Source organism: Mesorhizobium montanum, from assembly GCF_033977145.1.
Classification (GTDB): Bacteria; Pseudomonadota; Alphaproteobacteria; order Rhizobiales; family Rhizobiaceae; genus Mesorhizobium; species Mesorhizobium montanum.
Genome location: NZ_JAVIJF010000020.1, coordinates 1 through 56,412, shown reverse-complemented (window position 1 = coordinate 56,412; position 56,412 = coordinate 1). Strand labels below are relative to the sequence as shown.

General features: G+C 62.5%; 55 protein-coding genes and 1 pseudogene (1 of these 56 only partly in view). 32 read left to right on the top strand and 24 right to left on the bottom strand.

Annotated features, from left to right (window positions below; all coding sequences use genetic code 11):
* The 11 genes and pseudogenes from RFM68_RS24975 to RFM68_RS24930 all read left to right on the top strand — a co-directional run.
* Window positions 1-354, top strand: partial view of a hypothetical protein gene (locus RFM68_RS24975; RefSeq protein WP_320235701.1) — the 3' portion only. The gene continues 18 nt to the left of window position 1, outside the view; only the last 354 of its 372 coding nucleotides appear in the window; the start codon falls outside the window, past its left edge; the stop codon is at window positions 352-354.
* A gap of 10 nt (window positions 355-364) precedes the next feature.
* Window positions 365-721, top strand: coding sequence for a helix-turn-helix transcriptional regulator (locus RFM68_RS24970; protein WP_320235700.1), 357 nt, complete (start codon window positions 365-367; stop codon window positions 719-721).
* Window positions 714-1,733: an ImmA/IrrE family metallo-endopeptidase gene (locus tag RFM68_RS24965; protein WP_320235699.1), complete on the top strand. Its 1,020-nt coding sequence runs from the start codon at window positions 714-716 to the stop codon at window positions 1,731-1,733. Before RFM68_RS24970 ends, RFM68_RS24965 begins: the two co-directional genes overlap by 8 nt.
* On the top strand, window positions 1,730-2,368 hold the full coding sequence (locus tag RFM68_RS24960) for a C1 family peptidase (protein ID WP_320235698.1): 639 nt from the start codon (window positions 1,730-1,732) through the stop codon (window positions 2,366-2,368). The genes RFM68_RS24965 and RFM68_RS24960 overlap by 4 nt, the downstream gene beginning before the upstream one ends.
* A gap of 9 nt (window positions 2,369-2,377) precedes the next feature.
* Window positions 2,378-3,193 carry a thymidylate synthase family protein gene (locus tag RFM68_RS24955; protein ID WP_320235697.1) on the top strand — a complete coding sequence of 272 codons (816 nt, stop codon included), beginning with the start codon at window positions 2,378-2,380 and terminating at the stop codon, window positions 3,191-3,193.
* A 190-nt stretch (window positions 3,194-3,383) separates the two neighbouring features.
* Entirely contained in the window at window positions 3,384-4,391 is a 1,008-nt protein-coding gene (locus tag RFM68_RS24950) for a nucleotide kinase domain-containing protein (RefSeq protein WP_320235696.1), read from the top strand.
* A 16-nt stretch (window positions 4,392-4,407) separates the two neighbouring features.
* Window positions 4,408-4,926, top strand: coding sequence for a holo-ACP synthase (locus tag RFM68_RS33665; RefSeq protein WP_430694924.1), 519 nt, complete (start codon window positions 4,408-4,410; stop codon window positions 4,924-4,926).
* A 44-nt stretch (window positions 4,927-4,970) separates the two neighbouring features.
* Window positions 4,971-5,078 (top strand): annotated as a pseudogene (locus RFM68_RS24945) (ATP-binding protein); the annotation flags it as partial.
* Window positions 5,079-5,087: 9 nt separating this feature from the next.
* Entirely contained in the window at window positions 5,088-5,225 is a 138-nt protein-coding gene (locus RFM68_RS24940) for a hypothetical protein (RefSeq protein ID WP_320235695.1), read from the top strand.
* A 144-nt stretch (window positions 5,226-5,369) separates the two neighbouring features.
* A complete protein-coding gene (locus RFM68_RS24935; protein ID WP_320235694.1) occupies window positions 5,370-5,684 on the top strand; it encodes a Wadjet anti-phage system protein JetD domain-containing protein in 315 nt (104 codons plus the stop codon).
* Between the two features lie 263 nt (window positions 5,685-5,947).
* A complete protein-coding gene (locus RFM68_RS24930) occupies window positions 5,948-6,307 on the top strand; it encodes a helix-turn-helix transcriptional regulator (protein WP_430694923.1) in 360 nt (119 codons plus the stop codon).
* Here RFM68_RS24930 and RFM68_RS24925 read toward each other — a convergent pair.
* From RFM68_RS24925 to RFM68_RS24915, 3 genes are all read right to left on the bottom strand, one after another.
* Entirely contained in the window at window positions 6,288-7,541 is a 1,254-nt protein-coding gene (locus RFM68_RS24925) for a tyrosine-type recombinase/integrase (protein ID WP_320235693.1), read from the bottom strand. The genes RFM68_RS24930 and RFM68_RS24925 overlap by 20 nt on opposite strands.
* A 317-nt stretch (window positions 7,542-7,858) precedes the next feature.
* A complete protein-coding gene (gene guaA / locus RFM68_RS24920; RefSeq protein WP_320235692.1) occupies window positions 7,859-9,436 on the bottom strand; it encodes a glutamine-hydrolyzing GMP synthase in 1,578 nt (525 codons plus the stop codon).
* 56 nt (window positions 9,437-9,492) lie between these two features.
* Window positions 9,493-9,975 carry a MarR family winged helix-turn-helix transcriptional regulator gene (locus RFM68_RS24915; RefSeq protein WP_320235691.1) on the bottom strand — a complete coding sequence of 161 codons (483 nt, stop codon included), beginning with the start codon at window positions 9,973-9,975 and terminating at the stop codon, window positions 9,493-9,495.
* A gap of 85 nt (window positions 9,976-10,060) precedes the next feature.
* Between RFM68_RS24915 and RFM68_RS24910 the strand changes: the two genes are divergently transcribed.
* Complete coding sequence (locus RFM68_RS24910; protein WP_320235690.1) at window positions 10,061-10,378, top strand: hypothetical protein; 318 nt, start codon at window positions 10,061-10,063, stop codon at window positions 10,376-10,378.
* 12 nt (window positions 10,379-10,390) lie between these two features.
* Here the strand turns inward: RFM68_RS24910 and RFM68_RS24905 are convergent, their stop codons facing one another.
* From RFM68_RS24905 to RFM68_RS24895, 3 genes are all read right to left on the bottom strand, one after another.
* Window positions 10,391-11,029, bottom strand: a complete 639-nt coding sequence (locus tag RFM68_RS24905; RefSeq protein WP_320235689.1) for a 5'-methylthioadenosine/S-adenosylhomocysteine nucleosidase — start codon at window positions 11,027-11,029, stop codon at window positions 10,391-10,393.
* A gap of 141 nt (window positions 11,030-11,170) precedes the next feature.
* Window positions 11,171-11,632 carry a PaaI family thioesterase gene (locus tag RFM68_RS24900; RefSeq protein ID WP_320235688.1) on the bottom strand — a complete coding sequence of 154 codons (462 nt, stop codon included), beginning with the start codon at window positions 11,630-11,632 and terminating at the stop codon, window positions 11,171-11,173.
* A 95-nt stretch (window positions 11,633-11,727) separates the two neighbouring features.
* Window positions 11,728-13,017, bottom strand: a complete 1,290-nt coding sequence (locus RFM68_RS24895; RefSeq protein ID WP_320235687.1) for an RsmB/NOP family class I SAM-dependent RNA methyltransferase — start codon at window positions 13,015-13,017, stop codon at window positions 11,728-11,730.
* A 327-nt stretch (window positions 13,018-13,344) separates the two neighbouring features.
* On the opposite strand from RFM68_RS24895, the gene RFM68_RS24890 reads away from it, so the two are divergent.
* Window positions 13,345-14,022 (top strand): MIP family channel protein, encoded by a 678-nt coding sequence (locus RFM68_RS24890; protein ID WP_320235686.1) that lies wholly within the window; start codon window positions 13,345-13,347, stop codon window positions 14,020-14,022.
* 126 nt (window positions 14,023-14,148) lie between these two features.
* On the opposite strand, the gene RFM68_RS24885 is transcribed toward RFM68_RS24890, so the two are convergent.
* Together RFM68_RS24885 and katG are read right to left on the bottom strand one after the other, a co-directional pair.
* Complete coding sequence (locus tag RFM68_RS24885) at window positions 14,149-16,581, bottom strand: TOTE conflict system archaeo-eukaryotic primase domain-containing protein (protein WP_320235685.1); 2,433 nt, start codon at window positions 16,579-16,581, stop codon at window positions 14,149-14,151.
* 252 nt (window positions 16,582-16,833) lie between these two features.
* Window positions 16,834-19,047, bottom strand: coding sequence for a catalase/peroxidase HPI (gene katG, locus RFM68_RS24880; RefSeq protein ID WP_320235684.1), 2,214 nt, complete (start codon window positions 19,045-19,047; stop codon window positions 16,834-16,836).
* Window positions 19,048-19,220: 173 nt separating this feature from the next.
* Between katG and RFM68_RS24875 the strand changes: the two genes are divergently transcribed.
* The gene (locus RFM68_RS24875) at window positions 19,221-20,129 is read left to right on the top strand and encodes a hydrogen peroxide-inducible genes activator (RefSeq protein ID WP_320235683.1); all 909 of its coding nucleotides are present in this window, start codon (window positions 19,221-19,223) and stop codon (window positions 20,127-20,129) included.
* 57 nt (window positions 20,130-20,186) lie between these two features.
* Here RFM68_RS24875 and RFM68_RS24870 read toward each other — a convergent pair whose 3' ends face one another.
* Complete coding sequence (locus RFM68_RS24870) at window positions 20,187-21,290, bottom strand: calcium:cation antiporter (RefSeq protein WP_320235682.1); 1,104 nt, start codon at window positions 21,288-21,290, stop codon at window positions 20,187-20,189.
* A gap of 135 nt (window positions 21,291-21,425) precedes the next feature.
* Here RFM68_RS24870 and RFM68_RS24865 point away from each other — a divergent pair, with 135 nt between their 5' ends.
* Window positions 21,426-21,554: a hypothetical protein gene (locus RFM68_RS24865; protein WP_320235681.1), complete on the top strand. Its 129-nt coding sequence runs from the start codon at window positions 21,426-21,428 to the stop codon at window positions 21,552-21,554.
* Between the two features lie 12 nt (window positions 21,555-21,566).
* Here RFM68_RS24865 and RFM68_RS24860 read toward each other — a convergent pair whose 3' ends face one another.
* Window positions 21,567-23,678 (bottom strand): glycosyltransferase family 4 protein, encoded by a 2,112-nt coding sequence (locus tag RFM68_RS24860; RefSeq protein WP_320235680.1) that lies wholly within the window; start codon window positions 23,676-23,678, stop codon window positions 21,567-21,569.
* 48 nt (window positions 23,679-23,726) lie between these two features.
* Between RFM68_RS24860 and RFM68_RS24855 the strand changes: the two genes are divergently transcribed.
* The gene (locus tag RFM68_RS24855; RefSeq protein WP_320235679.1) at window positions 23,727-24,053 is read left to right on the top strand and encodes a hypothetical protein; all 327 of its coding nucleotides are present in this window, start codon (window positions 23,727-23,729) and stop codon (window positions 24,051-24,053) included.
* A gap of 203 nt (window positions 24,054-24,256) precedes the next feature.
* Here the strand turns inward: RFM68_RS24855 and RFM68_RS24850 are convergent, their stop codons facing one another.
* The gene (locus RFM68_RS24850; protein ID WP_320235678.1) at window positions 24,257-25,078 is read right to left on the bottom strand and encodes a sulfotransferase family protein; all 822 of its coding nucleotides are present in this window, start codon (window positions 25,076-25,078) and stop codon (window positions 24,257-24,259) included.
* A 245-nt stretch (window positions 25,079-25,323) separates the two neighbouring features.
* Between RFM68_RS24850 and RFM68_RS24845 the strand changes: the two genes are divergently transcribed.
* The 3 genes from RFM68_RS24845 to RFM68_RS24835 are packed head-to-tail and all read left to right on the top strand — an operon-like array spanning window position 25,324 to window position 29,781.
* Window positions 25,324-28,065, top strand: coding sequence for a hypothetical protein (locus RFM68_RS24845; RefSeq protein WP_320235677.1), 2,742 nt, complete (start codon window positions 25,324-25,326; stop codon window positions 28,063-28,065).
* A complete protein-coding gene (locus RFM68_RS24840) occupies window positions 28,062-28,982 on the top strand; it encodes a UbiA family prenyltransferase (RefSeq protein ID WP_320235676.1) in 921 nt (306 codons plus the stop codon). The genes RFM68_RS24845 and RFM68_RS24840 overlap by 4 nt, the downstream gene beginning before the upstream one ends.
* A gap of 28 nt (window positions 28,983-29,010) precedes the next feature.
* Window positions 29,011-29,781: a glycosyltransferase family 2 protein gene (locus RFM68_RS24835; RefSeq protein ID WP_320235675.1), complete on the top strand. Its 771-nt coding sequence runs from the start codon at window positions 29,011-29,013 to the stop codon at window positions 29,779-29,781.
* A 129-nt stretch (window positions 29,782-29,910) separates the two neighbouring features.
* Here the strand turns inward: RFM68_RS24835 and RFM68_RS24830 are convergent, their stop codons facing one another.
* From RFM68_RS24830 to hisS, 5 genes are all read right to left on the bottom strand, one after another.
* Window positions 29,911-30,663, bottom strand: coding sequence for a class I SAM-dependent methyltransferase (locus RFM68_RS24830; protein ID WP_320235674.1), 753 nt, complete (start codon window positions 30,661-30,663; stop codon window positions 29,911-29,913).
* Between the two features lie 161 nt (window positions 30,664-30,824).
* Complete coding sequence (locus RFM68_RS24825) at window positions 30,825-32,591, bottom strand: AMP-binding protein (RefSeq protein ID WP_320235673.1); 1,767 nt, start codon at window positions 32,589-32,591, stop codon at window positions 30,825-30,827.
* Window positions 32,592-32,662: 71 nt separating this feature from the next.
* A complete protein-coding gene (gene hisG, locus RFM68_RS24820; protein ID WP_320235672.1) occupies window positions 32,663-33,361 on the bottom strand; it encodes an ATP phosphoribosyltransferase in 699 nt (232 codons plus the stop codon).
* Window positions 33,358-34,476 carry an ATP phosphoribosyltransferase regulatory subunit gene (locus RFM68_RS24815; RefSeq protein WP_320235671.1) on the bottom strand — a complete coding sequence of 373 codons (1,119 nt, stop codon included), beginning with the start codon at window positions 34,474-34,476 and terminating at the stop codon, window positions 33,358-33,360. The genes hisG and RFM68_RS24815 overlap by 4 nt, the downstream gene beginning before the upstream one ends.
* A 174-nt stretch (window positions 34,477-34,650) precedes the next feature.
* Window positions 34,651-36,153: a histidine--tRNA ligase gene (gene hisS / locus RFM68_RS24810; RefSeq protein WP_320235670.1), complete on the bottom strand. Its 1,503-nt coding sequence runs from the start codon at window positions 36,151-36,153 to the stop codon at window positions 34,651-34,653.
* A 226-nt stretch (window positions 36,154-36,379) separates the two neighbouring features.
* Between hisS and RFM68_RS24805 the strand changes: the two genes are divergently transcribed.
* Window positions 36,380-36,616 (top strand): hypothetical protein, encoded by a 237-nt coding sequence (locus tag RFM68_RS24805; protein WP_320235669.1) that lies wholly within the window; start codon window positions 36,380-36,382, stop codon window positions 36,614-36,616.
* Window positions 36,617-36,712: 96 nt separating this feature from the next.
* Here RFM68_RS24805 and RFM68_RS24800 read toward each other — a convergent pair whose 3' ends face one another.
* Window positions 36,713-37,351: a DNA-3-methyladenine glycosylase I gene (locus RFM68_RS24800; protein WP_320235668.1), complete on the bottom strand. Its 639-nt coding sequence runs from the start codon at window positions 37,349-37,351 to the stop codon at window positions 36,713-36,715.
* Window positions 37,352-37,564: 213 nt separating this feature from the next.
* On the opposite strand from RFM68_RS24800, the gene RFM68_RS24795 reads away from it, so the two are divergent.
* Window positions 37,565-38,305, top strand: a complete 741-nt coding sequence (locus RFM68_RS24795; RefSeq protein ID WP_320235667.1) for a L,D-transpeptidase — start codon at window positions 37,565-37,567, stop codon at window positions 38,303-38,305.
* A 344-nt stretch (window positions 38,306-38,649) separates the two neighbouring features.
* On the top strand, window positions 38,650-39,570 hold the full coding sequence (locus tag RFM68_RS24790; protein ID WP_320235666.1) for a bifunctional 5,10-methylenetetrahydrofolate dehydrogenase/5,10-methenyltetrahydrofolate cyclohydrolase: 921 nt from the start codon (window positions 38,650-38,652) through the stop codon (window positions 39,568-39,570).
* A 6-nt stretch (window positions 39,571-39,576) separates the two neighbouring features.
* Here the strand turns inward: RFM68_RS24790 and glcF are convergent, their stop codons facing one another.
* The 4 genes from glcF to RFM68_RS24770 all read right to left on the bottom strand — a co-directional run bounded on the left by glcF (window position 39,577) and on the right by RFM68_RS24770 (window position 45,449).
* Complete coding sequence (gene glcF, locus RFM68_RS24785; RefSeq protein ID WP_320235665.1) at window positions 39,577-40,902, bottom strand: glycolate oxidase subunit GlcF; 1,326 nt, start codon at window positions 40,900-40,902, stop codon at window positions 39,577-39,579.
* Window positions 40,903-41,011: 109 nt separating this feature from the next.
* Window positions 41,012-42,229 (bottom strand): glycolate oxidase subunit GlcE, encoded by a 1,218-nt coding sequence (glcE, locus tag RFM68_RS24780; RefSeq protein WP_320235664.1) that lies wholly within the window; start codon window positions 42,227-42,229, stop codon window positions 41,012-41,014.
* A 239-nt stretch (window positions 42,230-42,468) separates the two neighbouring features.
* Window positions 42,469-43,965: an FAD-linked oxidase C-terminal domain-containing protein gene (locus RFM68_RS24775; protein WP_320235663.1), complete on the bottom strand. Its 1,497-nt coding sequence runs from the start codon at window positions 43,963-43,965 to the stop codon at window positions 42,469-42,471.
* A 161-nt stretch (window positions 43,966-44,126) separates the two neighbouring features.
* Window positions 44,127-45,449 carry a DUF3422 family protein gene (locus tag RFM68_RS24770; protein ID WP_320235662.1) on the bottom strand — a complete coding sequence of 441 codons (1,323 nt, stop codon included), beginning with the start codon at window positions 45,447-45,449 and terminating at the stop codon, window positions 44,127-44,129.
* A gap of 208 nt (window positions 45,450-45,657) precedes the next feature.
* Here RFM68_RS24770 and RFM68_RS24765 point away from each other — a divergent pair, with 208 nt between their 5' ends.
* The 3 genes from RFM68_RS24765 to RFM68_RS24755 all read left to right on the top strand — a co-directional run bounded on the left by RFM68_RS24765 (window position 45,658) and on the right by RFM68_RS24755 (window position 48,573).
* A complete protein-coding gene (locus RFM68_RS24765) occupies window positions 45,658-46,461 on the top strand; it encodes an FCD domain-containing protein (RefSeq protein ID WP_320235661.1) in 804 nt (267 codons plus the stop codon).
* A 20-nt stretch (window positions 46,462-46,481) separates the two neighbouring features.
* Window positions 46,482-47,618, top strand: coding sequence for an alpha-hydroxy acid oxidase (locus RFM68_RS24760; protein WP_320235660.1), 1,137 nt, complete (start codon window positions 46,482-46,484; stop codon window positions 47,616-47,618).
* Window positions 47,619-47,805: 187 nt separating this feature from the next.
* Window positions 47,806-48,573 carry a metallophosphoesterase family protein gene (locus tag RFM68_RS24755; RefSeq protein ID WP_320235659.1) on the top strand — a complete coding sequence of 256 codons (768 nt, stop codon included), beginning with the start codon at window positions 47,806-47,808 and terminating at the stop codon, window positions 48,571-48,573.
* Between the two features lie 41 nt (window positions 48,574-48,614).
* Here the strand turns inward: RFM68_RS24755 and RFM68_RS24750 are convergent, their stop codons facing one another.
* Both RFM68_RS24750 and RFM68_RS24745 read right to left on the bottom strand, forming a co-directional pair.
* Window positions 48,615-48,746: a hypothetical protein gene (locus RFM68_RS24750; RefSeq protein WP_263481599.1), complete on the bottom strand. Its 132-nt coding sequence runs from the start codon at window positions 48,744-48,746 to the stop codon at window positions 48,615-48,617.
* 286 nt (window positions 48,747-49,032) lie between these two features.
* Window positions 49,033-49,731 carry a type 1 glutamine amidotransferase gene (locus tag RFM68_RS24745; protein WP_320235658.1) on the bottom strand — a complete coding sequence of 233 codons (699 nt, stop codon included), beginning with the start codon at window positions 49,729-49,731 and terminating at the stop codon, window positions 49,033-49,035.
* Window positions 49,732-49,817: 86 nt separating this feature from the next.
* Between RFM68_RS24745 and RFM68_RS24740 the strand changes: the two genes are divergently transcribed.
* From RFM68_RS24740 to RFM68_RS24715, 6 genes are all read left to right on the top strand, one after another.
* On the top strand, window positions 49,818-50,465 hold the full coding sequence (locus tag RFM68_RS24740; RefSeq protein WP_320235657.1) for a hypothetical protein: 648 nt from the start codon (window positions 49,818-49,820) through the stop codon (window positions 50,463-50,465).
* A gap of 134 nt (window positions 50,466-50,599) precedes the next feature.
* Complete coding sequence (locus RFM68_RS24735; protein ID WP_320235656.1) at window positions 50,600-51,334, top strand: 16S rRNA (uracil(1498)-N(3))-methyltransferase; 735 nt, start codon at window positions 50,600-50,602, stop codon at window positions 51,332-51,334.
* A 203-nt stretch (window positions 51,335-51,537) separates the two neighbouring features.
* A complete protein-coding gene (locus RFM68_RS24730) occupies window positions 51,538-52,911 on the top strand; it encodes a glutamate--cysteine ligase (RefSeq protein WP_320235655.1) in 1,374 nt (457 codons plus the stop codon).
* 100 nt (window positions 52,912-53,011) lie between these two features.
* The gene (locus RFM68_RS24725) at window positions 53,012-54,055 is read left to right on the top strand and encodes a DUF937 domain-containing protein (protein WP_320235654.1); all 1,044 of its coding nucleotides are present in this window, start codon (window positions 53,012-53,014) and stop codon (window positions 54,053-54,055) included.
* Between the two features lie 27 nt (window positions 54,056-54,082).
* Window positions 54,083-54,334, top strand: coding sequence for a type II toxin-antitoxin system HicA family toxin (locus RFM68_RS24720; protein WP_320235653.1), 252 nt, complete (start codon window positions 54,083-54,085; stop codon window positions 54,332-54,334).
* Window positions 54,318-54,542, top strand: a complete 225-nt coding sequence (locus tag RFM68_RS24715; protein ID WP_320235652.1) for a type II toxin-antitoxin system HicB family antitoxin — start codon at window positions 54,318-54,320, stop codon at window positions 54,540-54,542. Before RFM68_RS24720 ends, RFM68_RS24715 begins: the two co-directional genes overlap by 17 nt.
* A 176-nt stretch (window positions 54,543-54,718) precedes the next feature.
* On the opposite strand, the gene RFM68_RS24710 is transcribed toward RFM68_RS24715, so the two are convergent.
* Window positions 54,719-55,009, bottom strand: coding sequence for a DUF1127 domain-containing protein (locus RFM68_RS24710; RefSeq protein ID WP_320235651.1), 291 nt, complete (start codon window positions 55,007-55,009; stop codon window positions 54,719-54,721).
* A 237-nt stretch (window positions 55,010-55,246) separates the two neighbouring features.
* Here RFM68_RS24710 and RFM68_RS24705 point away from each other — a divergent pair, with 237 nt between their 5' ends.
* A complete protein-coding gene (locus tag RFM68_RS24705) occupies window positions 55,247-56,203 on the top strand; it encodes a LysR substrate-binding domain-containing protein (protein ID WP_320235650.1) in 957 nt (318 codons plus the stop codon).
* Window positions 56,204-56,412: the final 209 nt, after the last annotated feature.

The window sequence follows — 56,412 nt, the reverse complement described above, 5'->3', positions numbered from 1 at the left end:
GAACTGAAGGAGCTCTTTGCGAGCAAGGTCTCAACGCTTGTTGCCGGGCTGGAAACTTGGTTCGAACAAGAAGTGGAGGCGATCGATGGTTCTGTCGAAACCAGCGCGCCGGCCGGTAGCGGAGGATCGATCATTGGCATGCGCCCGGCCATCGATTCCAAACGCGTCCTAGACGCAAGGGCTGTCACCAAGAAGGTACTCGAAATGGATCTGCCACCCGAGATCATCAAGCCAGGCGGTTACGATAGCTGCGCGGATATGATCGCTGACATCGTACCCAAGCTCGAGAAGGTCTTTGTCGGCGACATCAAGGTGAAGAAGCGTAAAAGCGAAAGGGAGATGGAACCCGCGTGAGGACAGCTGGATGAGCGAGGACACGGACAGGTGGCGCAACATCGGTGATCGCCTCCGCCAAGCGCGTGAGTATCTGGAGCTGAAACAAGAGGAGGCTGCGCTAGCGGTCGGGTTGTCGCGTTCGGCGCTTTCGCTGGCTGAGAATGGCCGCCGGAAGATCGATGCGGTCGAACTCGCGCGTTTCGCCGAAGTCTACGGACAGTCGATAGAAGCCCTAACCGGCGTCGCACAAACCAAGCCGCTGCCTGAAAGCGTCCAAGCACTCGCTCGGGCGGCAACCGAGCTTTCCCCCGAGGATCGGGCTGAGCTGCTGCGTTTCGCAGAATTTCTGCAACATCGCAGGCCGCGGAGCGGACCTCGTGGCTAGATCACCCGCAGCCTCTGCGCGGCTCGAAGCCGCAGCTGCTGCCAAGCAGGTGCACAGCGACCTCGACTTACCGCGCCGAGTTACTGAAGGTGCCGGCCTGATCGACGTATTCGAGGCAATCGGCGAACTAGGCATTCCGCTCGTATTCAAACCGTTGACGTCTGCGCTGGGTTTATGCCTTCCGTCTCCCCTTCGTGGGATCATGGTAACCACTAAACGTGGCCTGCACATCCAACGCTTTACGGCGGCTCACGAACTCGGTCATGTGGTTCTGGAGCACCGCGGCAGCATAGATCGTGAGATCCTCGAGCGCGGCCCGCTTGCGCCAGCTGGCGGTCGCGATTTGCAGGAGGTCGCTGCTGACGCCTTCGCAGCCGAATTCGTCCTGCCGCGCTGGCTCTATCGCCACCATATCCGCGCTCAAGGCTGGACGGTGGCCCGTCATCTTCGCAACCCCGATATTGTCTATCAGCTCTCGCTGCGCATGGGTGCAAGTTACGAATCCACGTGCTGGGGTCTGCTCAGCCATCAGATCCTGCCTAGAGGAGAGGTCGATGAGCTGCTGAAGACGCGCATTGCCAACCTCAAGTCCCGCTTGGGAGGTAATTTCCGTCCTGGGTCGTCATGGTCCGACGTGTGGCGTCTGACCGCCAAGGACAATGGCGCCCGGCTCGTCGGCAATCCCGACGATCTGCTCCGGATAGAACTCGAAGAGTCCTCGGGCAGCGGACATCAATGGCAGGTCGACGCCCTGCGCCGCGCAGGCTACGCAATCCTTTCCGACGAGTCTGCCTTCTCGCGTGATCCACTACACTATGGTGCGCCCGCCCTGCGCACATTGATCGCACGCCCACCCGAAAATGGTACCGGCGCAGTCAGGCTGCGAGAGAGCCAGCCTTGGGCACCGGATGAGCAGAGCGACCCATCGTTCGCTCTAGGGCTGTCACTGCAAGGCCCCGAAGCCGGGGGCCTTTCCCGCGCCGACCGTCGTAGACTAGGGCTCACGTCTTGATCTTGCCAACCGTCGATCTTCGTCATCGGTTGCTCGCCGTCCGGCATCAAGGGCGGCGACCGTCCTGCTTGGCATTCGCGGCCTCGACCGCACACGAGGCCCATACAGCGGCCGGCGAACACCTATGTGTTGAATATCTGTTTTTCCACGCGGTCGCGCAAATGCCTAATCGGAATCCCAGCTTGGGTGCCACGATGACAGCCGCAGCTGCCGCACTTTGCCAGGAAGGTCAGCCGGTCGAAGCAGCATGGCCTTATACACCCGATCCGGTCACGCCGTGGCTACCGCCGGCGATCAAGTCGGAGCTGCACAAGGCGATGCTCTCGCCGGGCAACCTTGGCTTTGACGGCATCATCGCCGCCCTCGACACGGGTGCAACGGTAGTCCTTGGATTGGTCATCACGGACGCGTTCTACCGCCCCGATGCCTCGGGGACCGTGGTAGCCGATGTCAGGCCGGACATTGAACGAGGTGGCCACGCCGTCCTGGCAGTCGGCTACGGCGCCGACTCAAACGGCCTGCCCGCACTTCTGATACGCAACAGCTGGGGCGATCGCTGGGGCCTTGGTGGCCACGGCTGGCTGCCACGAGGCTACGTCGAGCGACAGTTGCATGAAACCGCTATCTTAATCTAGGAGGTCGAAGTGCAATTGATCACAGGCCAAACGTCCCCCGAGGTGTGGCTCAAGGCTGTCGAGTACATAGCCAAGCAACCGAGCGGCGAAGATTTCGACGTCTTCCTCCATGTCGAACAGCCGACCGCACTCTCGAAGGCCGACGCCGCTGTCTACAAGGCCGTTGATAGCTTCCTAACCTCTCACGGCGCCTTCGGCGTTCATACCGTTGCGGAGACCATCTTCCCGTTGGACGAATATGCTCGAAGGGGCGCGACGGGTTTGTTTGGTGACTTCCCAGAGAAGCTGCGGGCTATCCAGAAGGCGCGGACTGACGGCAACTGGGGTTCATATTCCCACCGCATCCTTCGCCAGCGAGATTTCGAGGGCAAGACGTTCAATCCCCTGGAAGACATCGTTGAAAAAATAGTCAAGCACGGCAAATATCGGGCTTCGTTCGAACTCGGCGCCGGGCGCCCATTTGAGGATGAGATTGCGATCTATGACGCCGTCACCGACCGCAAGCGGCTTTACGGCGGCCCTTGCCTAAGCCATCTCAGCATAAAGGTGCATGACGGCCGGATCCGCTTCAACGCAACCTATCGCTCGCACTACTACATCCGTCGCCTGCTGGGCAATCTCGTGGGTCTCGGTCGACTTCAGTACTTCCTGGCCCGCGAGGCAAAGCTCACGCTCGGCGGCCTGACGATCAACTCAACCTTCGCGCGACTCGATAGCGGTTCGGGCGAAGGGTCAGGCGGGCATTGGACCAAAGGCGAGGCGCTGGGCCTGATCGCGGATTGCCAAGCGATCTACCGGAACTCAGAAGCTGCTATGGCGTCGTGACTTTCTGCCCTGCGAGCAGATCATAAATCTCTTCATAGCCAACGTTCACACGATCGCGTCCGCGCGCCTTCAGCCGGGAGGTCCTTTCGGCTAAGCTTACTTCCGAATCTAAATTCAACGTCACGAGTGGCCAACCAGCGAGCCACGCTATCGTCATTCGCCGCCCCAGCCTTCCAGTGTTTCAGAGCTTATGGATCCAACACCGGTTTTTGAAACTTTTTGGCGCTTTGCAGCCGAACGCCAAGCGATCTATTTCCGGCGCCTGGCGGGTGAGCCGGCGCCTTGGACGGTTGACTCCGTCCTGCTCACCTATCGATTCACGAATGCCTATCGGGCCAGCGATCGAGTCAGCCAGTTTCTGATCCGTGACGTCCAGTATCGCGAAGACCGCCAGCAGACGCCCGACGAACTTTTCTTTCGCACGCTGTTGTTCAAGATTTTCAACAAGGTCGAGACGTGGGCTGCCTTAGAACGGGAACTTGGCCCGTTAAGCTACAGCCGCACAGACTTCAACGCCATCATCAAGGTGCTCGACCACAACATGGCCCGCGGGAAACGCCTTTATTCGGCGGCCTACATAATGCCCGCGCCCGTCTTCGGACATCGTCGGAAGCACGCGAATCACCTCGCCCTGCTCAAGGCGATGATGGATGATGGGCTGCCCGATCGTATTCGGCAGGCATCAGGCCTGAGCGGGGTATATGACCTTCTGCGCCGCTATTCTGGGATCGGGCCGTTCTTAGCGTTTCAGTATGCTATCGATCTAAACTATTCAGAGCTGCTAAACCACGACGAAGGATCATTCGTCGTGGCTGGTCCGGGCGCACTCGACGGCATTTCCAAGTGCTTCTATTCCATCGGAAGGTTGACGGCGGAGGACGTCATCCATCAGGTATGCGATCAACAGGAGAGCGCGTTCGAAAGAGCGGGCACATCGTTTCAGTCGCTTTTCGGTCGGCGGTTGCAGCCGATCGACTGCCAAAACCTCTTCTGTGAGATTTCCAAATATGCGAGGGTTGCGCACCCGGATGTTGCAGGCCTAACGGGGCGAACACGAATAAAACAAATCTATCGACCGAGCACCGAGCCCCTGCCTTCCCCCGTATTCCCTCCACGATGGAACCTGAAGGCAGATATGCCAGCGTCCGATTTGCAGCCGTCTCAGCAACTGAGACTTGGCAAAGGGCTCTTCGCATGACTGCAACAGGCACAGAATGGAATGTTTTCCATCCCAATTTGTCCTTCGAGCGCGGCATTCTTCTCAGCAGAGTCTGGTGGAAGGTCTCAACCGCGTCTGGGCTGCCGCGCCGTCGGCCCATGTATGCTACGAAGCTAGCGTGATTATCGGCGTTGGCATTGATCTTTGTCGGATCGAGCGCGTCCGACGTTCAGTCGACCAGCTCGGCGATGCCTGGCTAAGCGAGGTATTCACTACAAAGGAGCGCAGGCAATATCTAGGGGTCGCAGACATGGGTTTTGCGTTCGCTCGAGGGTTTGCTTGCAAGGAAGCTTGCGCCAAAGCCTTGGGCTGCGGCTTCTCCGGGGGCGTGCAACCGAGAGACATCTGCATTTCCGACGTCGGTAATTGTTTCCACATTTCACTTCAAGGGCCTGCTTGGACGCGGCTACGTCGTATGGCGCCCCCGAAACACGTGCCGAAGTTTCAGATCGATGTCGCGATCTTCGGCCCATATCTTTCTTGCACAGTCATAATCGAAGGAGTTGCAATCTAGCTCTTGGCTATGCCCAGTCTTAAGGGAGTGAGATAGTTCACCACGCCGCGACACTGGTGGCGACGCTGGCCAAGGCCCCCAACGATGGCTTGCTCGACAAGCAACTGACGATCCTGTCGCGCCCGAGACTGCTGATCATCGACGAATTGGGTTAGTCGTCCGTGAAGAACACGGAAGGCTTTGATTCAATTTATGATTTTCCCCTGATTTGGGGTTTGAGTTTGCCGGAAATCGTGGCCTTTGGGGGCGATTTCTGGCAAATTGTAGTGGTGCCTGTACGCGTGATTCGGCTGGGTTGACGCGAGGGAGCACGCGATGCGGCCAAAGGAACGGCGAGACAGCGGTCAGAGCGACCTGTTGCGGGCTCGGCTCGATCAGATCCTCAACATGGATCATGCGCTGGTGAAGCTTATCCGTCGACGGGAGTTCAGAAGGCATTCGGCTTGATCGCCGGTCGCATTCCCGACGCCGTACCCTTTTACCACTGGTCCGACATTGATCCCGATGGCATCTGGATCTTCCTGACAGTTGAGAGAGCATTCGGCCGCAGGCTACTCCCGCACCTCATGACCGTCGACTTGGCCGAAAAGCACGGTAGTAAACCAGATCAAACGGCAAGCAGAGTAGCCAAGGCTGAAGGATCGGTCCTCTTTGATTTGATCGCGTACCTTGCAAAGCCTGATGCAAAACACTTAGAGCAGGAAGAACTCGATCCTATTATCCCACGCCTACACCAGAGCGAGTGGCGAGCCTCGTGATGCAAACCAATTTTTGTCCTCGCCCAGTTGATCGGCATAGCTGGCGAAGGCGCTCCGCTTCTAAAACTGACCATTGCGCGGGGCGTCCGAAGACCTGAACGGGCAGATGAACTGGCGGTACTGGTTTGCTGGTGCGGTCGAGACATATCTACAAACTGTAAGGCGTTTCGCTAGCGGGGATATCAGGTCGTAATTGAAGGCTGTACGAGACTTCGGATATTTGCGTGACTGTTGACCGACAACCAACCCTTCGGGTGTCGCAAATGGTCAAACAGCAACAGTCTTCTGAGTTCGACAAACCGGAGGATACCACAAATCGCCAGCAGGGCCCGCTTCCGACTCTGCCCCACATTGCGACGAGTAGGGTAATGCGAACCATACGCCGGCCGCAGCTGAGAGAGATCGTTCCGCTGTCCGACACGACAATCTATGAGATGGAGCAACGCGGCGAATTCCCGCGCCGCTTCAATCTCAGCCCGCGCTGTGTTGTCTGGGACTTGGAAGAAGTCGAAGCTTGGATCGAAGAGCGGCGGAACGCGTCAAATGCGGGAAAAAGCGAGAGCCGGCCAGCTCCCAACGTAAGACTACGAAAGACCCGACCGGTCAAATCGGATCGAGAGTAATCGCTGCTCCTGTAGGCGGCTGAAGTGCAGGCGTATGCTTCCTGCCTGCCGTCCACGAGTCCACCATATCAGCCCACTCCTGCAGCATATGACGACGCTGCAACTCATATTCAGCCCTATTGTAGACGCCGCGCGATGAGCGGCCGTCTTCGTGGGCAAGACATTTTTCAATCCAGTCGCGATTGAAGCCGATTTCGTTCAAGAGTGTAGACCCGGTACGCCGGAGATCGTGCACCGTGAAGGGCGCAAGCGGAAGATCTTGCTTCCTTGCCCGCTCGACAATCGCTGCAGTCACGCGATTGAAGGTCGCGCGTGACATGGTTTCATCGGCATCGTAGCGAGACGGCAGCACATACCGTGAATTAGCCGCGCAAGTTTTAAGCGCTATCATGATGTCGAGCGATTGCCGTGACAGGTACACATTATGCGGCTTCTTCCGCTTCATGCGTTCTTTCGGGATATTCCAGACGGCGTTCTCGAAATCGACCTCGTCCCACGTTGCGTCGAGCAGTTCACCCTTGCGGACCATCGTGAGCAAGATAAGCTTTAGGCCAAGCCGAATGGTCGGCAGCGTTGGCACATTCTCCAACTCTTTCAGCATGATCCGGATCTCTGCGGGCGACAGTGCCCTATCTTTCGCCTCGAACGTGGCTATCGAGGCCGGCCCCACTTCGTCCGCAGGATTGCTAATCTTTTTGCCATGCAGAATGGCGTGACCATAGATCTGCTTAACGATATCCCGGATATGAATGGCTGTTGCAGGCGCGCCGCGGTCTTTCACTCTCACGCAGAGTGCCCGCAGGTCGTCAGGTGTGATCTCGGTTAGGAGCCTTTTCTGCCAAATCGGCAAAATGTCTCGATCGAAAATCGCTTTCCGCATCGAACGGGTACTCTCCGCCATCTTTGCGTCCTTGAACCAGCGTCTACTTGCATCGCCGAACGTCGCCGTGGCTGGCAGGCGATGCTTTTCGCGCTGCTTTTCCTGCGCGGGGGACTTTCCGGCCGCTACCATCTTCCGCGCTGCGAGGCAGCGGTCGCGCGCCTCCGCCAGCGTGATACCTCCTTCACCGTAGCGGCCCAGAGTCAGGGTCTCTCGCCGGCCATTCATCCGGTAGTCATACCGAAATGCAATCTGCCCCGTTGGAGAAACCATCGCGTACATACCGTCACGATCGGAAACCTTATATTTTTTCTCCTTTGGTTTCAGCTTCTTAAGTGCAATGTCGGTTAGCATGGCTCCACAAAAAATTGGGAAAAACAAATCGACTTAACGTCGATTTTACCGTCAATGATTTTACCGTCAACCTTTGGAGTTAATCCTTGTATTTCAAACGGTTGGTGGGAAAAATTAGAATGACCTAGAAATCGGCGCCATGACGGTATTGGGCGGCAAGAGGGAGGGCGGAAAAGAGCGTACCGTCAGATTTACCGTCAGATGCTTCCGCTTAGGGGCGATAGTTGGCGATAGACACTGAAAGGAAAAATTGATTTACTTCAGAGGTTTACGAAACTTTCCTAGATAGCCACCGAAAGTCAGAGAACGATGCCGCCTCATTCCCACTCGATCGTCCCAGGCGGCTTCGAGGTCACGTCGTAGACGACGCGGTTGATGCCGCGCACTTCGTTGATGATGCGAGTGGCGGCCGCACCCAGGAAGCTCATGTCGTAGTGGTAGAAGTCGGCGGTCATGCCGTCGACCGAGGTGACGGCACGCAGCGCGCAGACAAATTCGTAGGTGCGGCCGTCGCCCATGACACCGACGGTCTGCACGGGAAGAAGCACCGCGAAGGCCTGCCAGATGGCGTCGTAGAGGCCGGCCTTGCGGATCTCGTCGAGATAGATGGCGTCCGCCTCGCGCAGGATATCGAGCTTCTCGCGGGTGATGCCGCCCGGGCAGCGAATGGCAAGGCCGGGGCCCGGGAAAGGATGACGGCCGATGAAGCTCTCGGGCAGGCCGAGCTCCTTGCCAAGCGCCCTCACCTCGTCCTTGAACAACTCGCGCAGCGGCTCGACCAGCTTCATGTTCATGCGCGCGGGTAGGCCGCCGACATTGTGGTGCGACTTGATCGTCACCGACGGGCCGCCGGAGAAGGAGACGCTTTCGATGACGTCTGGATAAAGCGTGCCCTGCGCCAGGAAATCGGCGCCGCCGAGTTTCTTCGCTTCTTCCTCGAACACCTCGATGAACAGCCGGCCGATGGTCTTGCGCTTCTTTTCGGGATCGGCCTCGCCTTCCAACGCCGAGATGAACTTGTCTGAAGCATCGACCAGGATCAGGGGCAGATTGTAGTGCTGGCGGAACATCTCCACCACACCCGCCGCCTCATCCTTGCGCATCAGACCGTGGTCGACGAGGATGCAGGTCAACTGGTCGCCGATCGCTTCATGGATCAGCAGCGCCGCGACAGAGGAATCGACGCCGCCCGAGAGCGCGCAGATGACCTTGCCCTTGCCGACCTGCTTGCGGATCAATTCCACGGCGTGTTCGCGATAGGCGCGCATCGTCCAGTCGCCCTCGATGCCGGCGATGTTGTGGACGAAGTTCCGCAGCAGCCTCGCGCCATCCGGCGTGTGCACCACTTCGGGGTGGAACATGATGCCGTACATGCGGCGTTCGACATCGCCGAAGATGGCGAAGGGCGAGCTTTCCGACTTACCGAGCACCTTGAAGCCGGGCGGCAGTTCGATGACGCGGTCGCCGTGGCTCATCCACACCTGGTGGCGCTGGCCGGGCGCCCAGAGGCCTTCGAACAGCGGACTTTCCTTCTCGATCTCGACGAAGGCACGGCCGAACTCGCGATGGTTGGAGCTTTCGGCGACGCCGCCCATCTGCACACAGAGCGCCATCTGGCCATAGCAGATGCCGAGCACCGGCACGCCGGCGTCGAAGACGATCTGCGGCGCGCGCGGGCTGCCGATGTCGCTGGTCGAGGCCGGACCGCCCGATAGGATCACCGCTTTCGGATTGATGCGCTTGAAGGCCGCTTCGGCCGATTGGAACGGTACGATCTCGGAAAAGACGCCGCTCTCGCGGATGCGGCGGGCGATGAGCTGCGTGAACTGGCTGCCGAAATCGATGATCAGGACAGTGTCGGGCAGAACGGCGCTGGGATGATTGGCTGTCGTCATGGCGAGCCTTTAGAGAAAGAAACGAGTCGATGCAATGGGTTGCGCGGTCGCGCCGCTCACTTCGATCCCGGTGCTTCTCGCGATGCGTCGCCCCGCCCGGCGTCAAGTGTGCGCAAGGCGTCCATAAGCGCCGCGAACCGCTGCTCGCCGATGCGATCGATATAGCCGCACTCGATCTGAAGCTTGATGCGGTCGCCGTCGCGCAAGGCATCCAGACCCTTGCGGGTATAGCGCACAAGCTTGCCGCGCCTGTCCTGTGGATCAGGTAATCGCTTCAGCACGCCCTCCGCCTCCAGACCGTCGAGCAATTGCTGAACCGCTTGCTTGGAGGTGGCCGCGCGCTCGATCAATGCCGACTGGCGCGTGCCGTTGCGGGGGATGTGCCCGAGCAGCCCGGCGCGCGCCTCGCTGAACCAGGCGTGGCCGGCGGCCCGCATGGCGGCAGCAAATTCCGCCTGCCAGGCACGGCTCGCCTGCCATAACCGCCAGCCGACATGATCGGGCAACGCTTCGGTTTTTTCGTCAAGCTCCTTGACCATTTAATCCAGACTCCGTATAGTCAAGATACTTGACGATGTTCACGCCGTCGAGGCTCTTCAAAACGCGAACCCATGGACAGGGACAATGACGATACTGAACAGGGACACGCTGGCCATTATCATGGTTGGAACCACGCATGTCATCGACATGGGCGGCAAGAACGCCTTCATCCACTATGAAACTGACGATCGGGCGCACATGCTCCTACCGGACGGCAAACGCTTCCACGGACTTTGGACGCTGCTGGACGATGGCTACAAGGTCGAATGGAAAGACGGCCCTGCCGGCGCGTGGAAACTCGATCATACACCGGGAGCGATCGATTATATCGACGCAACAGGCGCCCCGCGCGGACGCGTCTCACGCATCGATTTCGGCGATCCGCAGCGCCTGGCCGCTTGACCCGAAGGGCGGTCAGCCCTCGAGCAGGCCGCCTCCGATCGCCTGCTCCAGCAACCCGATTGCCACGGCCAGCTTCTCGTCGATGACGTGCAGGTATTCGGTCCAGTCGTTGACGTGGCGCAGATCGGCCGCGCCGTCGGAAATGCCGCGCAGACCAATCAGCGGCACGCCGAACAATTGGCAGGCGCGCAGGCAGGCGAAGGTCTCCATGTCGACCATATCGGCGTCGATCGCGTCATAAGCGGCACCGGTGACGATCGCGCCGCCGGTCGAGAGCGTGGCGCTTCTGACGCCTGGAATAACGAGAGGCAGCGGCACCGTCACCGGCAGGTCGAGGAAAGGCGTCGCGCCCTTCTCGAAGCCGAGCGGCGAAGCGTCCATGTCGCGATAGCTCACCGATACGGCCTGGTAGATTTCAGCCTGTTCCAGCTTGCGGCTGCCGGCCGAGCCCAGCGAAACGACCAAGTCCGGAAGCGCTCCTTCGGCCTTCAACGCCGAGAGCTCGGCGCCCAGCCTGACACCGGCCTCGACCGGACCGACGCCGGTCATCAGCGGCGTGAACAGGTTTTTCAGGTGCGGGCCGTATTCAGCCTCGACCGCCATGACAAAGAGAACGGATCTTCCCGACAGACGTGACACTTCAACGGTCATGACGACTCTGACCCCTATTTGTTGCCACTGCGAAAGGAGGCAATGTGCCGTCGCCGCCTGCCAGCCCTTCGCTATGGCTGCGGGCGTTCATCGCTCGAAAAGCCCATTTGGGGGCTTTTCGTCCGCTGCGCGGACCGCTCCTCACCCCTCAATCCCGTCGCGGCCGACCACCGTCATCATCGTGCCGGTCATGGTGGCGATCAGCTTGGCCTCGCCATCGGCGGCGAAGGCGTAAGCCTGGCCGTCGGCGACGATGATGGTGCGGCCCGGCTTTGTCACCGAGCCACGGAACAGGAAGCGCTCGCCCCTGCCCGGCGCCAGAAGGTTCACCTTGAATTCGATGGTCAGCACGCTGGAATTCTGCGGCATCAGCGAAAAGGCCGCGTAGCCGCAGGCGGAGTCCAAAGCGGTGGAGATGACGCCGGCATGCAGGAAACCATGCTGCTGGGTGAGCGAGGCCGAGTATGGCATCTCGATCTCGATGATGCCGGGTGTCACCAGCGTCAGATCTGCGCCGATCGTCGCCATTGCCTCCTGCCGGGCAAAGGACGCCCTGACGCGTTCCTCGAAGTCGGGAGCGGGTACGATCTTGGCTGCTGCCATGGCACGTCGCCTCATATTTGCTGGCGAAGCTTATCGCAGAGCCATGCAAGACAGGCAATCTTTTATGTTGCAGCGCAGCAAAGCACCACTTGTCGTCAAACAACCCTGCGCAAGGCGTGGAGATAGAACCCGTCGGTGCCGCTGAGCGCCGGCGACAGCGAGATACCGCCGGTGCCGGCAATACGCGCGGCTCCTTCGTGGCCGGGGAAGCGGCTATCCCAGAGCTGGCGATGATCGACCGGCGCAAAGCCGTCATGGCGCGCGCGGAAAGCCGCGACCTGCTCGCTGTTTTCGGCGTCGAACACCGAGCAGGTGATGTAGACCAGCAAGCCGCCCGGCTTGACGAAGGCTTGAGCCGTATCGAGGATCGCCTGCTGCTCTCCCTTTCGGGCATCGAGCTGCCTTTCCGTCAATCGCCATTTGGCGTCGGGACGCCGCCGCCAGGTACCGCTGCCGGTGCAGGGCGCGTCGATCAGAACGATGTCCATATGGCCGGTGAGCGGCGCAAGCTCCGCAGGCTTGCTGACGACCTGGACGTTGCGGTTGTGCGAGCGGCGGATGCGCTCGAAGATCGGCGCCAGCCGCACCTTTTCCGCGTCATGGGCAAAGAGCTGGCCCCGATTGTCCATCTCGGCCGACAGCGCCAGCGTCTTGCCGCCGGCGCCGGCGCAGTAGTCGAGCACCTGCATGCCGGGCTCCGCCCCGGCGAGCGCCGCAGCAAGCTGCGAGCCTTCATCCTGCACTTCGAACCAGCCTTTCTGGAAGGCCGGCTCGGCCTGCACGTTCGGATGACGGCCGTCGCCGTCGATCGGCGGGATACGGATGCCGTGCGGCGCGATTGCCGCCGGCGCCGCGCCCGTTCCTTGCAGCTCGGCCAGCACCTTGGCGCGATCGGCCTGGAGCGTGTTGGCCCTTAGATCCAGCGGCGGGCGCTGCGCCAAAGCCGCCCCTTCCGCGACCCAGGCGCCGCCATAGGCCTGCTCAAGCAGCGGCGCACACCAGTCCGGGACATCCGCCCGCACGGCGTCCGGCGCCTCGCCAAGCCGGCGCTCGGCCGCCGCCTTCAGTTCGACCACGCTGAGCAGCGGCGGCGCGAATTTGTCGCCGTCGAGGGCGTCATTCAGCGACTGCGCCGTCTGCCCCCATTCGAGCAACAGCGCGCCGAAACCGATGGCGCGCGGCGTGTCCTCGCCGAACAGCCAGCCAGCCGAGCGTTTGCGGCGCAACGCGTCATAGACGATGTTGCCGATCGCGGCGCGGTCGCCGCCGCCGGCGAAGCGGTGCGACAGGCCCCAATCGCGCAAGGCATCGGCCACCGGCCGGTGACGCCGGCCGATGTCTTCCAGAACCTCTATGGCCGCCGCCAGCCTTCCGCCCAATCGCATCCCGTCTTCCGTAGCTCCTGCAAATCGGTTCCAGCCGCTCTTAAAGCCTTTCGGGCCAGGATTGAAACAGTTCTGTTCGGTTTGCCGGTGAAACGACGTTTCAAAGCCGTGCGATTCCCCGAACGGTTTTTCAAAGCAGGCGACACAGCCGGCAAATAAGACAATCGGCTAGAATATGAAAGGTCTCTAATGTCTTTGACTGACGCGTACAAGCAAGCCTGTCGACTTAACCTCTCAGCTTTCCAAGTTTTGCTGGCAGGAATAGTCTTGCGGCGGTGATTCGCGGCGCGGCGAGCGCGATCTGGCGGATCCTATGAGGAGAGGGCAATGAAGACTTATCTGGCAGAAGTTCTCGGCACGTTTTTGTTGGTGTTCATCGGCACGGCCTCCGTGGTCACGGGCGGTTTCGGCGGCGCGCTGCCGCTCGGACAGGAAGGCATCGGCCTGGCGTTCGGCATCGGCCTGATCGCCGCGGCCTATGCGATCGGCCCGGTCTCGGGCGCGCATCTCAATCCGGCGGTGACGCTCGGCGTGTTCCTGGCGGGGCGGATGCCGGCCAAGGATGTCGTTCCTTACTGGATTGCGCAGATCATCGGCGCCATCATCGCCTCGCTGGCGCTGTGGATCATCGTTTCCGGCCAGGCCGGCGGGCACAGCGGCGGCTTCGGCGCCAATGGCTGGGACGAAACGAAATGGGGCATGAGTTCGGCCTTCCTCTGGGAGCTGATCGGCACCTTCACCTTCGTCACCGTGATCCTCGGCGTTACCAACGCCAAGCACACCACCGCTTTCGCCGGCCTGGTCATCGGCCTGACGCTGGCGGGGATTCACTTCGCCATGATCCCGGTGACCGGCACCTCGGTCAATCCGGCGCGCTCGATCGGGCCGGCGCTGTTTTCGGGTGGTGCGGCGCTCAGCCAGCTCTGGCTATTCATCGTCGCGCCGCTGATCGGCGGGGCGATCGCCGGCGTCGTCGCCAAGGCGGGCGTCTTCGAAAAAGACTGATTATATGGAGAGCGAGATTATGCGGAGCGTCGTCCAGCGAGACTTGGTTTTCCCGCCGGTCTCCGCGGGTTGCGCTCCGCATAACGTCGAGGTGGAAGGCGGGCGCTCCACTCACAACGGGCGCCGTTACTCGATCATGTAACCCAACGCGCGATAGCCAGCCCGTCGTTTCGCAGCCATTCGGGCGAGAACCGGAACCGTGTGATCGACATAGTCCACGACCAGAACATCCCGTTTTCCGTCATGCTCCCGGTGCAGCCGGCCGACATACTGCGCCAGGGTTCCCTTCCAGGCGACCGGCATCGTCAGGAACAGTGTGTCGAGTCGGGAATCATCGAAGCCTTCACCGATATAGCGGCCTGTCGCGAGGATCAGCCGTTCATCGTCATCCGAGACATTCAATGCTGTGCTGGCTGTCTTGCGATCCTTCGCCGACATGCCGCCGCGTAGGACCACAAGATTTCTTACGAATGGCGAGAACCTCTTCTGAAGATAATCGAGGTGGTCTTTCCGCTCCGTCAGAACGATAGGCGAACGCTTCGACTCAAGTGATTTCAGCACATCATCGAAGATCAGATCATTCCGGGCACTGTCCTGTGCCAGCGCCGCATAGATCGCTGGCATCGACGGCCGTTCGGCCAAGGCCAGCGATGCCGGGAGTTCAAACTGCGTCGAACGATCGCGCGCGCGGTGGCGGATACCGCGTTCCGCGGCTTGAACCCGTGCGTCGACCCTATGGCGAACAGGGCCGCACTGCATGAAGATGATCGGATGGTGTCCGTCCTTTCTGGCGACGGTCGCCGACAGGCCGACGACGTAGCGCGCCTTTGACCGCCGGGCGACAAGCTCAAAGCTGGTTGCGGACAGGTGATGGCACTCATCGATGATCAAATGGCCGTAGTCAGCAACGATATCGCCAACTTCTCCCTTGCGCACCAGGCTCTGGATGAGCGCAACATCAATGGTACCCGTCGGCTTTCTTTTCCCACCGCCAATAATGCCGATCAGCTTTGGATCTATCTGCAAAAAGGTTCGTAGACGTTCCACCCACTGATTGAGCAGCTCTCGTCGGTGGACCAGAATGAGAGTGTTTCGGGCGCGGTGCGCAATCAGCGCCACTGCGACGAGCGTCTTGCCAAACGCAGTTGTCGCGGCAAGCACGCCGTTCTCATGGGCGACAAGAGCATCGAAGGCCGCCAACTGCGGCCGTCGCAACTCGCCCCGAAAGGATATGTCCGCAGGAAGTGCCGTGCCGGTTTCGCGCAGATCTTCCAGAGCGGGAGCTGCACCATGACTTTTGATGAGATCGATTGCTTCCTCAAGGCAACCCCGAGGGAGAGCGACATGCTCTGCGTACAACTCGGCACATGAGACGACCCGAGGCTTGTCGTATGTCGGTAACCGCATTGCCTGAGCGCGATAGAACTCCGGGTTCTGGAAAGCCGCTAGACGAATAAGCTGCGCAACCAGGGCCGGCGGAAGTTCTGTCCTGTCGACATAGACCTGATCAGCGACCACGATCCTAATGCTGTGCGGGATCGCGGCCTCGATAGGCCGTGACACACTGCGGCGCGATGGCGACATCTTCCACGGCTCGTCGGCGTGTTCGTCGTCCACCGGCATGCGGACGCCCAAAACCCGACCTGACAGTTCCGCCCCGTCCGCGATCCCGAAGGCCATATCAGCCGACAATCTGGGCAGGGACGACAGATACGCCCATTGGTCTTCGTAAGGTCGCAAATCCTTGTCGACAAAGACGCTGTTGCCGCTCTCCCGTGCCTTTCTCTGCAAAGGCAGTGCGATCAGATTACCAAAGCCCCCAACGGGCATCGTGTCCTGATTGGGAAAGAAGCGATCATAGGATGTGAAGCCGATCTCCGGGCGTTTTTCCATCGTCTCCGTAATGAGGGCGGAGCCCATCTGCCTAGCGGTCCTCGCCGGAACCGGCTCTGAGAAGAATATCCAGACATGGCCGCCGTTCCCCGACCTCGACCGCTCCAGGGCGGCGGCAATTCCTTTCGCATGACAGGTGCCGAGCAAGGCTCTTGCGTCATCCGACCAACTGTCCTTGTCGAAGTCGGCCGCAAGGAACCAGCATGTCTCATCTTGCAGCAATGGATACACCCCGGCGACAAAGTCACCGGAGCGGGGATCGCCGCCGCGCAGATGCTTTTCGATGATGTCCCCGGATGGCGGGATAAATGCCTGATGCGGGCATTCCCGGCATTTCACCTTCGGCTTGCCGCAAATCCCCTTTGCCCATTCGTTAGAGCATGCCGGCGAATATCCTGAACCTCCCGTCTTTCTGTTTTCCCATCGAACCGGAAAGACATCGGGACGCCCAGCAAACAGACGGCGAAACAACTCGATTTTCTCCGCCGATGACGAGTTGTTGGTGACGAGGGCATCGGCAAAGGATGTCCGCTCGGCAGCATGGCTATCGGATATCAGCTTCTGCTCAAGCGTCTCCAGTTCGCGCGCAAGCGCCAGCCGCTCCGCATCCAGAGCAGCCAGCCGCCGCCGAATCCGCGCGATTTCGTCAGAAACCTGTTCAGCCAAGTTCTCGCCTGCGTCTCCACGTTCTTCTCAATGTCGAACATAGTCCGAAACCGCCTCGGGCTTAAGACGCGCGGCACCCCGGCCGAAAGCGAAACGGACTGGGCGACGCTCCGCATCATCCCGCTCTGCGCATGATCAACGTTGCTTGGCACGATCCCGGACGGACGGACGCTGCACGCCTTTCTGGAATTGCTTCGGCTCAACAAAAAGGCGCGGCCATGCCCGCGCCTTTTTACTTGGGAGGATGACCGCTTACTTCGAGGCCAACTCGAAGCGATCGAGGTTCATCACCTTGGTCCACGCCTTGACGAAGTCCTTGACGAACTTGGCCTTGGCGTCGCCCGAGCCGTAGACTTCGGAGAGCGCGCGCAGTTGCGCATGCGAGCCGAAGATCAGGTCGGCACGGGTGCCGGTCCACTTCACTTGCTTGGTCTTGCGGTCGCGCGCCTCGTACACCTCGTCCGAACCCGGCTCGGAGCCGGCGGCCGGATCCCAGACGGTCGCCATCGAGAGCAGGTTGACGAAGAAGTCGTTGGTCAGTGTGCCCGGCCTGTCGGTGAAGACGCCGTGCTTCGAACCGCCGACATTGGCGCCGAGCACGCGCAGGCCGCCCACCAGCACCGTCATTTCCGGGGCGGTCAGCGTCAAGAGCTGGGCGCGGTCGACCAGCATCGCTTCGATCGACATCGGCTGCTTGCCTCTGCTGTAGTTGCGGAAACCGTCGACTTTCGGCTCCAGCGCGCCGAAGGAAGCTACATCTGTCTGCTCCTGCGAGGCGTCCATGCGGCCCGGCGTGAAGGGTACCTTGACCTCATTGCCGCCGTCCTTGGCCGCCTTCTCGACCGCGGCAACGCCGCCGAGCACGATGAGATCGGCGAGCGAGACCTTCTTGCCGCCGGTCTGCGCCGCGTTGAACTCCTTCTGGGTGGCTTCCAGCTTGGCCAGTACTTTCGAGAGCTGTGCCGGCTGGTTGACCTCCCAGTCCTTCTGGGGCTCAAGCCGGATGCGGCCGCCATTGGCGCCGCCGCGCTTGTCCGAGCCGCGGAAGGTCGAGGCCGAAGCCCAGGCGGTCGAGACCAGCTCCGAGACCGAGAGGCCTAAGGCCAGGATCTTCGCCTTGAGCGAGGCGATGTCCTGCTCGCTCACCAGTTCATGGTCGACGGCCGGGATCGGATCCTGCCAGATCAGCTCTTCCTTCGGCACGAGCGGGCCGAGATAGCGAACGACCGGACCCATGTCGCGGTGGGTGAGCTTGAACCAGGCGCGGGCGAAGGCGTCGGCGAACTCACCCGGGCGCTCATGGAAGCGGCGCGAGATCTTTTCATAGGCCGGATCGAAACGCAGCGCGAGGTCGGTGGTGAGCATGGACGGTGCGTGGCGCTTGGAGGGATTGTGCGCGTCCGGAACCGTGCTGGCGCCGGCACCGCCCTTCGGCGTCCACTGATGGGCGCCCGCCGGGCTCTTCGTCAGCTCCCATTCATAGTTGAACAAATTGTCGAAGAAATTGTTGCTCCATCTGGTCGGCGTCGTCGTCCAGATGACTTCGAGACCAGAGGTGATGGCATCGCCGGCGACGCCGGAGGCATATTTGCTCGACCAGCCGAGGCCCTGCGCCTCGATGCCGGCGCCTTCCGGCTCGGCTCCCACCAGCGAGGCGTCACCGGCGCCATGGGTCTTGCCGAAGCTGTGGCCGCCGGCGATCAGCGCGACGGTCTCCTCATCGTTCATCGCCATGCGGGCGAAGGTTTCGCGGATGTCGCGCGCGGCGGCGATCGGGTCCGGCTTGCCGTTCGGGCCTTCCGGATTGACGTAGATCAGGCCCATCTGCACGGCCCCGAGATGGCCATGCAGTTCGCGATCGCCCGAATAGCGCTCGTCGCCAAGCCACTTGGTCTCGGAGCCCCAGTCGACGTCCTGCTCCGGCTCCCACACGTCGGCGCGGCCGCCGGCGAAGCCGAAGGTCTTGAAGCCCATCGATTCCAGCGCGACGTTGCCGGTGAGGATCAGAAGGTCGGCCCAGGAGATCCTGCGGCCATATTTCTGCTTGACCGGCCACAGCAGCCGGCGCGCCTTGTCGAGATTGGCATTGTCCGGCCAGCTGTTCAGCGGCGCGAAACGCTGCTGACCCGCGCCGGCGCCGCCGCGCCCGTCGCCGATGCGATAGGTGCCGGCGCTGTGCCAGGCCATGCGGATGAACAGCGGCCCGTAATGGCCGAAGTCGGCCGGCCACCAGTCCTGCGAGTCCGTCATGACCTTGTGCAGGTCCGTGACCACCGCATCGAGATCGAGGCTGGCGAATTCCTTGGCGTAGTCGAAGTCTTCGCCCATCGGGTCCGAGAGGTTCGACTGCTGGTGTAGAACGGCAAGGTCGAGCTGGTTCGGCCACCAGTCGCGGTTGGTCCGGCCGGCGGATCCATGCGCCACGGGGCATTTTCCAGCGCTGTTGTCGTCGGTTTTCGCATCCATCTTAGTCTCCGATTCTGCCGAGGTTTTTTGCCGAGGTTGAATTTGCCGAGGTTGATTTTCCCGAGATTTTCGGGGGCAGCAATTGACCGCGCCAACCTGGAATGATTCCAGACTAGGTCGGCCGGCTGATAAAGACAAATTGCCTTTCCTGTTTGTTTTGATAACCTTTGCTTATGATTGGTCTCACCGTTCGCCAGATGCTTTATTTCGACGCGCTGGCGCAGACGCTGCATTTCGGCCGCGCCGCCAGGCTTGCCGGTGTCAGCCAGCCGGCGCTGTCTTCGCAGATTGCCGAGATGGAAGAACGACTGAACTGTCGTCTGTTCGAACGCGGCGGCAAGACAGTGCGGATGACCGACGAAGCGCATGCCTTGCAGCCACGCATCGAGCGCATCCTCGCCGATATCCGTGACGTCGAAACGACGGCGCGACGCGGCCGCCCCGCCATGGAGGGCCGCTTCCGGCTGGGCATCATCCCGACGGTGGCGCCGTATCTGCTGCCGCATGTGCTGCCGGAGCTGAAGATGCAATACCCTGCCCTGCAGCTCGAACTGCGCGAGGCGGTGACCGCATCGCTGGTCGAGGGCACGGCCACCGGCCGGCTCGACGCCTTTATCGCAGCGCTGCCGCTCGACCATCCGGGCCTCGTCACCGAGGAGCTCTTCCCCGATCGCTTCTTCCTAGCCGTGCCGTCGGGCGACCCGGCCTTCGCCTCACCGCCCGTGCCGCCGGAAAGCCCGGCGCTGGAGCGGTTGATGCTGCTCGAGGAAGGCCACTGCCTGCGCGAACAGGCCCTGGCCGTCTGCGGCAATGTGCGGCCGGTGGCGATGGCAAGCTACGGCGCGACCAGCCTGACGACGCTGCTGCAAATGGTGGCGCATGGGCTGGGTGTGACGCTCGTGCCGGAAATGGCGGCACGAGCCGCCGGCGTCATGCCTGACCTGAGGATCGTGCCGTTCCAGGAACCGATGCCGCAGCGCCTGATCTGCATGGCCTGGCGCCGCAATAAGGTAAGGCAGGACGAGTGTGTGGAACTGGCGCGGATTATTCGCGGGTTGGATCAGGCGGTGCTGGCGGCGTGAAGCACCCTTCCACGCCGTCTCCATCCCTGCACCCGATGGCCAGCCTGCAACAATGTTTCAGGGCACAAATATCAGAAATACATAGGTAAAAAACACCACGACATGGACCATACCGGTCAGGAACGTCGTTCTTTCGGTGCTAAAGCTTACGCTGCATATGAAAAGCGCCAAGACCAAAAGGACTGCATCAGCCGCCGGAAGCCCCAAGGTCAGCCCTCTGCCCGTCAGCAAGCTGGCGGCCGCGACCGCCGGTATCGTCAAACCGATCGTGGCGCAGGCCGAACCCATTGCGACGTTCAAGCCGCGCTGCAGCTCGTTGTTGAGTGAAGCTCGAACCGCCGAAATGGCCTCCGGCATCAAAACCAGCCCCGCGATCAACGCTCCCACAATGCTGTCGGCCTGGGTCACCTTGTAGGCGACGAGCGTATCCTCGACGCTCGCGGCGACCTGCTCGGCGAGCATGACAATTCCGATCAGCCCGCCCAGCAGCAGCAGAGCGCTGACAGAAATGCTTTCGTGAGGGGCAGTTCGCATCGAAACGTCGTGTGCGTGTTCCTGGACGAAGTCGTCCCGGTGCCGGACGGTCTGGGCGAACACGAAACTTGCATAGAGCAGCACTGAAAGGACGCTTACAAAACCGAGCTGAGCTGCCGAAAACGTGCCGGGATCCGTCGTTTGAGTATAGGTCGGCAAAACCAGCGTCATGACGGTCAGCGCGATCAGAACCGCGAGATATGCACTGGTCCCTTGGCGCACGATCGCCTGCTTGCGATGGCGCCAGCCGCCAAGCGTGAGACACATGCCGACAACGCCGGTAGAAGTAATCATCACCGTCGAGAAAACCGACTCACGTGCCAGTGTCGGGTTGTTCTCCCCATGCAGCATCATGGAAACGATGATCGAGACTTCGATTGCCGTCACGGCAAAGGTCAGCACCAATGTTCCGAAAGGCTCTCCTACGCGCCGGGCCACTGCCTCGGCATGATCGAGCACCACGAAAATGGTGGTGAACATGATCGCGCTCGAAAGCGCTCCAACAAGGATCCTGACGTTCAGCGAACCTTCGTCCACCGAAAGACCGCCGGCTCTGACCGCGACAGCCATCAGCAAGGCGACCAATGGCATCGTGTAGGAAATCACCGGCCGTCCGAAACCAGTCATCCAAGCCCCCATGCGTTTGTGCCAATCTAGCGGAAAAGCCTATGGAGAGCACCTCGGCCAGTATCGGTGGATCGCCTGAGGTTCGATACCTCAAGCGACAACCCGCGACCCGAAGATGCTGCAAGGGTGGTAACGTTGGCGGTATTCAGCACCGAAAGAGCAGGCCGGAGCTTCGCCGGCAGTGTCATGCCAGGATCGTTCGTTTCAGGGGTGGATGCAGTCAAGATCATCCGCGAACTGGATGAGGCGCTGCGGGCAGCGTGAGGCGAGGCGCCGTCAGCGCCCCACCAGCGCGTTGCGATGGCCGTAGATCTGCTTCAGCCTGGTCTCGGCGATCCTGCCTACTGCCTGCGGGCTGTGAAAATTCGCTATAAACGACTTCGCCGCGCCGCCGACGACGATCGCCATGTCGCGATTATCGGCAAGCGAGGCCATGATACGCGCCGCCTCATCGATGTCGGGTTCGGCCCATTTCTGTCCCTCGACGAAATACGGATACTGATCCGGTTCGACGTCGATCAATCTGCACGGGACGGGGAAGCCGGTTTCGCCGCTTACGAAATCCCTGCTGCCCGAAAAATCCGTGGCGATGACCGCCTTGCCGAGGGCCATCGCTTCGGCGATACCCAGGCCAAAGCCTTCCGAACGGTGCAAGGAGACGAAAACGTCGCAAGACGCGGTAAGGCTGTACATGTCGGCGCGGCTCAGAACATCGTCGATCAAGACGATCCTGCAGTCGTCCTGCGCCAGGCGCCGCACGGAGTTCAGTATTTCGACCCTCTGGGCGCTTTGGCCCATCGTCTTTATGACGAGGGAAACGTTCCGCTTCCTATCCTGCCCGAACGCGCGAAGATAAGCTTCCAGCACCGCCTGGGGATTCTTGCGGGTAGGGTAGGAGGAAAAGTCAAACGCGAACAGAAAAGCGGTCGCGTCACTCGAAATGCCGAAGCGGTCCCTGTTCGATCGCACGTCGGACGGCACTGAAACCGACACCGGCACGTGGATCACGGGACGATCGATCTCGGAGGCAAACGCATCCCGAACGAAGCTCGTTGGCGCCCATATTTCGTCGACCTGCCGGAGGCCGTCGATCCATTGCGGATGGATGCGCGGCAGTTCCCAGAAGGGACGCAGGATATTGTAGCGGTTCTGGAGCACGGCGCTGCCCACTCCACGAACCGTGGACCTCAGCATGTCGGCGTTGACGCAAAAGATGTTGACCGTTTTCGATGGCGTGTCGGTGAGCCGATCCTCGAGCGCGCGATCCTTCTGCGAGGAACGCACCTGCTCATCAAAGTTCACGACCTCATAGCTGACGTCCGCGCTTTCGATCGAGCGGGCAAGCGACCGCATGGCCTCTCCGACACCGATCTCGGCGAACGGATAACCGATAAGCGATACCCCATGACCGAGCGGCAACGATCCGCCACCAAAGGCGGCGGGCCAGGCGCGCCTGAACAATCCGTCAAGAAAACGCTTGCGCGTCGCCGGCGGGACCTGCCTGTAGAGCCATCCGATGTTGGGCTGAACTTTCATCAGCAGCCGATAGGCGACCCGCGCGGCATCGGCTGCGAGCTTCGAGTTGCCCGTGGGTTTCCTGGCCTGCGCCCCGAGATCGGAAATTCTTTTCGCGACGGGTCGTATGAATTCCGGAGGAACTTTCGCTTCGGCGGCACCCCCGGAAACGAACCAATGGGCGTAGCTCAGCTGCGATTGGCTTCCCCGCAGGTCGAAGTGCGCCCGCAGATCGGACCGTGTCGTCCAGAGCGCATGGGCAAATCGCGTGACGACCCCGTCAGGATTCGGATCAAGGTCCGCCGGGCGGTTGAGGTAGGCGGGCAAATCCGCGAACGGATCTCCTGAAAAAGGTTCGAGCTGCTCGCGAAAGAGGCGCCTGGCCGCATCCGGAATGCCGGTCCCGTCGGTGAAGGTTCCGAAACCGTACGGGATTCTTGAGAACCGGTGCAGTCCGAATTTCTCGAGACGATCATGATAATCGTCGAAAAGCGCCTGCAGTTCAGGGGTGCTGCCGGGCTTCCATCGTCTCTGATGCTTCGACAGGATCGACCGGTTCCCCGGGACCACGCCGCTGAAATGGAAAAAAGCGAGCGGCACACCATCGACCTCATAGGCATCGCCCCTCCGTCTGACCGGGCGGCTGTCGAGGTTCCAGTACGCCACATTGTAGGCCGGATTGCGCAGAATGCTCGTTCCCGGGCAGTAGGCCGGCCACAGGTCGATGAATTTCTGGTCGACGAAAAGGCCGTCGGCAACCCGGTTGGAGACGCATTCGGTGCGCAAGCGTGTTTCCCACCATTTCAGCAACCGAAGCGTCTCGGGCGTGTCGGCCAGAGCCATGAAGCCCAGATTAAAGACGCCGGCCTGCATGAACGTCAGATCGTTCGGGCTGTCCGGGTGCAAATTCGGCGCCAGCGCGTGCGGCGTAAGAACCGACGATGCCCCGCCGTCGAGAACATCGAACAGCTCGTCGAAACGACGATAGGCTATGATGTCGGGATCGAGATAGATGACGCGATCATATCCCTCGGCAAACAGCCGGCTAAACAGTGTCGGCTTGATCGCCGTGTTCAACTCCATGACATCGTATCGGAAGCTGTAGGCCTGACGATCCGGCAGATCGAGCTCGTCGAAGAAGACGCATTTGTCGAATTCTGGGAAATCGCCGGCGGTCAGGTCATCGCGCCCGGTATCGGCGATGGCGATTATGCGTGCGACGTCCGGATGGTACGCGGCCAGAGATGAGGCAAGCGCGCGCGCATAGTGCAGGTAATTCCAGGACGAGATCGTGAAAAACGCGGTCCTTGCCACACCAACTCCAGGTCCCGGTCCGCCTTTGACTTGCGGTCCATAGCGCAAGTCGGCCCTGAGATCATATCGATGCGCCAAAGGCAAGCTTGACCAGCGCCTAACCGTCTTTCCGGCCGGCTCGCGGGGCATTTGGCCGTTCAATACCCCCAAAGTGCCGACAGGTCGCGTCCGATCAATCTTCCCGCAGTCTTAACCTGCGGAGCAAAAAGCGCTCTCAGCTCGGCAACAAGATCCGGCTCGACTGTCAACTGTTCATCCGCCGCCTGGTTTTCCCATACCCGCCGATTGACCGCGACGCCAAGGAATGACCGCAGGCCTCTCTCCCAACGGCCTCTTCGCCAGAAACCGCGAGGTTGCAGCAAATCGTCGTAGATCAGAACCAGGATCTGCTTCCGGGCAAAACACGCGAAATAGCGCTCGAGACTCCGCCCGTAGAAGGAATGCGTGACGTTCAGCGCGGCGGAATACCAGCGATCTGGCGCCGGGTCGCCCGCTTGCAGATCGGACAGACCCCGCCTGATGTAAGCATTCACGTCGAGGCGAAGATCGCTGTCCAGGGAAGGGTCTTGTGTCTGCCGCATGTGGCAGTACTGCGAAAGCATGCGCGCTATCGGCTCGCGCAGCGTGGCAATGATCCTGGCGTCGGGATTGTATGACTTGATGCGCTGCGGTACGCACGCGCCCGACAGATAGACCGGCGAGAAGTCGGCAATATAGCGATGCTGCCCACGCGCTTCCGCAAAACGCAGATCGTAGAGTGTCTGCGTCAGCTCGGGCGTGATGCCGAAGCCATTGACCTCTTTCCCGTCCGGAACAAAAACCTGTCCCGTCGCGGCCAGCATCCTGGCAAGGCTGGTGGTGGCCGTGCGGGGAGCGCCGACGCCAATCAGATTCACGCGCCGGGCATCCTGGATGCCGCGCGTTCGCAAACCGGGCCGGGCGGTGCTTTGCTCGCTCATAGTCTCTTCACTTCGCGACAAACTGACCGGGCTGCAAGTCAGGTAAATGCCGTTTGAACAATTTTGTTTTGTCTGCTCTGCCGCTTTGATGGCGAGGTTCGCGACAGTGACGCCCGTTTGGCTCCGCATGTCCACGAAGGCGTCAGGCGGACAGTCTTTTGTTAATGCGTGGAAACGGCTGTTGAAGCATACGAGCCGCGTCGATATAGGTCAGCTGCGAAATCGCACGGCACGGGGTCAGGGCATTGCCAACCGAAGCACGTTCGGCCCGTGCGCCGGGGCAAGAACAATCATCCGGGAATCCTCAGCGCAGCAGGCTCAGGGATTTCGCCATCGCACTCCTCCTTGGGCTCGTTGCCTTCGTTGTGTTTAACGCCAATATGCGGTCGATCCCGGCAGGCGACACATATGGCGCGCGCTATCTGCCTTTTTCGATCTGGCGCAACCACAGTCTGCTTCTCGACCCCATCGTGAATGTGGTCGCGCAGGGCCGCCAGCCGCCGGCGGTTCAAGGCAAAGGCAGCAGCGCGTACTGGATATTGATGGGGCGTGACGGTCATTTCATCTCGCAATATCCCCTCGCGGTTCCGGTGGTGATCGCGCCGGTCTATCTGCCGGCCGTCAAATATCTGGAAGCAAGAAACTGGAATCCGCTGCTGGTCGACAGGGTCGCGCGGATCATGGAGAAGCTTTGCGCATCGCTACTCGCGGCCGCTTCGGTGGCGCTTTTCTATCTTGTGCTGCGACGGCGCAGCACGCCGCGAATTGCCGCGCTTCTCTCCCTGCTCTACGCCTTTGGCACGACGACCTGGGTGATCAGCAGCCAGGCACTCTGGATGCATGGGCTGGCCGAGTTGCTCATCGTCGCAACGATGCTGCTGGTCACCGGGCGATGTACCCCGGCGCGAGCGGCCGCGGCAGGCTTCCTTTGCGCTCTCATAGCAGTCAACCGCCAACCTGACGCCATCCTGGCAGCAAGCCTCGGACTCTACGGCCTTTGGTGGGCCGGACGCAGAATTCCGGTGTTCGTGATCTCGGGTCTGATCCCTGTTGCAATGGTCGTCGCCTACAATCTGGAGGTCGTCGGCAATATCGCCGGTGCATATGCCCTGGTCGATCGACCCAACGACTACAGCGAGGGCGTGATCGAAGGCATCGCGGGCCTGTTGTTCAGCCCGATGCGCGGTCTCTTCGTCTTCTCGCCGTTCCTGTTGTTCGTGCCTCTTTTCCTGATACCGGTTCTGCGCGACCCGAAGATGCGCGGTCTCACCATCGCGATGCTCTGCGCCGTCGCCGTGCAGGCGGTCCTTTATGCTTTTGTCGACTGGCGACAGGGCGCGTCGTGGGGGCCGCGGTGGCTCACCGATTTCATTCCGATGTTGATATGGATGCTGCCGCCGGTACTGGCGGCGCTGTCATCAAGAGGCCGAGCCGTGTTCGCGCTGGCCTGCGGCCTGGCAGTCGCCATCCAGACGATCGGCGCGTTCTGGTACACTGGCGAGTCGGACAAAGTGCTGGTGGCTGCGGCAGGTCCGGACAAGATGCGGCCGGCGTGGGATATCAACAATGCTGCCTTTATCGCCGAACTGAGACATCCACCGGCTCCGATGGATCTCTTCGCCGAGCTCGGCGGCAGCGTTGACCAGATCAAAGTTGTCGAGGCCCCACCACCCGGAAACCCGGCCGCCGCGACATCGCGCCAGGTCGAGGTCATGGGCTGGGCGCTTGTCGACAGGAAAACCCCGGTGGACGTCGCGGTGTCGGTCGACGGCGAATCGATGGCCGGAACGGCTAAGTTCTTCGAGCGCAGCGACGTCGTGCAAACACTTCGCACGTCAAGTCCGGCGGGCTGGCGTATCGCCTTCCCGGTGGATCAGCTGGGGCCTGGCGAGCACGTGATGACGGCGCTTGTTCGCGCGCGGATGGGCGGGCCGACCCGCATGCTCATGGAGCGCAAATTTAGCCTGGCGCCGGATTCGCATCTGACGAATGTAGCGCTTCAGGCAGAGCAGGCACTGGCCGGACGCCTGCAAGCGCCCGGCTACTGGCTAACGTCCTTCACCAGCGGCATGGAGTTCGTCGAGCCGCATCCGGAGCTGAACACGTACCTGAATGCGGTGATGCTTGATGTCATGACCCCGGTAGCGAAGGAAGCCGGGATCGAGGATACGCTGGCACGGGTGCGCCATTACCTGAGCGACCAGATCGAGTCGGATGGTCTGGTCCGATACCATGGCCGGCCCGACGCACCGACGATCGGAACGCTTGGCTGCGCCATCACTCCCGACGCCGACGATACGGCCCTGGTCTGGAGGACAGCCCCCAGCAAGCAATCGGAGCTGCTGTCGGCGGCGCTGGCCACCCTCGACCAGTATAAAAGGCCGGACGGCCTTTATCGGACCTGGCTTGCGCCGCGTGACCGTTACCAGTGCCTCGATCCGGGCAAGGACCCTAACCCGGCGGATCTCGGCATCCAGACGCATGTCTATATGCTGCTTGCCGGGCAGGATGCGCTCGCGGCACAGGCGCTGTGCGAAGCGATGGTGCGCAAGGCGGATGATGACGACGTCTGGGTATACTACGCCAAGGCACCTCTTCTGCTCGCTCTTCGGCGCGTGGATGTGCGCAAGGCCGGCTGCAAGCTGAAAATCCCGCCATCCCGGCTGCACAGCACAGTGCCCGGCCAGGATATCTGGACCCGTGCGGTCGAGTTGCTACGGCAAACGGAAAACGGCGATGCCACGGCGCAAAGCCGCCTGGAGACAGCCGAACTTCTCGGCAAGATAGCCGGGAATGATTTTTCCCTGCTCAACAGTGCGCCACCGCTTTTCTATCACAATGACCTTAGCGCCTCGGTCCGGCGATTTTACTGGTCACAGGAACTCGGATATGCGCTCTGGCTGAGGCTTTACTTCGCAAACCAGTCCGTGCAGACGACGCTGCCGTGCCGATCCAGCGGCTCCGAACAGAAATGTGGTGAAATATGACGCCGCTCGAACCGGCAGTTGCGATCCGTTCCAGATCGATACGATCATGGCCTCGCCTGCTGTCCAGCATCCGTTTCGACGAGGTCTGCGCGCTTCAGGGCACACCGCTGATCGGAGCGACGCTTTCGCTCGGCGCCCTGACGATGAACAACATGCTGGAGACGGCCGTCGTCGTCGCCGGCAATCTGTGCCTGGTCGCGCATGTCTTTGTGTTCAACGACTGGTCCGGCATCGACGGCGACCTCAACGACCCCAAGCGGGCGGCAAGGACCTTTGCCGCAAAGGGCCTGTCGCGAAGCGAGGTTGGCTATCTTGCACTTTCGCTGCTGGGGCTCAGCCTGTTGCTGTTCGCGATGGTCGGCGCGACACCTTTCTTCATCGGGCTGTCAATTGCCGGCCTGAGCGCGCTTTATTCGGCGCCCGGCCTCCACCTCAAGGGTACGCCGCTTTTCAGCTCCGCCCTTCACCTTTCGGGCGGCGCGCTGCACTTTCTCCTCGGCTACGCGGCCTTTTCCGCAATCGACGCGCGCGGCCTCCTCGTCAGCTGCTTTTTTGCGCTCGTCTTCACCGCAGGTCATTTCACCCATGAAGCACGCGACCATGAGGGCGACACGTTCAACGATATCCGGACGAATGCGGTCGCCTTCGGCAAGAGGCAAAGTTTCGTTGCCGGCCTGGTGCTTTTTACGGCGGCCTATGTGTTGCTGGTCGGGCTCGCGATATTCGGCGTCGTCCCGCGCGTGCTGATGCTGGCTGCGGTGCTCTATCCGCTGCATCTCGCGGCGTCGGTGCGAGCGCTGCGGGCCGGCCTGACCTTTGAAAGCCTGGTCAGCCTCCAGCGCCGCTACCGTGCGCTTTACGCGATCATCGGCATCGTGACGGTCGTAGCCACGCTGACATCCCTGTCGGCATCATAATCCGGGTAAACAGCCAGGCGCCGCTCCGTTGCTTTCGATAATCGTCCCGGTTTTCAACGAGGTGGCAACCCTTCCGGGCGTGCTCGCCATGGTCAGCGAGGCGCTGCCGGCCGTCGACAAGGAAATCATTGTCGTGGACGACGGGTCCACCGACGGAACCCGCGAGTGGTTGCGCACCAATTTTCCGGATGGTCCTCGCTCCGGCGGCAATATGAGCGTCGACGCGCACAATGCTTTCGTCATCGCCGATGACCAACCTGCGGTCAGGACCATCATTCGGCCAACCTATCACCAGGAGAACAGCGGCAAGGGCGCCGCGGTGCGCACCGGACTTGCCGCTGCCAGCGGAGATGTGATCGTCATCCAGGACGCCGATCTCGAATATGATCCCGCCGACTGGGCCGTCATGTACGATCTCATCGCCAGGCGCAAAGTTGCCGACGTGGTCTACGGCTCGCGCTTCTATGGCCGGCCGCACCGTTCCTTGTACTTCCACCATTATGTGGCCAACAGGGTCATCTCGCTGACGTTCAACCTGCTCTACAACCAGACGCTCACCGACATCGAATGCTGCTATAAAATGTTCACCCGCGCCGTCAAAGAGCGGCTGCGCCTCACCTGCGATGATTTTGGCTGCGAAATACAAATGAGCGCCCAGATCGCGCGTGCCGGTGGCTTGCGCATCTATGAAGTCGGCATCAGCTACTACGGCCGGACTTACGACGAGGGCAAGAAGATCGGCTGGCGCGACGGGATCAGAGCGCTTTGGTATCTGATCCGGTTTCGCATTTTGTCCTGATGCCGACCGATGCCAGGTTGGAGAGGTTCAGCATTTCACGGAATCGCTGAACCGCTCCACGTGCTTGTTTTTGCGCAATTCCGGGCGGAGAACCGCTACGCACTTTTCCTGGAATTGCTCTGACGCGGATCAAGGACGTCCTATCCTGGATGGATCCCGGGTCACCACCGGCGGCGGCTTCCTGCCATAGGGAGCAACGTCTTCGCCGAGTTCGACCGGCGCTCCCTGCCCTTTCTTGCTGATGTGAAGCACCCATTGAAAGCCCCTGATCCCCGGGGGCTTCGCCAACGTCACCTGCAGGCCGGCGCTCGCAAGCAAGTCCACCAGCCAGGTCCGGTCGAATATCGTCGCATTCGTCGGGTCGAATTCGTTGATATACAGCGCGTTCTGGAAATCCTGCATCATCGGGAAATTCTTCTTCTCGAACAGGAACCATGTCGAGACGAGAATTCCGCGATCATGAAGGACCCGCGCCGTCTCCTTGATGTAGTGCTCGGTCTGCCGCTGGGTGGTGTGGGTAAAGACCGACCAGGCAATCATCAATGTCACGGCGCCGTCCTCGATCGGGAATGGAGCGAAACGCGGCAAGGACGGATCGGGATTGAATCCGGGATTGAAGACGTTGTGGTGCGCGAAGCTGAAACCGGGGTTGGCGGGCGTCAAATTCTCATGACACCACCTCACCATGCCTTCGTGCAGGTCGATGCCCCGGTATCTGGCCGGCACCGGCGATTGCTGCATCATCTGCCTGGCAAGCCGGCCGCAGCCCGAGCCGAAGTCGAATACATTGTCGTAGGCACCCTCCGGCACGTCCGCAAAGACAGGCTCGCCGCGTGGATTGTCGAACATCTCCGGATCGGTCGGGCCGACCAATTGCCGCATTTCAAACGGCGGAATGGGCAGTTCGGCCGGCAGGGAGCTTGTTCCGCCAATTTCTGCGGTTGCCTCCGCTTGCCGCGGCCACAGACCCTTCATCGACCAGGACGGCATGGCGGATTAACTCCAGTTCTCCGTCGGGCTTGACGAAAGCGTCGCCGAGTGGTTCACGCCGTCTTCTGCACCACCAGCCCCAGTTCTTCCACCATCGCCTCGCGCATCAGGAACTTCTGCGGCTTGCCGGTCACCGTCATCGGCAGTTCGGTGCGGAAGCGGATGTAGCGCGGCACCTTATAGTGGGCGATCTGGCCGGCGCAGAAGGCCTTGATCTCCTCGACGGTGGCGATCTGGCCGGGCTTCAAGACGATCCAGGCGCAGAGTTCCTCGCCATACTTGTCGTCGGGAATGCCGAAGACCTGCACTTCCTTGATTTTCGGATGGCGGTAGAGGAATTCCTCGACCTCGCGCGGATAGACGTTCTCGCCGCCGCGAATGACCATGTCCTTCACCCGGCCGACGATGTTGCAATAGCCCTCGGCATCGATGGTGGCGAGGTCGCCGGTGTGCATCCAGCCGTCGGCGTCGATCGCTTCTCGGGTCTTTTCGGCATCGTCCCAATAGCCCTTCATCACCGAATAGCCGCGCGTGCAGAGTTCGCCAGGCTCCCCGACCGCGACGGTGGCGCCATCGGCGCTGACCGCCTTGACCTCGACATGCGGATGGATGCGACCGACGGTGGAGACGCGCTTTTCCAACGGGTCGTCGACGCTGCTCTGGAAGGAGACCGGGCTGGTCTCGGTCATGCCATAGGCAATGGTCACTTGGCCCATATGCATCATCGACACCACCTTCTTCATCACCTCGATCGGGCACGGTGAGCCGGCCATGATGCCGGTGCGCAGGCTGGAAAGATCGAAGCCGGCGAAATCGGCATGGTCGAGCATGGCGACGAACATGGTCGGCACGCCGTAGAGCCCGGTGCAGCGTTCCTGCGCGGCCGCTTTCAGCGTCGCTCCGGCATCGAAACCTTCGCCCGGGAAAACCATGGTGGCACCCTTGGTGACACAGCCCATCGTGCCCATCGACATGCCGAAACAGTGGTAGAGCGGCACCGGGATGCAGAGCCGGTCATCGACGGTGAGCCTGATCGCCGAGGTGACGAAATTGCCGTTGTTGACGATGTTGGAATGCGTCAGCGTCGCTCCCTTCGGCGCGCCGGTCGTTCCGCTGGTGAACTGGATGTTGATGGCATCTCCCGGCTTCAGGCTTTCCGAGATGCGGTCGAGGCTGTCATGCTCGTCGCGGCCGGCCATGGCCAGCACATCGCCGAAATTGAACATGCCGGGCGAGTTGTCGTCGCCCATGCGGATGACGATCTTCAGCGCCGGCAGTTTTTTCGCCTTGAGCTTGCCGGGCTCGGCCAAGGCGATCTCCGGCGCCAGCGTCCCGATCATGCCGAGATAGTCGGAGGTCTTGAAGCTTACGGCGGTGACCAGCGCCTTGCAGCCCACCTTGTTGAGGGCAAATTCCAGCTCGGTCAGCCGATAGGCCGGGTTGATGTTGACCAGGATGAGGCCGACGCGCGCGGTGGCAAACTGCGTCACCAGCCACTCCCAACGGTTCGGCGACCAGATGCCGACACGGTCGCCCTTTTCCAGGCCAAGCGCCAGGAAGCCGGCGGCTAAAGCGTCGACCGCGTCCGACAACTCGCTCCAGGTGAAGCGCTTGTCCTGGCCGACGAAGACGGCGGCGTCGAGCGTGGCGTATTTGCTCACCGTGTCGGAAAACAGTTCGGGAATGGTCTTGTCGAGCAAAGGCACCGAGCGGTCGCCCGAGACATGCGCCTTGCCGCCCACTGGGGCAATGAAGGTGCCACTGGCGCGATGCCCGCGCAGATTGGTGGCGTTCATGAGCTCGTCGAGTTTGATCGCCATCGCCGTCTCCTCCCGGGACAAGTCAGCCTATCAGCCTGCCGGGGCAGAGGAAACCCGCCGAAGGTAGGGGGTTACGCGATCAGCGCGGCCACCTTCGCGGCGATGTCCTGCAAGAGCGCCTCATCGGCCGCATCACGCTGCTTCTTCGAAGCGACGAGACAGGCCTGCGACTTCAGAATCACCCCGTCGCCCAGCACTTTGAGGTGGTTGGCGCGCAGCGTCGAGCCAGTGGTGGTGATATCGACGATGACGTCGGCCAGGCCGGCCGCCGGGGCGCCTTCGGTGGCGCCTAGGCTTTCGACGATGCGGTAGACCTGGATGCCGTGCTTGAGCGAGAAGAACTGCTGCGTCAGCCGCCAGTATTTGGTGGCGATGCGCAAGCGCCGGCCGTGGCGCTGGCGGAAATCGGCGGCGACATCGTCGAGGTCGGCCATGGTCTCGACATCGAGCCAGATGTCGGGCACCGCCACCACGACGTCGGCATGTCCGAAGCCGAGGCGCGCGACGATCTCGGCGCATGCGTCCCAGTCGGCGAGACTTTCACGCAGAAGGTCTTCGCCGGTAATGCCGAGATCGACCGCGCCCTGGCCGATTTCGCCGGCAATCTCGGACGCCGAAAGGAAGGCCACCTCGACATTGTCGAGGCCGTCGATGCGGGCACGGTATCTGCGATCGTCCTCCGGAAGACTGACTGCCAGGCCGGCCTTGGCCAGCACTTCGAGAGACTGCTCCTTGAGACGGCCCTTCGACGGGATCGCCAGCGTGATCATCGCGCGCCCTCCCGCAAGGCTTCGATACGGTCGAGCCAGACCGAGAAGCCGACGCCAGGGATCGGCTTTTTTGCACCGAGCAGCGTCAGCAGCCGGTCGTAGCGGCCGCCGCCGGCCAGCGGGCGATCGCCATCGCCAGCAGCAATCTCGAAGACGAGGCCGGTATAATAGTCGAGCGGACGGCCGAAGGCGGCGTCATAGCGGATTTTCGCCGAGGACAGGCCATGCGCCTCTATCACCTTGGCGCGGGCGGCGAAATTCTCCAGCGCCGGTCCGAGCGACAGGCCGGCATCGGCGGCGAATTTTTCGAGCGCCGCAGTGGCGCCGTCAAGCGCGACGTCGATCTCGAGAAAACCTTTCAGCGCCGAGAAGGCTTCGTCGGACGGCCGCACGCTGCGCAGTTGCGCTTTCTCGATCAGCCGCCGCGCTATGTCGGCCGGCGCGCGGCCGGACGATGCCGACAGCCCGGCCTCCTCCATGCCGGTGGCAATGTGTGCGGCAAGGCCTTCCGCATCGCCGTCGAGCACCAGCAGGGCGACCGGACCGGAGAGCTGGCTGTTGCGCGGCGGGTTGGCGAGATCGGCAAGGGCGGCTTCCAGCATGGGCGCCGAGCCGAAGGCACGGGCAAGCCGCATGCGCCAGCCGCGCGGCAGGCCAAGGGCCGCCAGCACCGCCTCGAACAGGGTCTGGTCGCCAAGCGTGATGGCGAGCGGCCGGCCGGGCAGCACCAGCGACAGCAGCGCATGCGCGTCGGCCAGCGAGCGGGCGTCGGCGGCGGCCGTGTCGCGGTCACCGAGATCCTCGATGCCGGCCTGGAAAAACTCGTTGCCGCCCTCGCGGCGTTGGCGGAACACCTCGCCGAGATAGGAGTAGCGGCGCGGCGTTCCGGCCTGGCTGGCGATGTGGTCGAGGCAGACCGGAATTGTGAATTCCGGTCTGAGGCACAGTGTCTTGCCGGTCTCGCTCTCCGTCAGGAAGATGCGCCGGCGGAGATCCTCGCCCGCCATGTCGAGGAACGGATCGGCCGGCTGCAGGACAGCAACTTCGACAGCGTGGGTGTGGCGCTCGGCGAAGAGTTTGGTGATGTCGGCGGCGATGGCGGGGCGGGTGGTCATAATGCGCCACCTTCCCTTCTCCCCTTGTGGGAGAAGGTGGATCGGCGCGCAGCGTCGAGACGGATGAGGGGTGCTGGAAGGAATGAGGCGTCGGCGTTTCCTGGAACACCCCTCATCCGACCGAGCTTCGCTCGGCCACCTTCTCCCACAAGGGGAGAAGGGGAGGTTGGCGCTTTACCTGCCACGTACCCGCTCCTCCGCCTGCGCCGCCAGGATCTTCTTCACCTCGGCGACCAGTTCACCCTCCGCCACCGTCACCTGCGCCGGCCGTGCCGCGCGCCATTCGGCGTTGTCGGTGATCTCGGCCGACATCCGCGCGCCTTCGATGAGGTCCTTGATCTGCAGCTCGCCCCTGGCGCGCTCGTCGCCACCCTGGATGATTGCGACCGGGCCGCCGCGGCGGTCGGCGTATTTCAGCTGCGCCTTCATGCCGGCGCCGCCAAGATACATTTCGGAGCGGATACCGGCGGCGCGCAGGTCGGCGACCATCTTCTGGTAGCGGCCGAGGCTTTCCGTGTCCTTGTCCATGACCAGCACGACGACCGGGGCGATGACGTCGGAGACGTCGAGCTTGCCGAGGTTCTTCAGCGCCGTCATCAGCCGGGAGACGCCGATCGAAAAACCGGTCGCCGGCACCGGCTCGCCGCGGAAGCGCGAGACCAGCCCGTCATAGCGGCCGCCGCCGCCGACCGAACCGAAGCGCACGATCTGGCCATCCTCATTGGGGATTTCCGCCAGAAGCTCGGCCTCGAAGACCGGGCCGGTGTAGTATTCGAGGCCACGCACGACCGAACGGTCCATGGCGATGCGGCTCTCGCCATATCCTGCCGCCCTGACGAGAGCTTCAATCGTTGCAAGTTCGCCGACGCCTTCCTGGTACACAGCGTTGGCACTGACGCTGGAATCCTGGCCGGCCTGTCCGTTCCTTGCCGTTGCGAGAAGAACGGCCTCGGTCTGTGCATCATTCAACCCGGCGCCCTTGGCGAAATCGCCTTCGCCTTCCTTGCCGCCATCCCATCTTCCCGGGCCAAGCAAAAGCTTCACGCCTTCCGGGCCAAGCTTGTCCAGCTTGTCGATGGCGCGCAGCACCGTCAGCCGGCGGCCGGCATTTTCATCACCACCAAGTCCGATCGCTTCCAGCACACCGTCGAGCACCTTGCGGTTGTTGACGCGGATGACGTAGTCGCCTCGCTTGATGCCCAGCGCCTCTATAACGTCGGCCATCATCATCGCCATCTCGGCGTCTGCCGCCACGCCGGGCGTGCCGATCGTGTCGGCATCGAATTGCATGAACTGGCGGAAGCGGCCGGGGCCAGGCTTCTCGTTGCGGAACACCCAGCCGGAGCGATAGCTGCGATAGGGTTTCGGCAGCCTCTCGAAATTCTCGGCGACGAAGCGCGCTGTTGGCGCCGTCAGGTCGTAGCGCAGCGAGAGCCACTGGTCGTCGTCGTCCTGGAAGGAAAACACGCCCTCGTTCGGCCGGTCCTGGTCGGGCAGGAACTTGCCCAGCGCATCGGTGTATTCGATCATCGGCTGGTCGACCGGCTCGAAGCCGTAGAGCTCATAGACCGAGCGGATGGTCGCCATCATCTTTTCGACGGCGCGGATGTCTTCGGCGCTGCGGTCGGCAAAACCGCGCGGCAGCCGCGCTTTCGTCTTTTCCGATTTGTCGGCCATGGGGATGATCTTCTCTGTAGACGCTGGCTTAATCCGGGCGCGCGTTTCCTAAACGATGCGGCCTGGAGCGGCAAGGGTAGGCCCTTTCCTTCTCCCACAACAGGCGGAGGAGGAAGGCGGAGCTGAAACAAACCACGCCGAAAACGAAACAATTCCGCCATCGGCGCGGCATGCTGCCGACACAATCGACGACCATAAAGCGCGCCGAAACAAGGGGTTCGGGGCCATGACGACGGCTAAAGGCATCATCGAGAGCGGCACGCCTGCCAGGCTGCGGCCTGCCGGCGGCACCATGCTCAAGCCCATGCAGCAGCCGGCCGGGCCGTTCGAAGTTCCGACGCAGGCGCGTAAGCCTACGGTGGGCGATGCGCTGGTGACCGGCCTGCTGGTGATCTACCCCGCCTTCGCGGCCGTAGCGGCGATCGTTGCCGGGCTGTTCCTGGCCGGCACCGGCAGCCTCTGAGTTTGGGGTTCACCGAGAAATCTCAAAAGTCGGCGCCGCCCCTCATCCGCCCTTCGGGCACCTTCTCCCCGTGAACGGGGAGAAGGCAAAAGCGCCCTACTTCGGCCTTTTGAGCCTCTTGCGCTCTTTCTCCACCTCGGGGCGGCAGTAGCAGCCTTCGAGATGGTCGTTGACCAGGCCCATGGCCTGCATGAAGGCATAGACGGTCGTCGGGCCGACGAAGCTCCAGCCGCGCTTCTTCAATTCCTTCGAGATTCTCACCGAGACCGCCGTCGTCGGATTGGCGCGCAGATGCGCAAGGTCGACGACCGACGGCCGCTCGTCCAGACCCGGCTCGAATTTCCAGAACCATGCGGCCAAGGAACCGAACTCGTCGACCATCTCGCGGGCGCGCCTGGCGTTGTTGATGGTCGAGACGATCTTGCCGCGATGGCGGATGATGCCGGCATTGCCGAGCAGGCGCTCGACATCCTCATCGGTGAACGCCGCCACCCTGTCGAAGTCGAAACCGGCGAAGGCCTCGCGGAAATTTTCGCGCTTACGCAGGATGGTCAGCCACGACAGGCCCGACTGGAACCCTTCCAGGCAGATCTTTTCGAACAGCCGGCGATCATCCGTTACCGGCCGGCCCCATTCGTGGTCGTGGTAGTGGAGGTAGTCCGGCAGATTGCCGTGCCAGAAGCAGCGCGCCTTGCCGTCGGGGCCATCGAGAATGCCGGCATGTTCAGTTGCCATCGCTAGCAAATCCATTCGTTAACGCGCCTCAGCGCCGATTTTACCGTGGCTTTACCAGATTCCTGAACCGGCCGGTAACCACACCAAAAGGTTTACTGACAGTTCCGCATTTTACGCATTCCGATTCATGTTTTGCTTGCCGCTCCGCGCCAAGGATCGCGAAACCGAGGGCCTTCCCGCTCCGGATGAGTTCGACGATCAAGGTGCGTTCCGATGAAGACAGCGTTTTGTTCCCTGCTTGGCGCGGTGGCGGTTCTTGCCGCCGGTGCCACGGCTTCCCATGCCAATGACCGCTATGCCGACGTGCCGCCGGTGATGGTGAGCCCCGACCTCTCGGCACCCTGGGTGCTGCAGCTTGGCCATGCGCCCGGTATCGTGCGCCCGGCGCGACAGGCAACGCAGCAGCCGCTGCGCCGGCTGTTCCAGGCGCAGCCCGACCAGCAGCGCACCGCGGCCGTGCAGCAGCCGGCCAAGCGCATGGCGATGCGACCGCAGATCAACCCGATCTATCTGCCGCAGGAAGTCGCCTATGACGGTCCGCAGAAGCCGGGCACCATCGTCATCGACACCCACCAGAATTTCCTCTTCCTCATCGAGAAGAATGGCAAGGCGCGGCGCTACGGCGTCGGCACCGGCAAGCCGGGCTTCGAGTGGTCGGGCACGCACAAGATCTCCAACAAGCGCGAGTGGCCCGATTGGCGCCCGCCGGCGGAGATGATCAAGCGCGAGGCGGCCAAGGGCCGTTATCTGCCGACTTATCTTGCCGGCGGCATCGAAAACCCGCTCGGCGCGCGTGCGCTCTATCTCGGCACCACCGAATACCGCATCCACGGCACCAACCAGCCCTGGACGATCGGCGGCTCGGTGTCTTCCGGCTGCATCCGCATGCGCAACGAAGACGTCGTCGACCTCTACGAGCGCGTGAATGTCGGAACCACGGTCGAGGTGATTTAGTCAACGCGAATCTGCCGGTTAGACGGCGCGGCACTTTTTAGTCTCATGCTGTTGCCGCCAAGTCATAGTGCGATCCCGCAGAATGTGCTTAAACCGGTGAAGAGTTAACGGGGGACGGGCCGTGTGGGGATACGGCCGGTCACGAAAAGGCAGCGCGGGCAACCGTGCTGCCTTTTTCGTTTTGAGGCGAGTCGTCCTGAAAGCAGGGCGTTTCGTTTCCGGGGCTGATTTCCTCGTGCGCCTCTGCTATTGCAGCGCACAAATCTCAGTTGTTACGCAATTCCGGACCGAAAGCCGCTTCAGCGCTTTTCCTCGAATTGCTCCAGAAGGCAGAGGTGCCAGCCATGACCCGGACCGACGACAGCCGCTATTTGAGAGGCGGCCCGGTCGCCCAGCGCATCATCGCTTCGGTGTGCGAGGACGCAACGATTGCCAAGGCGGAAGGCTTCCCGCCGAAGCTGGTTTCGATCACCGTCGGCGATACCGCCGCGGTCGATGTCTATGTGCGCAACCAGCGGGCCAAGGCGGCACTTGCCGGCATCGGCTTCGAGGAGCGGCGCTTCACCGCCGACATCACCGCCGGTGAACTGGAAGCGGCGATCCACGGCCTCAACGCCGACCCGCGCGTCACCGGCATCATCATCCAGCGACCCGTGCCGGCGCATATCCCGATCAAGACGCTGCAGGCGGCGGTGCATCCGCTGAAGGACGTCGAAGGCATGCACCCGGCCTCGATCGGCAACATCGTCTACAACCAGCTCGATCTGGCGCCCTGCACGGCGGCCGCCTCGGTCGAGCTGCTCAAGGAAACCGGGCTCGACCTCAAGGGGCTCGAGGTGGTGGTCGTCGGCCATTCCGAGATCGTTGGCAAGCCGATCGCTTTCCTGCTGATGAGCGAAGGCGCGACAGTGACGGTCTGCCATCACATGACGCGCTCGGTTGCCGCCCATGCGCGCCGCGCCGACGCGCTGTTCGTCGCCGTCGGCAAACCCAGGCTGATCAAGGCCGACATGGTCAAGCCGGGAGCTTGCGTGATCGACATCGGCATCAATTCGGAAATCGGCCCGGACGGCGAAAGCCGCATCGTCGGCGATGTCGACACCGAGAGCGTCAAGGAAGTGGCGTCCTGGATCACCCCGGTGCCGGGCGGAGTCGGCCCGCTCACCGTTGCGATCCTGCTGCGCAACACCATGGTGGCGCTCAACCGCCAGCGCGCGCTTTATCGCGCCACCTACGGCGTGGCGGACCAAATCGCGGCGGAATAGCCTCGACTATTCCGCAGCGGTCAGCTTGGCGTCCGAAACGCCTTCCGGCTTCGGGCCGCCATAGGCCCAGTCGAGCAGTTTTATCGTGTGCACCACCGGCAGCTTAGCGGCGGACGCGATCTGGGTGATACAGCCGATATTGCCGGTGGCGACGATCTCGGCGCCGGTCGTTTCGATATTTTTCACCTTGCGGTCGCGCAGCCTGGCCGAGATGTCGGGCTGCAGGATGTTGTAGGTGCCGGCCGAGCCGCAGCACAGATGCGCCTCGCGCGGCTCGCGCACGACGAATCCCGCCTTGGCAAGAAGGTCCTTCGGCTGGCGCGTGATCTTCTGGCCGTGCTGCATCGAGCAGGCCGAGTGATAGGCGATGATCGTGCCTGGCTTGCGCACCGGCTCGGGCAGGTCGAGGGCGGCAAGATATTCGGTAATGTCCTTGGCCAGCGACGAGACGCGCGCCGCCTTTTCGGCATAGGCCGGATCGAGGCGCAGCATGAAGCCGTAATCCTTGATCGTCGTGCCGCAGCCCGATGCGGTGATGATGATGGCGTCGAGCCCGCCCTGCTCGGCGGCGCGCGTCCAGGCGTCGACATTCTGCCTAGCCGAGGCAAGTGCTGCCGCCTCGCGGCCCATGTGATGGACAAGCGCGCCGCAGCAGCCCTCGCCTTCCGGCACGACGACCTCGATGCCCAGCCTTGTCAGCAGGGATATGGTCGTGTCGTTGATGGCCGGATCGAGCACCGATTGCGCGCAACCGGTGAGGATGGCGACGCGGCCGCGCTTCGACCCCTGCCCGACATGCGTGCCCGGCTTCGCCGCGGGCGATGCCGGCGGGATCGACGAGGGTGCGAGCCTGAGCATGGCCGCGACCGGCTTCAGCGCGGGCAGTTTTTCGAACAGGCCGATGAACGGCCGGCCAAGCGCGGCCAGTTTCAGCGCGGCGCGGAAACGGGTCGGGTAAGGCAGCACGAAGGCCAGCATGGCGCGCGTCAGGCGGTCGAGCAGCGGACGCTTGTAGGTCTCCTGGATATGGGCGCGGGCATGATCGACCAGGTGCATGTAGTTCACGCCCGAGGGGCAGGTCGTCATGCAGGCAAGGCAGGACAGGCAGCGGTCGATATGGGTGACGATCTCCTTGTCGGCCGGCCGGCCGTTCTCCAACATGTCCTTGATGAGGTAGATGCGGCCGCGTGGCGAATCCAACTCGTTGCCCAGCGTCACATAGGTTGGGCAAGTGGCGGTGCAGAAGCCGCAATGCACGCATTTGCGCAGGATCTTCTCCGATTCCGCGACATGCGGATCGGCAAGCTGCGCGACTGAGAAATTGGTCTGCATATTTCTGTCCTAGAGCGTTTCACCGTTTCATGGAAACGGCGACCCGCTCTATCCTTCGTTTTGACGCTATTCCGGACGGAAAACCGCTCACAATATTCCTGGAGTTGCTCTAGGCCATGCGGCCGGGGTTGAGAATCTGCTTCGGATCGAACTCGGCCTTAAGCCGCGCCGACAGCGCCGCCAGATGCGGCGGCTGCGGCTCGAACGCCGGCAAAGCCGCGCGGTGCGGGGCGGACGCCCGCACCAGCGTCGCATGGCCGCCGCCATATCTGCGGATCAGCCCTCGCAGCAACTCGGCCTCCGGGTCGTCCTCGCGCATCGACAGCCACACCAAGCCGCCCTGCCAGTCATAGAATGCATCGACCGCCGCCTGCATGCGCAGCGCCATCACCATGCGGTGCGCATGCGACGGCGCCATCGAGACGCGCCAGACAGGCCGCGCGCCGGCATCGGCGAAAGGCGTACAGTCGCGGATGTCGCGCCAGATGGTTTTCGAGGCGTCACCGGCAATTTCTTCAAGCGGATCGGCCTTGCCGAGCAGTTGCTTCAGCGCCTCGACGCGATAGTCGACCGATGGGCCAAAGCCCTCGATGCGCAGCAGCGTCGCGGCGTCGCTGCTCAGCCGGCTGGCGGCGACGCGCGCGGCGATCCGCTCCGGCAGATGCGCCGCGCTCGATACTTCGGCGCTGGAGCCCAGCGCCAGCGCCATGGCGGCCACAGCGGCATCGTCGAGCAGGCCGCGAATGGCCAAAGTCACCTCAGTCTCGGCCGCGGGCAGGACCTTGAAAGTAACATCTGTCAGAACGGCGAGCGTGCCCCAGCTGTTCGCCATCAGCTTGGAGAGGTCGTAGCCAGTGACGTTCTTGACCACGCGGCCGCCCGACTTGAAGGCTTCGCCACGGCCGGAGACGGCGGCAACGCCAAGGATATGGTCGCGCGCCGCACCTGCCTTGAGCCGTCGCGGACCGGACAGGTTCGAAGCCAGCACGCCGCCGATGGTGCCGTTCTTGCCCCCTTGGCCCGGCTCGCCGCCGAGCAACGGGCCATAGTCCATCGGCTCGAAGGCGAATTGCTGGCCGTTTTCGGCGAGCAGGTGTTCGAGTTCGGCGAGCGGCGTGCCGGCGCGCGCCGACAGCACCAGCTCGGCCGGCTCGTAGAGCGTGACGCCGGTGAGCTTCGATAGGTCCAGCGTGTGTTCGGCCTGCAAAGGTCGGCCGATGCCGCGCTTGGAGCCATGGCCGAGGATTTCTACAGGCGTTTCCTCTGCCGCCGCCCATTGGATGGTGGACAGGACTTCGGCTGGGGCGGAGGGGGTGAATGTGGTCATGGGAAAGCGCCTTTCCTCGCCCCCGCAAAGCGGGGGAGAGGTGATAGGTCGCATTCCTTCGCGCCCCCCTCTGTCCTGCCGGACATCTCCCCCTCTCGGGGGGAGATCGGTAGTGTCAGCGCGCCGCCATCCTGCCCACGTTGGAGATTGGCGAAACCAAAAGCGACAGCCAATCTCCCCCCTTGAGGGGGAGATGTCCGGCAGGACAGAGGGGGGTGGTCAAGCGCCAACGTCGCCATTCAAAACCTCGGAATGTCCGGAAACGCCACCTCTCCCCGATGCACATGCATCCTTCCCAGCTCGGCGCAGCGGCGCAGCTGCGGGAAGACCTTGCCGGGGTTGAGCAGATGATTGGGGTCGAAGGCGCATTTGACGCGCATCTGCTGGTCGAGGTCGATCTGGTTGAACATTTCCGGCATCAGGTCGCGCTTCTCGACGCCGACGCCGTGCTCGCCGGTCAGCACGCCGCCGACCTCGACGCAGAGGCGCAATATGTCGGCGCCGAAATTTTCCGCCTTGTCGAGCTCGCCCGGCACATTGGCGTCGTAGAGGATCAGTGGGTGCAGATTGCCGTCGCCGGCATGGAAGACATTGGCGACACCGAGGCCATACTTCTCCGAAAGGTCACGCATGCCGGCGAGCACGCGCGGCAGTTCCTTGCGCGGGATGGTGCCGTCCATGCAGTAATAGTCGGGCGAGATGCGGCCGACCGCCGGGAAGGCCGCCTTGCGTCCGGCCCAGAAGCTCAGCCGCTGCTCTTCCGACTGCGAGATGCGGCAGGTGGTGGAGCCGTTCTTGTGGGCGATCGCCTCGACCAAGCCGATCAAATGGTCGACCTCGACGCTCGGCCCGTCGAGCTCGACGATGAGCAACGCCTCGACATCGAGCGGATAGCCGGCATGGACGAAATCTTCCGCGGCGTGGATCGCCGGGCGGTCCATCATCTCCATGCCGCCCGGGATGATGCCGGCGCCGATGATATCGGCCACGCACTGGCCGCCCTCTTCGCTGGTCGGAAAGCCGATCAGCAATGCGCGCGCCGTCTCCGGCTTCTTCAGGATGCGGACAGTGACCTCGGTGACGACGCCTAGCAAGCCTTCGGACCCGGTCATGACGCCGAGCAGGTCGTAGCCTTCCTGGTCGAGATGGCCGCCACCAAGGCGCACCACCTCGCCGTTCATCAGCACCATCTCGATGCCCAGCACATTGTTGGCGGTGAGCCCGTATTTCAGGCAGTGCACGCCGCCGGAATTCTCCGCGACATTGCCGCCGATCGAGCAGGCGATCTGGGAGGATGGATCGGGAGCGTAATAAAAGCCCTCCTGCTCGACGGCGGTGGTGATGCCGAGATTGGTGACGCCCGGCTGGGCGACGACGATGCGATTGGGATAGTCGATCGCGAGGATACGGTTGAAGCGGCTCATCACCAGAAGCGCCGCATCCTCGAGCGGCAGCGCGCCGCCGGACAGCGAAGTGCCGGAGCCGCGCGGCACGACGCGGATGTTGCGCTCGTTGCAGTATTTGAGCACGCGCGAGACCTGCGCCACCGTCTCCGGCAGCACCACGACCAGCGGCAATTGCCGATAAGCGGTGAGGCCATCGCTCTCGAAGGCGCGCATTTCATTGGCCGTGTCGACGACGCCTTCCCCCGGGACGATGATGCGCATGTCGGCGACGATCTCGGCGCGACGGCGCATCGTTTCGGCGTCTGGCTTGGGCATGGCTAGGCCGGACATCGGGCAGGCCTCGTCTCGTTTGACTGGTCAAAATCTTTTACCAGCCTGACGGTTTTGTTGCAAACGCTGCTTTGGTCGCATGGGGCCGAGAGCGTAATCGCAAGCTTCCGCAGCGGCAATCTGCCGCTGCGGCTCAACACGCAAATGAAAATGGTCGTCTGCTATTCGCCCGGATGCTTCGCCGGCTCGGAATGCATTTTGCGCACGCGGCGCACGCCCCACCAGACGAGCAGGATGGCGACCGGCACAGACGCCGCGGTGACGACTTCGGGCGCGAAAGCGTGACCGAAGATCGAAGCGCCCTTGGCGACATAGCCGATGAGGCCGACGACATAGTAGGACACGGCGGCGACCGACAGGCCTTCGACGGTCTGCTGCAGGCGCAGTTGCAGCCGGGCGCGGTTGTTCATCGAAGCGAGCAGGTCGCGGTTCTGCTTCTCGACCTCGACATCGACCCAGGTGCGCAGCAGCGTTGTGGCGCGGGTGAGTTTTCGCGACAGGTTGGCCTGGCGCTCCTCGACCGAACGGCAGGTTCGCATGGCCGGCGCCATGCGCCGCAGCAGGAATCCCGCCCAGGTGTCGTAACCCTGCACCGGCTCCTCATCCAGCGCCTCGAGGCGTTCGGTGACGATGCCGTCATAGGCGCGGCTGGCGCCGAAACGGTAAAGGCTTGACGCGGCATCCGCCTCCAGCTCGGCGGCAAGTTCGGTCAGGTCGGCGAGCAAGGTCTGGCTGTCGCGGGTTTCGGCGCCTTTCATTTCCAGCGTGGTTTGCGCCAGGCGGTCCTCGATGCGGCGGGCGCGGCCGGACAACGTCAACGCCAGCGGCAGGCCAAGCATGGCGAGCGTCCGATAGTCTTCGATGTCGATCAGCCGCTGCGACAAGGCACCGGTGCTGGCCGGCGTCAGGCCGCGATCGAGCACCAGCATGCGGGTCAGGCCGTCGCCGTCCTGGCGGAAATCGGTGACGATGGCGGCAGCGCCGCGCTCGACCAGCGAATGGCAGAGGCTGGTCGGATCGAAGCCGGCGATCAGCTTTTCGCTCGCCTGCGTCCATTTGCGGATTTCAAGCCGGATGCCGGAAATCACCGTGCCCGGCGGCGAGAAGCCATTGCCGAAGGGCGAATCCTCCTGCCCCCTGCCGTTCTCCGCCAGCGGCCCTTCCCAGAGATAGGTCGAGAATTCCGTATGCCGTTCCCAGCGCAGCGTGCCCTTGCCCCATTTCATGGCGTGGTGGCGGGCGTGGCGCTCGGGTGCCGCGATGCCGAGGCGGCGCGACAATTCCGACAATACGGCATGGTCGACGCCGGAGCCCCCCTCGGTCATGAAGGAAAGCTGGATGAGCACGCGTGGTTTGTCGACCAGCGGATGCGGGCGGGCATGGACCTCGCCGAGCGCGCCGGGCCTGCCCTCATGCGCGGGAAAACCCATGACGCTGCCTTGCGCGCGCGGCTGGAATTCGAGGTTGGACGTCTCGTCCGACACGGCTGGTCCCCCTGGTTTCGACCCTTCGTGCAATCCGGTGGTCTTGCGGCAATCGGCGAGACGCGTAAACAGCAAATATTGGCATCCGGGGTCGGCGGCGCGTGGTCAGCGATACGACCAGGTTGGACAAATTGGATAAATAATTTGACCAGTTGGCGACAGACGCTTTAATCTGGGCGACATCCGTTCCATTCTCCAGGCGCCTCCTTTGAGCGACATTTTCTCCAGGATCGAGCATTCGCGGACCGCCGACGAGGTGGTGCAGCAGATCGAGAGCCTGATCCTCGAAGGCGTGCTGCGCACCGGCGACCGGCTGCCCGGCGAGCGCGAGCTGGCACGGCAGTTCGACGTGTCGCGGCCGATCCTGCGCGATGCGTTGAAAGCGCTGGAGGGGCGCGGGCTGCTGACGACCAAGGCCGGCGGCGGCACGCATGTCGCCGACGTCATCGGCCAGCTCTTCACCAAGCCGGTGACGGACCTCATCTCCACGCACCGCAAGGCGGTGACCGACTATCTGGAATATCGGCGCGAGATTGAGGCGATCGCGGCCGAATACGCGGCGCGGCGGGCAACGCCGGAGGATCTGTCGCTGCTCGATCGCATCATGGCGCGCATGGACGAGGCGCACCGGACCGGCGACTTCGACGACGAGGCGGAAATCGACGTCGAGTTCCATCACGCCGTCTGCGAATGCGCGCACAACATCATCCTCCTGCACACGCTGCGCTCCTGCTACCGGCTGCTGTCGGAGGGCGTGTTCCAGAACAGGCTTCTGGTGTTCGGCGTGCCCGGCGCGCGCGAGGCGCTGTTGCAGCAGCACCGTGCGATCCACGCCGCGATCAAGGAAGGCGATCCCATCTCGGCACGCAAGGCGGCGATGGACCACATCACCTATGTCGAACGCTCGATGGCGGATGCCGAGCGCAGCGGCGACTGGCAGCGTGTATCAAGGTTGCGCCTCAGACAACGCTCCGATGCCGGCGATATCGAACCCACACGTAAACGCTCTTAGTCATCAGCGGGGACCCTGTCATGAGCGAAATCCTCACAATCGCCGACCTCAAGGACCTGGCACGCCGCAGGGTGCCGAAGATGTTCTTCGACTACGCCGATTCCGGCGCCTGGACGGAGAGTACCTATCGAGCCAACGAAGAGGACTTCGGCAAGATAAAGTTCCGCCAGCGCGTGCTCGTCGACATGAGCAACCGTTCGCTGGAATCGACCATGATCGGCCAGAACGTGGCGATGCCGGTGGCGCTCGCCCCGACCGGGCTTACCGGCATGCAGCATGCCGACGGCGAGATGCTGGCGGCACAAGCGGCTGAAGAGTTCGGCGTGCCGTTCACGCTCTCCACCATGAGCATCTGCTCGATCGAGGATGTCGCCTCGGTCACCAAGAAGCCGTTCTGGTTCCAGCTCTATGTGCTGCGCGACAAGGATTTCGTGCTCGACCTCATCGACCGGGCCAAGGCGGCGAAATGCTCCGCGCTGGTGCTGACGCTCGACCTGCAGATCCTGGGGCAGCGCCACAAGGATATCCGCAACGGGCTTTCGGCGCCGCCCAAGATGACGCTTGCCAACATCATCGACCTTGCCCTCAAGCCGCGCTGGTGCCTGGGGATCGCCGGCACGTCGCGCCGCACCTTCCGCAACATCGTTGGCCACGCCAAGGGTGTCGGCGACGTTTCCTCGCTGTCGTCCTGGACGACGGAGCAGTTCGATCCGCAGCTGTCGTGGAAGGATGTCGCCTGGATCAAGGAGCGCTGGGGCGGCAAGCTGATCCTGAAAGGCATCCTCGACAAGGAAGACGCGCTGATGGCAGCGCAGACAGGCGCCGACGCGATCGTGGTCTCCAACCATGGCGGGCGGCAGCTCGACGGCGCCGCCTCCTCGATCTCGGTGCTGGAAGAAATCGCCGATGCGGTCGGCGACAGGATCGAAGTCCATATGGACGGCGGCATCCGCTCCGGCCAGGACGTGCTCAAGGCGCTCTGCCTCGGCGCCAAAGGCACCTATATCGGCAGGCCCTTCCTCTACGGCCTCGGCGCGATGGGCAAGGACGGCGTCACCAAGGCGCTCGAAATCATCCGCAAGGAAATGGACATCACGCTGGCATTGTGCGGCAAGCGCCTGGTGACCGACATGGGCAAGGATCAGCTGCGTCGCTGAACCGGGACGCGCCGAGCCGGATTTCAGGTGTCGCGGTTCAGCTCTTAACCTTACATGTCGTTTTCCCAAAACCGCTGCGCGCTTTTCGGCGACATGAACTAGGATGTTGTTTATTCGTTGGTTCTAGCTTCCGTGACAGCCTGATCACGACGGTCGTGACGGCTTGATCGCGGAGACAACGGCAGCCTTGACCGAGACCGGCATCCACTATCTCGACGCGCGCGGGCCGGACGGCATGCGGCTCTATGCCATCGGCGATGTGCATGGACGCAATGACCTGCTCGCCGCCATGCACCGCCGCATCGAGAGCCAACTGGAATATGCGCCCGCGTCCGACTGGCGCATCATCCATCTCGGCGACTATGTCGACCGCGGACCGGACTCCAAAAGCGTCATCGATTTCCTGATCGAGGCGCAAAAGCGCGATCCGCGCAACATCATGCTCGCCGGCAACCACGATATCGGCATGCTCGAATTCCTTGCCGATGCCGAGCCGGACGGCCTGTTCATGAATTATGGCGGCGTCCAGACGGCGCAGTCCTATGGCGTGGATCTTACGCGGGACGTGCATTGGTTCGGCAAGGCGGAGGCCATCGCGCGGGGGCATATAGCCCTGGTGAAGGCGGTGCCGCGCAGCCATGTCGACTTCCTGCGGTCACTGCCTTTCTCGGTCAGTTTCGGAGATTTCTTCTTCTGCCATGCCGGCATCCGCCCTGGCGTACCGCTCGAGAGCCAAAGCCAGCAGGACCTGATCTGGATCCGCGACGCCTTCCACGACCACCCCGGCCTCTTTCCCAAGGTGATCGTGCATGGGCATACGCCGGTGCCCGAGGCCGAGGTGAGGGCAAACCGGGTCAATGTCGACACGCTCGCCTGGAAATCGGGGACGCTAAGCGCGCTCGCCGTCAATGGTGGCGACAAGCGCATCATCGACGTGCAGGGGAAAGCGCTTTAGGCCCGATCCCGGCGCGGCCGTACTTACGATCTTGTTGAGGCTTAGTTCAGCGAAGCGGTGACGCCGTAGCCGTCGACGGCCCGGTGGTTGGTCGCTGCATCGGCGGCATAGATACCCAGGCCGCAGAGCACGATGGCAGACAGCATGACAAAAGACAGGAGAGCTGCTTTCACGGACATCATCTCTGGTTAAGCTTTCTGCATCTGGGCACGAGGCGGTTACCAATGCGTTGAAACGATAAAATGCGCCTCAATGTTTCGACGATTTCGCGCTTCTAAGCAGATTCTGTATCGCCGGTGTGTCGGCTGGATCACACAAAAGGTTCATGGCGGTTGCGCCGACGATACAAAGCGCGCCCTCTTAGGCGAGCCGCCGGACACAAACCAAGGATGAAGAGGGTTTTCCCCAGACGGAACCGAAGAGGAGTGCCAATTATGCCACGCCTGAGGGATTGGGTGATTAGATAGTCGCTACCCAGGCGCGGGCTATCGCCAGCCCGACGGCGTCGGCGTCCGGACCGTTGCGAGCCACTTCGCCGTCGAGCCGGTCGTTCCACTCGGGATGTCGCTCGGCGATCATCGCCGCGAAGGACGTGCTCCAGTCGCGCACCATCGGCGTATCCGCCTCGAAGTGGAACTGGAAACCATAGACGGCGCGGCCGAGGCGGAAAGCCTGGTTTTCGGCAACAGCGTTGCCGGCGAGCCGCACGGCGCTTTCCGGCAGGCCGAACGTGTCGTCATGCCATTCGAAGATCGGAAATTTTTCGGGCAGCGCCGCCAGCACCGGGTCCGACTTCGCATCCGGCGTCAGTGACACCTTGTGCCAGCCGAACTCGGTGGCGCCGCCGATCTGGTTCCTGCCGCCGAAGGCGCGCGCCAGAAGCTGGCTGCCGAGGCAGATGCCGAGCACCGAGCGGTCCTTGTCGGCGAAATCGCGCGTGAGATCGAGAAGTGCGGGAAAATAGGGGCAGATCTCGTCGTCAAGTGCGTTCTGGGCGCCGCCAAGCACCACGATGGCATCATGCCCGGCGCTGTCTTCGGGCAAGGTCTCGCCGCGATAGGGTTTGCGCAGGTCGATATCGGCGCCGGCTTCCACGAGGGCCGCGCCGATCTGGCCAAGGCCCTCATTGTCGAAATTCTGGACGACCAAAACCCGCATCGAAAACCTGCTGACATGAAAACGCTGGGGTGAGCGATATCATGCGGCCCGTATTTCAGCCAAGATGCGCAGCCGGAGAGAAAACTATGCCACTGCAGAACCGGGTCGATCCCTTCGGCGCCATCCATGCCGTGCCGGAGCGCGGCCTGTTCACCGGCAATCGCGGCATCATCCATGATCCGGAGACCAGGACGCTGTTGAAGAAGCGCTGGGCCTTGCCGGCCTGGATCATCTGCGCCTGCGAGTTCCGCAATGTGCGGCGCGAGCCGATGGGCCGCAACAGGCCGGGTGGCAAGGCCGGCTGGACGGAGCTGTTCTTCCTTGACGAGGTGACGGCTTTGGCCGCCGGCCACCGGCCCTGTTTCTTCTGCCGGCGCGAACGGGCGGCCGATTTTGTCGCTCGCTTCGGCCAAGCGTTCGGCATTGCCGAGCCGCGCGCGCCGATGTTCGACAAGCGGCTGCACAAGGAGCGGCTGGCTTCGGGCGGACGGCCCCCTGCCGTGACCGCACCGGAGCTTGGCGACTTGCCCGATGGAACGGTGATCGCGCATGGCGGCAATGCCTATGCGCTGCGTGCCGACAAGGCACTTAAATGGTCGTTCGCGGGCTACGCCGATCCGATTGCCTTCGACCACCTCGCCGGCTTGTCGTTGCGCCTGCTGACACCGGCGACCAGCATTGCGGTGCTGCGGCAAGGCTTTGCGCCGGTCTGGCATCCGACCGCCGATACTTGACGGCAACCCGCGCCTCGCCCATTGCTAAGCAGATATTCGTGGGATGTCCCACGAATATCTGCTTAGATTCCCTTGTGTTTCGCAGGTTCTGATCGCAAAACCGCGGAACATTTTTTGCGGAACCTGCTTGGGCCATGCGCGCCAACTACAAAATGCAGCGGCTGTTCGTGCCGGACGATCTCGGACCGGGCCTCGAATTCGATGCCGGGCAACAGCAAAGCCATTATCTCGCGCATGTGCTGCGGCTCGGCGAAGGCGCGGAGGTTCTTTTGTTCAACGGCCGCGACGGCGAGTGGTCCGCGGCGATCGCGGCCAGATCCAAGAAGGCGGTGCGGCTGAAAGTGCTGGAGCTGCAGCGGCCGCAGCCGCCGCTCCCCGATCTCGTCTACTGCTTCGCACCGCTGAAGCAGGGCCGGCTCGATTACCTTGTGCAAAAGGCAGTGGAGATGGGCGCCGGCGTCCTGCAGCCGGTCATCACCCAGCACACGCAAGTGGCAAAGCCCGGCATCGAGCGGCTGCGCGCCAATGTCGTCGAGGCGGCCGAGCAATGCGGCATCCTGGCGGTGCCGGAGGTGCGCGAGACGGAAAAGCTGGAGCGGCTGCTTTCCAACTGGGACAGGGAGCGGCGACTGATCTTCTGCGACGAGGACGCCTCGACCAACAATCCGCTGCCGGGACTCCAAGCGGTGCGGGAGCAAAAGCTTGCGCTGCTGGTCGGGCCGGAGGGCGGGTTTTCCGACGACGAGCGCAAGATGCTGAGAGCCCTGCCTTTCGTCACCGCCATCCCGCTTGGGCCGCGCATCCTGCGCGCCGACACGGCGGCAGTGGCGGCGCTGGCCGCGATCCAGGCGACGATCGGCGACTGGTGATCAAATCCTGTTGAGGCCTGGCTCAGGATTTTTTGCTTGATCGGCTCCTGACATTTCGTCCATCTAGCGCCGGCGGCCGTCCGGCCCCTGCAGCTCCGAGCATGCTTTTCGACGCACGAAGGGCGCTGTAACACTTACATATCTGTGCAGGACGCCTTGAGGAAATCGATGCCGATTTCCGGGGCAATGCGCGGGAGGGCTCCATGGCGCGCGACACAAGTGATTTCCGGCCGATCGAAGGCGTCGACGAGCTCGTCGACTACCTGGCCGAAGGCAACAAGCCGCGCGACAAATGGCGCATCGGCACAGAGCACGAGAAATTCCCCTTCTATGTCGACGGCAACGCGCCGGTGCCTTACGGCGGCGAGCGCGGCATTCGCGCCATCCTCGAAGGCATGCAGGAAAAGCTCGGCTGGGATCCGATCATGGATGCCGGGCGTATCATCGGCCTGGTCGAGCCGACCGGCCAGGGCGCGATCTCGCTGGAACCCGGCGGCCAATTCGAATTGTCCGGCGCGCCGCTGGAGTCGATCCATCAGACCTGCCGCGAGGGCAACGCGCATCTGGCGCAGGTGCGAGAGATCGCCGAGCCTATGGGCATCCGCTTCCTCGGCCTTGGCGGCAGCCCGAAATGGTCGCTCGCCGACACGCCAAAAATGCCGAAGTCGCGCTATGAGATCATGACGCGCTATATGCCCAAGGTCGGCACCAAAGGCCTCGACATGATGTACCGCACCTGCACGATCCAGGTGAACCTCGACTTCGAAAGCGAGACCGACATGCGCCGCAAGATGCAGGTGTCGCTGAAGCTGCAGCCGCTGTCGACGGCGCTGTTTGCCAACTCGCCCTTCACCGAGAGCCGGCCGAACGGGTTGCAGAGCTGGCGCGGCGACATCTGGCGCGACACCGACAACCAGCGCTCCGGCATGCTCGAATTCTGTTTTTCGTCCGATTTCGGCTTCGCCGACTATGTCGAATGGGCACTCGACGTGCCGATGTATTTCGTCATCCGCGACGGCCACTATCACGACATGACGCGCTTCACCTTCCGCCAGTTCATGGCGGGCGCCGCCCACAACCAGGTGCCGGACGGGCTGCCGACAATGGGTGATTGGGCGAACCATCTCTCGACGCTGTTTCCCGACGTGCGGCTGAAACGCTTCCTCGAAATGCGCGGCGCCGATGGCGGACCTTGGCGGCGCATCTGCGCCCTGCCCGCCTTCTGGGTCGGGCTGCTCTACGACGAGGAGGCGCTGGATGCCGCCGAGACGCTGACGGCGGACTGGACCTACGAGGAGGCGCTTGCGCAGCGCGACGCCGTGCCGGAGCAAGGCATTTCGGCGCCGTTCCGCAACGCCACCTTGCGCGACGTCGCCCGCGACGTGCTCGCCATCTCGCGCATGGGCCTGAAGAATCGCTGCAAGAAGAACCGCGACGGCTATGACGAGACGTCGTTCCTCAACACGCTCGACGAGGTCGTGGCGCGCGGCACCACCAGCGCCGAGGAGATGCTGTCGGCCTACCACACACGCTGGGGCGGCTCGATCGAGCCGGTGTTCATGGAATATGCGTATTAACTGTCCGGCATGCGCCGAGCGGTTGGGCAGCAAAAGCCGCTTCAATCGGTGATGGAAACGAACTAGGCTCCTCACGAGGATATTCTCGGAGGAGAACCCGATGCCTTCCCTGTTCGACATTTTCACCCAGGCCCAGAACGGTGCCGGCATGCAGGCGCTGGCACAGCAATACGGGCTTTCGATGCAGCAGACCCAGGCCGCGGTGCAGGCGCTGCTGCCTGCCTTCTCGCAAGGGCTGCAGCGCAACACCGCCGATCCTTACGGGATGGGCGCCTTCATGACGGCGATGGCGAGCGGCCAGCACGCCAAATATTTCGAGGACGCTACCAGAGCCTTCTCGCCGCAAGGCATCGATGAAGGCAACGGCATTCTCGGCCATCTGTTCGGCTCGAAGGACCTGTCGCGCGCCGTGGCGAGCCAGGCCGCGCAGGCAACGGGGCTCAGCCAGCAGCTGCTGCAGCAGATGCTGCCGGCCATGGCCTCGATGATGATGGGTGGCCTGTTCAAGCAGACCAACAATCAACTGACTGGCGGGCAGATGCAGGCCGCCGGCGGCTTCGGCGGCGGCAATCCGCTCGGCGAGATCATCGAGCAGATGATGCGACAAGGCGGCGTCGCGCCGGCGCCGCAGACGCGCCAGGTGCCGCAGCCGGCGCCCAATCCCTATGGCGAGAACCCGCTCGGCAAGGTGCTGCAGGACATGTTCGGCGGCGGCACGCCGCAACCCCAAAGCCAGCCCCAGCAGGCGCCCTACGGCGAGAATCCTCTCGGCAAGGTGCTTCAGGATATGTTCGGCGGCGGTGCGCCGCAGCAGCCGCAAGGCCGGCCGCAGCAAACGCAGCCACAGCAGACGCAAAGCCCCTATGGCGACAACCCGCTCGGCAAGATTTTCGAGGAGATGCTGCGCCAGGGCGGCGGCGGTTTCGGCCTGCCCGGCGGACAGCCGGCGCCGCAGCCGCAACAGCGCCAACCGCAGCAGAGCGCGCCGCAACAGCCGCAGACCAATCCGAGCGGCCGGCCGCGAAACCCGTTCGACGACATCTTCGGCAAGATGTTCGAGACCGGCGCGCAGCAGCGCGATGAATATGAAAAGAACGTCGGAACGATCTTCGATCAGTTCAAGCGCGATATGGACCGGCGCTGAATACCGAATGCCTCGGAGCGACGTTCCGTGAGCAAAAGGCTCGAGCAAATGCGCCGCAATCCTCGCGGCGACTGGTCGATACGCGATGTCAAGGCAGTCTGCGACGAAGCCGGCATTCAATGCGTGCCGCCAAGATCGGGCGGTTCGCATTACAAGATCTACCATTCAGCGGTGGCCGACATTTTGACGCTGCCTTTCAAACGCCCAATCAAACCCGTATATATTCGAAAACTCGTGGCATTCATCGACGAGGTAGAAAAGCATGACGGACAAGCTTGAATATCCTGTCGTCATCGCACCCCTCTCGATTGAGGACGGTGGCGGGTTCTCCGCTTATGTTCCGGATCTTCCCGGTTGCATGAGCGATGGAGAAACCCCTGAGGAGGCCATTGCGAATGTTCAAGATGCCATCGCGGTTTGGATAGAAGCGGCGCATGAACTCGGCCGATCGGTGCCAAGACCGTCGCGAAAATTGGCTTTCGCCTGATCCCTGAAGCGACACCCGGGTAAGGCACAAAAAATGCCCGGTCCTGGAGGGGGACCGGCCAATGTGCAGGCGGGCCGGCGGGGAACCGGCAGGGAGTGTGGGAGCCTGCATGAAACTAGGTCGCGCCAAGCCCTGAAAAGGTTCAACGCGACCGGAAATCCAGGCAACGCGGCGGTTCAGCCAACCTTGCGAGCGAGGTCCTCGATCGTGTCGGCGCGCTCGCTGGCGATGGCGCGCAGCTTCACCGTCGGATCGCGGCCGAACGGCACGCCGACGGCGACGTGAAGGTCGGCGCGGGTCAGGCCTATATCGGCAAGCTCGGCGTCCGACATGTCGCCAAGGCGATTGAAGGCGCGGCGATTTTTCCAGGCGACATAGGTGTCGGCGAGAGCATTGAGCACGCGCGTCGCAACGGCCGGACGCGTGGTGATGCGCGGGGTCTCGGAGGCGAATTCAATCGTGGTCATGTCAGTCTCTCCTACGGAGTCGAGCGGACGAAACCAGGCAATCGGCGCCTTGGGAGAAGCGCCGTTCCGGTCTCGATACACTTAAAGTGATGCATGTCGTTGCCCCCAAAACCGGGGGCCACTTTTGGGCGACATGCAGTGCCTTCATGTGGACAATGCCAATTTGCCATCGCGCGATTGATTAATCCAACGAATGTTTTTAATCTGTAGCATCAACATCAATGATAGGTTGGACCGATGAAAGCGCCGCTCGATCTCGATCAGTTGCAGACCTTCATCTCAATCGCCGACACCGGCAGCTTCACTCGCGCGGCCGAAGAGGTGCATCGCACGCAGTCGGCGGTGTCGATGCAGATGCGCCGGCTGGAGGAGCGGATCGGCAAGCCGCTGTTCGAAAAGGACGGCCGCACCAACAAGCTGACCGAGGAAGGCGACAGGCTGCTTTCCTATGCGCGGCGGCTGATCCACCTCAACCGAGAGACTTTAGCCGCCTTCGACGACCAGCGGCTCGAAGGCACAATCCGCATCGGCACGCCGGACGACTATGCCGACCGCTTCCTGCCCGAGATCATGGCGCGCTTCTCACGCTCCAACCCGCGCGTCGAGCTGACCGTCGTGTGCGAACCGACGCCGGGGCTTGTCGAACACATCAAGCGCGGCAATCTCGACCTGGCGCTGGTGACGCATAACGACACGCGCGGCCAGTCTGAAGTGGTGCGGCGCGAGCCGCTGCTGTGGGTAACCTCGGCCAACCACGCCACGCATGAACAGGACGTCCTGCCGATGGCTTTCGGCCGGCCGAACTGCATCTGGCGGCGCGCCGCGGTCGACGTGCTCGACCGGCAAAAGCGCGACTACCGCATCCTGTTTTCGAGCTTTTCGGCCACCGTCATCACCGCCGCCGTGCTTTCGGGCCTGGCCATCTCGGTGCTGCCGGAATGCGCGCTTCGGCCCGGCATGCGCGTGCTTGGAGAAGCCGACGGCTTCGGCCAGTTGCCGGACTGCCGCATCGGCATCATGCGCGGCCAGACCTCGCAGCCGGAGATCGTCGACGCTTTAGCCCGCCACATTGCCGAGAGCCTCGACAACATTTCCGTGCCGATCAGCGAAGAGGCGGGAAGCTTCGACTTCGCTGCGCTTGCCTTCACCAAGATGAAGCGGGTCAAGGCAAACCAGATCATGCCCGGCTGGTAGGCTGGAGCAATCCCAGGAAAAGTGTGAAGCGGTCAGGCTCGGCGACTTCGCCGTAGCCTTCCGTAAGGAATTGCGTCAAACAACTAGTACCTGTGCACAGAGATTATGACTCTTTGGCGGTGGGCTTTGGATAGGCTTTGGCCAATTTGAGGCGCGCCTGTTCGGTCGAGAACATCCAATTGATGCGCGCGCCGCTGGCGTTTCGCTGG

Excerpts from the sequence above, each read along its gene's own strand:
- RFM68_RS24925 (WP_320235693.1), bottom strand. The coding sequence starts at position 7,541 with ATGCTAACCGACATTGCACTTAAGAAGCTGAAACCAAAGGAGAAAAAA.
- RFM68_RS33665 (WP_430694924.1), top strand. The coding sequence starts at position 4,408 with ATGGAATGTTTTCCATCCCAATTTGTCCTTCGAGCGCGGCATTCTTCT.
- RFM68_RS24715 (WP_320235652.1), top strand. The coding sequence starts at position 54,318 with ATGACGGACAAGCTTGAATATCCTGTCGTCATCGCACCCCTCTCGATT.
- RFM68_RS24740 (WP_320235657.1), top strand. The coding sequence starts at position 49,818 with ATGCCACTGCAGAACCGGGTCGATCCCTTCGGCGCCATCCATGCCGTG.
- katG (WP_320235684.1), bottom strand. The coding sequence starts at position 19,047 with ATGGATGCGAAAACCGACGACAACAGCGCTGGAAAATGCCCCGTGGCG.
- hisS (WP_320235670.1), bottom strand. The coding sequence starts at position 36,153 with ATGGCCGACAAATCGGAAAAGACGAAAGCGCGGCTGCCGCGCGGTTTT.
- RFM68_RS24915 (WP_320235691.1), bottom strand. The coding sequence starts at position 9,975 with ATGGTCAAGGAGCTTGACGAAAAAACCGAAGCGTTGCCCGATCATGTC.
- RFM68_RS24875 (WP_320235683.1), top strand. The coding sequence starts at position 19,221 with ATGATTGGTCTCACCGTTCGCCAGATGCTTTATTTCGACGCGCTGGCG.
- RFM68_RS24725 (WP_320235654.1), top strand. The coding sequence starts at position 53,012 with ATGCCTTCCCTGTTCGACATTTTCACCCAGGCCCAGAACGGTGCCGGC.
- RFM68_RS24805 (WP_320235669.1), top strand. The coding sequence starts at position 36,380 with ATGACGACGGCTAAAGGCATCATCGAGAGCGGCACGCCTGCCAGGCTG.
- RFM68_RS24815 (WP_320235671.1), bottom strand. The coding sequence starts at position 34,476 with ATGACCACCCGCCCCGCCATCGCCGCCGACATCACCAAACTCTTCGCC.
- RFM68_RS24840 (WP_320235676.1), top strand. The coding sequence starts at position 28,062 with ATGACGCCGCTCGAACCGGCAGTTGCGATCCGTTCCAGATCGATACGA.
- guaA (WP_320235692.1), bottom strand. The coding sequence starts at position 9,436 with ATGACGACAGCCAATCATCCCAGCGCCGTTCTGCCCGACACTGTCCTG.
- RFM68_RS24850 (WP_320235678.1), bottom strand. The coding sequence starts at position 25,078 with ATGAGCGAGCAAAGCACCGCCCGGCCCGGTTTGCGAACGCGCGGCATC.
- glcE (WP_320235664.1), bottom strand. The coding sequence starts at position 42,229 with ATGACCACATTCACCCCCTCCGCCCCAGCCGAAGTCCTGTCCACCATC.
- RFM68_RS24790 (WP_320235666.1), top strand. The coding sequence starts at position 38,650 with ATGACCCGGACCGACGACAGCCGCTATTTGAGAGGCGGCCCGGTCGCC.
- RFM68_RS24970 (WP_320235700.1), top strand. The coding sequence starts at position 365 with ATGAGCGAGGACACGGACAGGTGGCGCAACATCGGTGATCGCCTCCGC.
- RFM68_RS24950 (WP_320235696.1), top strand. The coding sequence starts at position 3,384 with ATGGATCCAACACCGGTTTTTGAAACTTTTTGGCGCTTTGCAGCCGAA.
- hisG (WP_320235672.1), bottom strand. The coding sequence starts at position 33,361 with ATGATCACGCTGGCGATCCCGTCGAAGGGCCGTCTCAAGGAGCAGTCT.
- RFM68_RS24825 (WP_320235673.1), bottom strand. The coding sequence starts at position 32,591 with ATGGCGATCAAACTCGACGAGCTCATGAACGCCACCAATCTGCGCGGG.
- RFM68_RS24900 (WP_320235688.1), bottom strand. The coding sequence starts at position 11,632 with ATGGCAGCAGCCAAGATCGTACCCGCTCCCGACTTCGAGGAACGCGTC.
- glcF (WP_320235665.1), bottom strand. The coding sequence starts at position 40,902 with ATGCAGACCAATTTCTCAGTCGCGCAGCTTGCCGATCCGCATGTCGCG.
- RFM68_RS24895 (WP_320235687.1), bottom strand. The coding sequence starts at position 13,017 with ATGCGATTGGGCGGAAGGCTGGCGGCGGCCATAGAGGTTCTGGAAGAC.
- RFM68_RS24705 (WP_320235650.1), top strand. The coding sequence starts at position 55,247 with ATGAAAGCGCCGCTCGATCTCGATCAGTTGCAGACCTTCATCTCAATC.
- RFM68_RS24710 (WP_320235651.1), bottom strand. The coding sequence starts at position 55,009 with ATGACCACGATTGAATTCGCCTCCGAGACCCCGCGCATCACCACGCGT.
- RFM68_RS24800 (WP_320235668.1), bottom strand. The coding sequence starts at position 37,351 with ATGGCAACTGAACATGCCGGCATTCTCGATGGCCCCGACGGCAAGGCG.
- RFM68_RS24795 (WP_320235667.1), top strand. The coding sequence starts at position 37,565 with ATGAAGACAGCGTTTTGTTCCCTGCTTGGCGCGGTGGCGGTTCTTGCC.
- RFM68_RS24775 (WP_320235663.1), bottom strand. The coding sequence starts at position 43,965 with ATGTCCGGCCTAGCCATGCCCAAGCCAGACGCCGAAACGATGCGCCGT.
- RFM68_RS24745 (WP_320235658.1), bottom strand. The coding sequence starts at position 49,731 with ATGCGGGTTTTGGTCGTCCAGAATTTCGACAATGAGGGCCTTGGCCAG.
- RFM68_RS24930 (WP_430694923.1), top strand. The coding sequence starts at position 5,948 with ATGGTCAAACAGCAACAGTCTTCTGAGTTCGACAAACCGGAGGATACC.
- RFM68_RS24730 (WP_320235655.1), top strand. The coding sequence starts at position 51,538 with ATGGCGCGCGACACAAGTGATTTCCGGCCGATCGAAGGCGTCGACGAG.
- RFM68_RS24830 (WP_320235674.1), bottom strand. The coding sequence starts at position 30,663 with ATGCGGCAATTGGTCGGCCCGACCGATCCGGAGATGTTCGACAATCCA.
- RFM68_RS24760 (WP_320235660.1), top strand. The coding sequence starts at position 46,482 with ATGAGCGAAATCCTCACAATCGCCGACCTCAAGGACCTGGCACGCCGC.
- RFM68_RS24905 (WP_320235689.1), bottom strand. The coding sequence starts at position 11,029 with ATGACCGTTGAAGTGTCACGTCTGTCGGGAAGATCCGTTCTCTTTGTC.
- RFM68_RS24910 (WP_320235690.1), top strand. The coding sequence starts at position 10,061 with ATGACGATACTGAACAGGGACACGCTGGCCATTATCATGGTTGGAACC.
- RFM68_RS24870 (WP_320235682.1), bottom strand. The coding sequence starts at position 21,290 with ATGACTGGTTTCGGACGGCCGGTGATTTCCTACACGATGCCATTGGTC.
- RFM68_RS24890 (WP_320235686.1), top strand. The coding sequence starts at position 13,345 with ATGAAGACTTATCTGGCAGAAGTTCTCGGCACGTTTTTGTTGGTGTTC.
- RFM68_RS24860 (WP_320235680.1), bottom strand. The coding sequence starts at position 23,678 with ATGCAGGCCGGCGTCTTTAATCTGGGCTTCATGGCTCTGGCCGACACG.
- RFM68_RS24735 (WP_320235656.1), top strand. The coding sequence starts at position 50,600 with ATGCGCGCCAACTACAAAATGCAGCGGCTGTTCGTGCCGGACGATCTC.